General features: G+C 68.6%; 59 protein-coding genes and 1 other RNA gene (2 of these 60 only partly in view). 32 read left to right on the top strand and 28 right to left on the bottom strand.

Annotated features, from left to right (window positions below; translation table 11 throughout):
* On the bottom strand, positions 1-24 hold the 5' end (the start) of the coding sequence (gcvT, locus tag BOSE46_RS13635) for a glycine cleavage system aminomethyltransferase GcvT (protein ID WP_159540752.1). 1,077 nt of this gene lie to the left of the window's left edge; 24 of the gene's 1,101 nt are visible here — the first part of the coding sequence; the start codon lies at positions 22-24; its stop codon lies off the left edge, out of view.
* 69 nt (positions 25-93) lie between these two features.
* On the opposite strand from gcvT, the gene BOSE46_RS13640 reads away from it, so the two are divergent.
* Together BOSE46_RS13640 and BOSE46_RS13645 are read left to right on the top strand one after the other, a co-directional pair.
* The gene (locus tag BOSE46_RS13640; RefSeq protein ID WP_159540753.1) at positions 94-1,542 is read left to right on the top strand and encodes a leucyl aminopeptidase; all 1,449 of its coding nucleotides are present in this window, start codon (positions 94-96) and stop codon (positions 1,540-1,542) included.
* Positions 1,539-2,891 carry a serine hydrolase gene (locus BOSE46_RS13645; protein WP_159540754.1) on the top strand — a complete coding sequence of 451 codons (1,353 nt, stop codon included), beginning with the start codon at positions 1,539-1,541 and terminating at the stop codon, positions 2,889-2,891. The genes BOSE46_RS13640 and BOSE46_RS13645 overlap by 4 nt, the downstream gene beginning before the upstream one ends.
* A gap of 25 nt (positions 2,892-2,916) precedes the next feature.
* Here BOSE46_RS13645 and BOSE46_RS13650 read toward each other — a convergent pair whose 3' ends face one another.
* Together BOSE46_RS13650 and BOSE46_RS13655 are read right to left on the bottom strand one after the other, a co-directional pair.
* Positions 2,917-3,405, bottom strand: a complete 489-nt coding sequence (locus BOSE46_RS13650) for a pyridoxamine 5'-phosphate oxidase family protein (protein WP_159540755.1) — start codon at positions 3,403-3,405, stop codon at positions 2,917-2,919.
* Positions 3,395-3,979 carry a dihydrofolate reductase family protein gene (locus BOSE46_RS13655; RefSeq protein WP_159540756.1) on the bottom strand — a complete coding sequence of 195 codons (585 nt, stop codon included), beginning with the start codon at positions 3,977-3,979 and terminating at the stop codon, positions 3,395-3,397. Before BOSE46_RS13655 ends, BOSE46_RS13650 begins: the two co-directional genes overlap by 11 nt.
* Before the next feature lie 88 nt (positions 3,980-4,067).
* Between BOSE46_RS13655 and BOSE46_RS13660 the strand changes: the two genes are divergently transcribed.
* On the top strand, positions 4,068-5,051 hold the full coding sequence (locus BOSE46_RS13660; RefSeq protein ID WP_159540757.1) for a helix-turn-helix domain-containing protein: 984 nt from the start codon (positions 4,068-4,070) through the stop codon (positions 5,049-5,051).
* A 37-nt stretch (positions 5,052-5,088) separates the two neighbouring features.
* Here the strand turns inward: BOSE46_RS13660 and BOSE46_RS13665 are convergent, their stop codons facing one another.
* Both BOSE46_RS13665 and BOSE46_RS13670 read right to left on the bottom strand, forming a co-directional pair.
* Positions 5,089-5,439, bottom strand: coding sequence for an iron chaperone (locus BOSE46_RS13665; protein ID WP_159540758.1), 351 nt, complete (start codon positions 5,437-5,439; stop codon positions 5,089-5,091).
* Positions 5,440-5,457: 18 nt separating this feature from the next.
* Positions 5,458-6,033 (bottom strand): hypothetical protein, encoded by a 576-nt coding sequence (locus tag BOSE46_RS13670; RefSeq protein ID WP_201299639.1) that lies wholly within the window; start codon positions 6,031-6,033, stop codon positions 5,458-5,460.
* A 104-nt stretch (positions 6,034-6,137) separates the two neighbouring features.
* Here BOSE46_RS13670 and lpdA point away from each other — a divergent pair, with 104 nt between their 5' ends.
* The 4 genes from lpdA to BOSE46_RS13690 are packed head-to-tail and all read left to right on the top strand — an operon-like array spanning position 6,138 to position 10,858.
* Positions 6,138-7,520 (top strand): dihydrolipoyl dehydrogenase, encoded by a 1,383-nt coding sequence (gene lpdA, locus BOSE46_RS13675; RefSeq protein ID WP_159540759.1) that lies wholly within the window; start codon positions 6,138-6,140, stop codon positions 7,518-7,520.
* Positions 7,521-7,541: 21 nt separating this feature from the next.
* Positions 7,542-9,461, top strand: coding sequence for a 2-oxoglutarate dehydrogenase, E2 component, dihydrolipoamide succinyltransferase (sucB, locus tag BOSE46_RS13680; protein ID WP_159540760.1), 1,920 nt, complete (start codon positions 7,542-7,544; stop codon positions 9,459-9,461).
* Between the two features lie 3 nt (positions 9,462-9,464).
* The gene (locus tag BOSE46_RS13685) at positions 9,465-10,358 is read left to right on the top strand and encodes a TIGR01777 family oxidoreductase (protein ID WP_159540761.1); all 894 of its coding nucleotides are present in this window, start codon (positions 9,465-9,467) and stop codon (positions 10,356-10,358) included.
* Positions 10,355-10,858: a DUF664 domain-containing protein gene (locus BOSE46_RS13690; RefSeq protein WP_159540762.1), complete on the top strand. Its 504-nt coding sequence runs from the start codon at positions 10,355-10,357 to the stop codon at positions 10,856-10,858. Before BOSE46_RS13685 ends, BOSE46_RS13690 begins: the two co-directional genes overlap by 4 nt.
* Here BOSE46_RS13690 and BOSE46_RS13695 read toward each other — a convergent pair.
* Entirely contained in the window at positions 10,830-11,276 is a 447-nt protein-coding gene (locus BOSE46_RS13695) for a hypothetical protein (protein ID WP_159540763.1), read from the bottom strand. The two genes, BOSE46_RS13690 and BOSE46_RS13695, sit on opposite strands and share 29 nt — an antisense overlap.
* A 68-nt stretch (positions 11,277-11,344) precedes the next feature.
* Between BOSE46_RS13695 and lipB the strand changes: the two genes are divergently transcribed.
* Genes lipB through BOSE46_RS13710 form a run of 3 tightly spaced genes read left to right on the top strand, consistent with a single transcriptional unit; the run spans position 11,345 to position 13,745 of the window.
* On the top strand, positions 11,345-12,067 hold the full coding sequence (gene lipB / locus BOSE46_RS13700; RefSeq protein ID WP_159540764.1) for a lipoyl(octanoyl) transferase LipB: 723 nt from the start codon (positions 11,345-11,347) through the stop codon (positions 12,065-12,067).
* Between the two features lie 36 nt (positions 12,068-12,103).
* Positions 12,104-13,027, top strand: a complete 924-nt coding sequence (lipA, locus tag BOSE46_RS13705; protein ID WP_201299737.1) for a lipoyl synthase — start codon at positions 12,104-12,106, stop codon at positions 13,025-13,027.
* Positions 13,028-13,037: 10 nt separating this feature from the next.
* The gene (locus tag BOSE46_RS13710; protein ID WP_159540766.1) at positions 13,038-13,745 is read left to right on the top strand and encodes a DUF4191 domain-containing protein; all 708 of its coding nucleotides are present in this window, start codon (positions 13,038-13,040) and stop codon (positions 13,743-13,745) included.
* Positions 13,746-13,922: 177 nt separating this feature from the next.
* On the opposite strand, the gene BOSE46_RS13715 is transcribed toward BOSE46_RS13710, so the two are convergent.
* Both BOSE46_RS13715 and BOSE46_RS13720 read right to left on the bottom strand, forming a co-directional pair.
* Positions 13,923-14,498 (bottom strand): hypothetical protein, encoded by a 576-nt coding sequence (locus tag BOSE46_RS13715; RefSeq protein WP_159540767.1) that lies wholly within the window; start codon positions 14,496-14,498, stop codon positions 13,923-13,925.
* A gap of 54 nt (positions 14,499-14,552) precedes the next feature.
* Positions 14,553-14,912: an RDD family protein gene (locus BOSE46_RS13720; RefSeq protein WP_159540768.1), complete on the bottom strand. Its 360-nt coding sequence runs from the start codon at positions 14,910-14,912 to the stop codon at positions 14,553-14,555.
* 170 nt (positions 14,913-15,082) lie between these two features.
* Here BOSE46_RS13720 and glnA point away from each other — a divergent pair, with 170 nt between their 5' ends.
* The 4 genes from glnA to BOSE46_RS13740 all read left to right on the top strand — a co-directional run bounded on the left by glnA (position 15,083) and on the right by BOSE46_RS13740 (position 19,003).
* Positions 15,083-16,504: a type I glutamate--ammonia ligase gene (gene glnA, locus BOSE46_RS13725; RefSeq protein WP_159540769.1), complete on the top strand. Its 1,422-nt coding sequence runs from the start codon at positions 15,083-15,085 to the stop codon at positions 16,502-16,504.
* A gap of 152 nt (positions 16,505-16,656) precedes the next feature.
* Positions 16,657-17,661, top strand: a complete 1,005-nt coding sequence (locus BOSE46_RS13730; RefSeq protein ID WP_159540770.1) for a 5'-3' exonuclease H3TH domain-containing protein — start codon at positions 16,657-16,659, stop codon at positions 17,659-17,661.
* Between the two features lie 105 nt (positions 17,662-17,766).
* Entirely contained in the window at positions 17,767-18,681 is a 915-nt protein-coding gene (locus BOSE46_RS13735) for a homocysteine S-methyltransferase family protein (RefSeq protein WP_159540771.1), read from the top strand.
* A 52-nt stretch (positions 18,682-18,733) separates the two neighbouring features.
* A complete protein-coding gene (locus tag BOSE46_RS13740) occupies positions 18,734-19,003 on the top strand; it encodes a hypothetical protein (protein WP_159540772.1) in 270 nt (89 codons plus the stop codon).
* On the opposite strand, the gene BOSE46_RS13745 is transcribed toward BOSE46_RS13740, so the two are convergent.
* A complete protein-coding gene (locus BOSE46_RS13745; RefSeq protein ID WP_159540773.1) occupies positions 19,004-21,424 on the bottom strand; it encodes a hypothetical protein in 2,421 nt (806 codons plus the stop codon).
* A gap of 272 nt (positions 21,425-21,696) precedes the next feature.
* Here BOSE46_RS13745 and BOSE46_RS13750 point away from each other — a divergent pair, with 272 nt between their 5' ends.
* On the top strand, positions 21,697-22,353 hold the full coding sequence (locus tag BOSE46_RS13750) for a GNAT family N-acetyltransferase (RefSeq protein ID WP_159540774.1): 657 nt from the start codon (positions 21,697-21,699) through the stop codon (positions 22,351-22,353).
* Positions 22,354-22,357: 4 nt separating this feature from the next.
* On the opposite strand, the gene BOSE46_RS13755 is transcribed toward BOSE46_RS13750, so the two are convergent.
* A complete protein-coding gene (locus BOSE46_RS13755) occupies positions 22,358-23,278 on the bottom strand; it encodes an NAD-dependent epimerase/dehydratase family protein (protein ID WP_159540775.1) in 921 nt (306 codons plus the stop codon).
* A 125-nt stretch (positions 23,279-23,403) separates the two neighbouring features.
* Here BOSE46_RS13755 and BOSE46_RS13760 point away from each other — a divergent pair, with 125 nt between their 5' ends.
* Positions 23,404-24,123, top strand: a complete 720-nt coding sequence (locus BOSE46_RS13760) for a TetR/AcrR family transcriptional regulator (protein ID WP_159540776.1) — start codon at positions 23,404-23,406, stop codon at positions 24,121-24,123.
* Positions 24,124-24,216: 93 nt separating this feature from the next.
* Positions 24,217-24,630: an SRPBCC family protein gene (locus tag BOSE46_RS13765; protein WP_159540777.1), complete on the top strand. Its 414-nt coding sequence runs from the start codon at positions 24,217-24,219 to the stop codon at positions 24,628-24,630.
* A 210-nt stretch (positions 24,631-24,840) separates the two neighbouring features.
* Here the strand turns inward: BOSE46_RS13765 and BOSE46_RS13770 are convergent, their stop codons facing one another.
* Positions 24,841-25,473, bottom strand: a complete 633-nt coding sequence (locus tag BOSE46_RS13770) for a TetR family transcriptional regulator (protein ID WP_159540778.1) — start codon at positions 25,471-25,473, stop codon at positions 24,841-24,843.
* A 139-nt stretch (positions 25,474-25,612) separates the two neighbouring features.
* Between BOSE46_RS13770 and BOSE46_RS13775 the strand changes: the two genes are divergently transcribed.
* The 6 genes from BOSE46_RS13775 to BOSE46_RS13800 all read left to right on the top strand — a co-directional run bounded on the left by BOSE46_RS13775 (position 25,613) and on the right by BOSE46_RS13800 (position 30,231).
* The gene (locus tag BOSE46_RS13775) at positions 25,613-26,701 is read left to right on the top strand and encodes a ferredoxin reductase (RefSeq protein ID WP_159540779.1); all 1,089 of its coding nucleotides are present in this window, start codon (positions 25,613-25,615) and stop codon (positions 26,699-26,701) included.
* A gap of 11 nt (positions 26,702-26,712) precedes the next feature.
* Complete coding sequence (locus BOSE46_RS13780; RefSeq protein WP_159540780.1) at positions 26,713-27,999, top strand: fatty acid desaturase; 1,287 nt, start codon at positions 26,713-26,715, stop codon at positions 27,997-27,999.
* A gap of 25 nt (positions 28,000-28,024) precedes the next feature.
* Positions 28,025-28,240 carry a hypothetical protein gene (locus BOSE46_RS13785; RefSeq protein WP_159540781.1) on the top strand — a complete coding sequence of 72 codons (216 nt, stop codon included), beginning with the start codon at positions 28,025-28,027 and terminating at the stop codon, positions 28,238-28,240.
* A 98-nt stretch (positions 28,241-28,338) separates the two neighbouring features.
* A complete protein-coding gene (locus BOSE46_RS13790) occupies positions 28,339-29,568 on the top strand; it encodes a cyclopropane-fatty-acyl-phospholipid synthase family protein (protein WP_159540782.1) in 1,230 nt (409 codons plus the stop codon).
* Positions 29,569-29,571: 3 nt separating this feature from the next.
* The gene (locus BOSE46_RS13795; protein WP_159540783.1) at positions 29,572-29,850 is read left to right on the top strand and encodes a WhiB family transcriptional regulator; all 279 of its coding nucleotides are present in this window, start codon (positions 29,572-29,574) and stop codon (positions 29,848-29,850) included.
* A 39-nt stretch (positions 29,851-29,889) separates the two neighbouring features.
* Positions 29,890-30,231, top strand: coding sequence for a TfoX/Sxy family protein (locus tag BOSE46_RS13800; protein WP_159540784.1), 342 nt, complete (start codon positions 29,890-29,892; stop codon positions 30,229-30,231).
* A 6-nt stretch (positions 30,232-30,237) separates the two neighbouring features.
* Here BOSE46_RS13800 and BOSE46_RS13805 read toward each other — a convergent pair whose 3' ends face one another.
* Positions 30,238-33,159, bottom strand: coding sequence for a bifunctional [glutamine synthetase] adenylyltransferase/[glutamine synthetase]-adenylyl-L-tyrosine phosphorylase (locus BOSE46_RS13805; RefSeq protein WP_159540785.1), 2,922 nt, complete (start codon positions 33,157-33,159; stop codon positions 30,238-30,240).
* 40 nt (positions 33,160-33,199) lie between these two features.
* Between BOSE46_RS13805 and BOSE46_RS13810 the strand changes: the two genes are divergently transcribed.
* The gene (locus BOSE46_RS13810) at positions 33,200-33,940 is read left to right on the top strand and encodes a class I SAM-dependent methyltransferase (RefSeq protein WP_159540786.1); all 741 of its coding nucleotides are present in this window, start codon (positions 33,200-33,202) and stop codon (positions 33,938-33,940) included.
* A 3-nt stretch (positions 33,941-33,943) separates the two neighbouring features.
* Here BOSE46_RS13810 and BOSE46_RS13815 read toward each other — a convergent pair whose 3' ends face one another.
* From BOSE46_RS13815 to BOSE46_RS13825, 3 genes are all read right to left on the bottom strand, one after another.
* Positions 33,944-35,281 (bottom strand): glutamine synthetase family protein, encoded by a 1,338-nt coding sequence (locus BOSE46_RS13815; RefSeq protein ID WP_159540787.1) that lies wholly within the window; start codon positions 35,279-35,281, stop codon positions 33,944-33,946.
* A 63-nt stretch (positions 35,282-35,344) separates the two neighbouring features.
* The gene (locus BOSE46_RS13820; protein WP_159540788.1) at positions 35,345-35,662 is read right to left on the bottom strand and encodes a transcriptional regulator; all 318 of its coding nucleotides are present in this window, start codon (positions 35,660-35,662) and stop codon (positions 35,345-35,347) included.
* Positions 35,649-36,254, bottom strand: coding sequence for a hypothetical protein (locus BOSE46_RS13825; RefSeq protein ID WP_159540789.1), 606 nt, complete (start codon positions 36,252-36,254; stop codon positions 35,649-35,651). Before BOSE46_RS13825 ends, BOSE46_RS13820 begins: the two co-directional genes overlap by 14 nt.
* A gap of 135 nt (positions 36,255-36,389) precedes the next feature.
* On the opposite strand from BOSE46_RS13825, the gene BOSE46_RS13830 reads away from it, so the two are divergent.
* The 3 genes from BOSE46_RS13830 to BOSE46_RS13840 all read left to right on the top strand — a co-directional run bounded on the left by BOSE46_RS13830 (position 36,390) and on the right by BOSE46_RS13840 (position 40,007).
* Positions 36,390-38,132 carry an NAD+ synthase gene (locus BOSE46_RS13830; protein ID WP_236551849.1) on the top strand — a complete coding sequence of 581 codons (1,743 nt, stop codon included), beginning with the start codon at positions 36,390-36,392 and terminating at the stop codon, positions 38,130-38,132.
* A gap of 92 nt (positions 38,133-38,224) precedes the next feature.
* Entirely contained in the window at positions 38,225-39,103 is an 879-nt protein-coding gene (panB, locus tag BOSE46_RS13835) for a 3-methyl-2-oxobutanoate hydroxymethyltransferase (protein WP_159540791.1), read from the top strand.
* Between the two features lie 4 nt (positions 39,104-39,107).
* Positions 39,108-40,007, top strand: coding sequence for an aminoglycoside phosphotransferase family protein (locus BOSE46_RS13840; protein ID WP_371415516.1), 900 nt, complete (start codon positions 39,108-39,110; stop codon positions 40,005-40,007).
* A 67-nt stretch (positions 40,008-40,074) separates the two neighbouring features.
* On the opposite strand, the gene BOSE46_RS13845 is transcribed toward BOSE46_RS13840, so the two are convergent.
* Both BOSE46_RS13845 and BOSE46_RS13850 read right to left on the bottom strand, forming a co-directional pair.
* Positions 40,075-40,347 (bottom strand): hypothetical protein, encoded by a 273-nt coding sequence (locus BOSE46_RS13845; protein WP_159540792.1) that lies wholly within the window; start codon positions 40,345-40,347, stop codon positions 40,075-40,077.
* A complete protein-coding gene (locus BOSE46_RS13850) occupies positions 40,344-40,541 on the bottom strand; it encodes a hypothetical protein (RefSeq protein WP_159540793.1) in 198 nt (65 codons plus the stop codon). The genes BOSE46_RS13845 and BOSE46_RS13850 overlap by 4 nt, the downstream gene beginning before the upstream one ends.
* Positions 40,542-40,613: 72 nt before the next feature.
* On the opposite strand from BOSE46_RS13850, the gene map reads away from it, so the two are divergent.
* Positions 40,614-41,462 (top strand): type I methionyl aminopeptidase, encoded by an 849-nt coding sequence (gene map, locus BOSE46_RS13855; RefSeq protein ID WP_159540794.1) that lies wholly within the window; start codon positions 40,614-40,616, stop codon positions 41,460-41,462.
* A gap of 4 nt (positions 41,463-41,466) precedes the next feature.
* Here the strand turns inward: map and BOSE46_RS13860 are convergent, their stop codons facing one another.
* Positions 41,467-41,652 carry a hypothetical protein gene (locus tag BOSE46_RS13860; protein WP_159540795.1) on the bottom strand — a complete coding sequence of 62 codons (186 nt, stop codon included), beginning with the start codon at positions 41,650-41,652 and terminating at the stop codon, positions 41,467-41,469.
* 66 nt (positions 41,653-41,718) lie between these two features.
* The gene (locus BOSE46_RS13865) at positions 41,719-42,555 is read right to left on the bottom strand and encodes an aldo/keto reductase (protein WP_159540796.1); all 837 of its coding nucleotides are present in this window, start codon (positions 42,553-42,555) and stop codon (positions 41,719-41,721) included.
* 168 nt (positions 42,556-42,723) lie between these two features.
* Here BOSE46_RS13865 and BOSE46_RS13870 point away from each other — a divergent pair, with 168 nt between their 5' ends.
* Positions 42,724-42,963: a hypothetical protein gene (locus BOSE46_RS13870; protein ID WP_159540797.1), complete on the top strand. Its 240-nt coding sequence runs from the start codon at positions 42,724-42,726 to the stop codon at positions 42,961-42,963.
* A gap of 6 nt (positions 42,964-42,969) precedes the next feature.
* On the opposite strand, the gene BOSE46_RS13875 is transcribed toward BOSE46_RS13870, so the two are convergent.
* Both BOSE46_RS13875 and rnpB read right to left on the bottom strand, forming a co-directional pair.
* Complete coding sequence (locus BOSE46_RS13875) at positions 42,970-43,464, bottom strand: hypothetical protein (RefSeq protein ID WP_159540798.1); 495 nt, start codon at positions 43,462-43,464, stop codon at positions 42,970-42,972.
* 35 nt (positions 43,465-43,499) lie between these two features.
* Positions 43,500-43,900: RNase P RNA component class A (rnpB, locus tag BOSE46_RS13880), an RNA gene on the bottom strand.
* A gap of 243 nt (positions 43,901-44,143) precedes the next feature.
* Between rnpB and BOSE46_RS13885 the strand changes: the two genes are divergently transcribed.
* From BOSE46_RS13885 to BOSE46_RS13895, 3 genes are read left to right on the top strand one after another with little or no spacing between them, the layout of a single operon-like run.
* Positions 44,144-44,695, top strand: coding sequence for a TMEM165/GDT1 family protein (locus BOSE46_RS13885; RefSeq protein ID WP_159540799.1), 552 nt, complete (start codon positions 44,144-44,146; stop codon positions 44,693-44,695).
* A 10-nt stretch (positions 44,696-44,705) separates the two neighbouring features.
* The gene (locus tag BOSE46_RS13890) at positions 44,706-45,779 is read left to right on the top strand and encodes an SLC13 family permease (RefSeq protein WP_159540800.1); all 1,074 of its coding nucleotides are present in this window, start codon (positions 44,706-44,708) and stop codon (positions 45,777-45,779) included.
* A gap of 25 nt (positions 45,780-45,804) precedes the next feature.
* A complete protein-coding gene (locus tag BOSE46_RS13895) occupies positions 45,805-46,569 on the top strand; it encodes a YaaA family protein (RefSeq protein WP_159540801.1) in 765 nt (254 codons plus the stop codon).
* Positions 46,570-46,627: 58 nt separating this feature from the next.
* On the opposite strand, the gene BOSE46_RS13900 is transcribed toward BOSE46_RS13895, so the two are convergent.
* From BOSE46_RS13900 to BOSE46_RS13930, 7 genes are all read right to left on the bottom strand, one after another.
* A complete protein-coding gene (locus BOSE46_RS13900) occupies positions 46,628-47,746 on the bottom strand; it encodes a bifunctional RNase H/acid phosphatase (protein ID WP_159540802.1) in 1,119 nt (372 codons plus the stop codon).
* Entirely contained in the window at positions 47,743-48,486 is a 744-nt protein-coding gene (locus BOSE46_RS13905) for a zinc ribbon domain-containing protein (protein WP_236551754.1), read from the bottom strand. Before BOSE46_RS13905 ends, BOSE46_RS13900 begins: the two co-directional genes overlap by 4 nt.
* A gap of 57 nt (positions 48,487-48,543) precedes the next feature.
* Positions 48,544-49,665, bottom strand: a complete 1,122-nt coding sequence (locus tag BOSE46_RS13910; RefSeq protein ID WP_159540803.1) for a Nif3-like dinuclear metal center hexameric protein — start codon at positions 49,663-49,665, stop codon at positions 48,544-48,546.
* Between the two features lie 74 nt (positions 49,666-49,739).
* Positions 49,740-51,395 carry a phospholipase C gene (locus BOSE46_RS13915; protein ID WP_159540804.1) on the bottom strand — a complete coding sequence of 552 codons (1,656 nt, stop codon included), beginning with the start codon at positions 51,393-51,395 and terminating at the stop codon, positions 49,740-49,742.
* Between the two features lie 54 nt (positions 51,396-51,449).
* The gene (efeB, locus tag BOSE46_RS13920) at positions 51,450-52,685 is read right to left on the bottom strand and encodes an iron uptake transporter deferrochelatase/peroxidase subunit (protein WP_159540805.1); all 1,236 of its coding nucleotides are present in this window, start codon (positions 52,683-52,685) and stop codon (positions 51,450-51,452) included.
* Entirely contained in the window at positions 52,682-53,863 is a 1,182-nt protein-coding gene (locus BOSE46_RS13925) for an EfeM/EfeO family lipoprotein (protein WP_159540806.1), read from the bottom strand. Before BOSE46_RS13925 ends, efeB begins: the two co-directional genes overlap by 4 nt.
* 143 nt (positions 53,864-54,006) lie before the next feature.
* Positions 54,007-54,915, bottom strand: the final stretch of a protein-coding gene (locus BOSE46_RS13930) for an ATP-dependent DNA helicase RecQ (protein ID WP_159540807.1). The gene runs 1,203 nt beyond the window's last position; only the last 909 of its 2,112 coding nucleotides appear in the window; its start codon lies beyond the right edge, outside the window — the gene reads right to left on this strand; the stop codon is at positions 54,007-54,009.

Genomic DNA, 54,915 nt, shown 5'->3' on the forward strand with positions numbered 1-54,915 from the left:
CAAGGGCGAGTGCAGCAGATCCATGGCACCCAAGGTAGGGCACCGAGGGGCACCCCTCGCGCGCGTGTGCCCCGCGACCCTAGAGTGGCGGACATGCTCTCTGTGACCCTCAGCACCGCGAAGCCGACCACCGCACGCGCCGACGCCCTGATCCTCGGGATTCGAGGCGACGAGGACAAGGGTGATCTGGCCGCGACGCTCGACCTCCTCGGCTTCACCGGCGAGAAGGGGCAGACCGTGACGTTCCCGGCGGGCGACGCCGCCAAGACCTCGCTGATCGTCGCCGTCGCGCTGCCCGAGGAACCGACCGCCGAGGACCTGCGCCGTGCCACGGCGCGCGGCGTGCGTGCCGTCAAGAACGCCACGAGCCTGGCGATCGCGCTCCACCCGGCGGGAGTCGACGAGGTCGAGGCCATCGCCGAGGGCGTCGCGCTCGGCGCGTACACGTACGAGACCTACAAGACCAAGAAGAAGGGCGACGCCAAGAAGCCCAAGCTCAAGAGCGCCGTGATCCTCAGCCCGTTCGCGCGCCAGACCACCGCGACCAAGGCTGTCGAGCGCGCCGCCACGGTCGCGGAGGCGGTCAACATCGCCCGCGACTGGGTCAACACCCCTCCCGGCGACCTCCGTCCGGCGGACTTCGCCGAGGCCATCACGACCCACGCCGGCACCGACGTCAAGGTGAGCGTGTGGGACGAGAAGCGGCTCGCCAAGGAGAAGTGCGGCGGCATCCTCGGCGTGGGCCAGGGATCCGACAGCCCGCCCCGGCTGGTCGCCTTGACGTACGCACCGGCCAACGCCGTCACGCACCTCGCTCTGGTGGGCAAGGGCATCACGTTCGACTCGGGCGGACTCTCGATCAAGCCGGGCGCCTCGATGCAGACCATGAAGCTCGACATGGCCGGGGCCGCGGCGATCGTGGCCGCGACCGTGGCGATCGCTCGCCTGGGGCTGCCGATCAAGATCTCGGCGTTCGCCTGCATCGCCGAGAACATGCCGAGCGGGGGCGCGACGCGACCGGGCGACGTGCTGACGATGCGCAGCGGCGCCACGGTCGAGGTCCACAACACCGACGCCGAAGGACGCCTCGTGCTCGCCGACGGACTCGCTCTCGCGACCGAGGCCAAGCCCGACCGCATCGTCGACGTCGCCACGCTGACCGGGGCCTGCGTCGTCGCCCTCGGCGAGCTCACGAGCGGCATCCTCAGCAACGACGAGGAGTTCAGCGAGACCGTCTTCGCGGCGTCCAAGGCCGCGGGCGAGTCGATGTGGCCCCTGCCGATCACCGAGGAGATGAAGGGCAAGGTCAACTCCTCGAGCATCGCCGACCTGCGCCAGCACAACCCCAAGCCGTACGGCGGCACGCTGTTCGCGGCGGCGTTCCTGCGCGAGTTCGTCAAGGACATCCCGTGGGTGCACCTCGACATCGCCGGTCCGTCGTTCAACGAGGGCGGCGCGGTCGACTACACGCCCGTCGGCGGCACCGGCACCGGCGTACGTACGCTCGTGCGCCTCGCGACGGAGCTGGCCGGGGCTCGATGACGATCGACTCCTCCACGTCACGAGCCCTGTCGCACCGGCTCGCCGTCGAGCAGTCGAAGCAGCGCCTTCCGTCGATCGCCGCAGGCATCGTGCGTGACGGTGAGCTGGTGTGGTCCGGCACGGCCGGATCCCTGGACGGCAGACCGGACGGGCCCGCGCCGACGATCGACACGCAATATCGCATTGGCTCGATCTCGAAGACGTTCGTCGCGGTCGAGGTCCTGCGACTGCGTGACGAGGGCCGCCTCGACCTCGGCGACACGATCGGCACCCACCTGCCGGAGGTGCCGTTCCCGCAGGTGACAATCACGCAGCTGTTGACCCACACGTCCGGCCTGCAGGCCGAGACCGACGGCGACTGGTGGGAGCGCACAGCAGGCGACTCATGGGCTGCCCTCATGACCGCCGGCCCTCGTCTCCGTGCCACTCCGGGCACCGGATTCCACTACTCGAACGTCGGCTTCGCGGTGCTCGGTGAGCTCGTCGCCCGGCTGCGCGACCAGCCTTGGCACGACGCCGTGCGCGTGGGCATCCTCGAGCCGCTCGGCATGACGCGCACGACGACGCGCCCGGTCGCACCTGCCGCGCCTGGCCTGGCCGTCCACCCACTGGCCGACCTCCTGCACGTCGAGCCCGAGCACGACGCCGTCGCGCTGGCGCCCGCCGGCCAGTTCTGGTCGACCGTGGACGACCTGGCCCGCTGGGCCGCGTTCCTCGGCGGACGGACGGGTGACGCGCTCGCCGAGGCGACCCTGCGGGAGATGCTGCGGCCGATCGCGGTCAACGACGTCCCCGGTGCCGCGTGGACCGGGGCCCATGGCCTCGGCTGGCAGACCTGGAACGTCGAGGGTCGCCGCTTCGCGGGCCACGGCGGCTCGATGCCCGGCTTCCTGGCCGACCTCCGGGTGGACACCGAGTCCGGCGACGGCATCGTGCTGATGACCAACGCCACCGGCGGCCTCGGCAAGGCGACCTCTGAGCTGCTCACCCTGTTCACCGAGCAGGAGCCAGCACCCCCGAAGCCGTGGACCGCGGACCCCTCGCAGACGGCGTACCTCGATCTCGCGGGCCCGTGGTTCTGGGGAACGTACGAGTTCAGGCTCTCGCTGACACGCGACGGCATCCTGCGGCTCGGAACGCCCGGCGAGGGTCGTGGCGCCCGGTTCAAGCCGGATGGTGACGGCTGGGTGGGTCTGGACGGCTACTACACCGGTGAGCCGCTCACCGTGGAGCGGGACGCGTCAGGCCGGGCGACGCGACTCGTGGTCGCCTCGTTCGTGTTCACCCGTACGCCCTACGACCCCGAAGCCACGATTCCCGGCGGCATCGACGAGTCCGGCTGGCACTGAGGGGATCCACCATCAAATGACGGTGTCAGGCGATCCGCGTCCGGTGGTCGTCGGCGCGGCCGTGGAGCGGGCACGGCTGTCGCGGCGCTCGGGGACACAGCACCCATAGGTCGGACGCAGTCGCGCAGTAGAGACGCCAAGGCGATGCACCGGAGACTTCCTCTGTGGTCAGGACGCTCCCGCCTCGTTCCACGGGTCCCGGGTAGACCTCGAGGGCACCGACGAGGTCGTCATTCGGGACCTCCCGCGCCGCAGTGGCCGCATACAAGGCTCGCCCGTGGTAGGGCGGGACTGTGGAGTCGAAGACGACCAGACTGACCTCCGACTGCACTGAGAGGTTGCGTGAGTGACGGGCGTCCATGCTCGACATCCAGTAGAAGTCACGTAGTCCGTCGGCCGCGAAGTACACCGGCGTGATCCAGGGCCGGCCGTGGCGGTCGACTGTACCCAGGGTCAGGTACGCATTCCCGTCGATGAGCGCCTGCGCATGCGCAGTGAGGTCGTCAGACTCCACGGCGCACCTCATAGCGCAGGTGCAGGACACGGTCACCCTGGATCACCACCGCAGGGTTCTCCAAGAGGTGCTGGTCGTCCATTGGCCCGAAGTAGCGCTTGCCCGAGCCGAACACGACCGGCACGACGTCCATCGCGACCTCGTCCACGAGGCCATGGGCGAGCGCCTGGCCGCCGACGTTGCCCGCGGCGACCGCAACGATGCGATCCCCCGCCAACCCTTCCGCCCTGGCAATTGCCTCGGGGATGCTGTCGACGAAGTGGTAGGACGCTTCGGGGTGCCAGCCCTCCGGCTTGGGACGGTGCGACACCACGACCACGTGATCGCCAGTCGGCGGTTGCCCGTCCCAGCCATTCATCAGATCGAACAGGTGGCGGCCGATCACCATCGACCCAATGCCCGCCCACATCGGCCGGACGTAGTCGGCTGACTGCCGCGACACCTTGAAGGTGCCTCGATCGGTCAGCGGGATGTCGCCGTTGTCGTACCACTCGAAAAGCGGTCCGATGTCGTCATTGTCATCGGCGATGAATCCGTCGACGGAGACCACACTGTGCATTACGACCTTGCTCATGACTCGTTCCTCCTGGGTTCGGGTGCTGATGTCCCATTCCTACGACCGGGGTCGCGATTCACCCATTGATTCTGACTATTCTGAATCTATGCCGTTCGACGACCGCCAGATTCGATTCCGGTTCGACCGTGATGACCTGCTCCGGACACGGTTCGCGATCTCACCCCTCATCGAGCTGGTGGGCGCGTCGTACGTCGTGAGGCAACCACGGCTTTTCCCCGAACACCGTCGGTGGGTCGAGTCGGCCCTGCCCCGTATCGCCGGTCTGGACCTGGACCTGCTCTTCGCGGCCAGCCCCCTCGGTCGCACGTCGTGGCCCAACTTCAATGCTCCACCGCCGATCAGCCCGCATCCACTCATCGAGGACGAGCTGGTGAGGATCGGAGCCGCCGATCCGAGGGTCGTGCGAGCAGACGTCAGGCGCGCCTACCCGGACGAGATGCCTCCGTCGGCGGCGCCGTTCGTCAACGACACGGCGACGGCCTTGGCCGAGCTTGTCGTGCAGCTGCGCTCGTTCTGGTACGCCGCGATCGACCCGTGGTGGGGACGGATGTCAGCATTCCTGGAGAGCGAGATCGCGGCGCGAGCACGTCGCCTCGTCGCCGTTGGGGGCGAGGCGGCCTTCGCAGATCTCGACCCGAGCACCACGTGGGACGGGCAGAGTCTGTCGCTCTCGCGGGTCAAGGTGGCACCACGCGACGTCGATCTCGACGGACGCGGCCTGCTGCTGATCCCGTCCGTTCTCGCGTTCGGCGTCTGGCCACGCATCGACGCTCCGTGGGACCCCGCACTCACGTATCAGCCGCCCGGCATCGGTGACCTGTGGTCGGCCGACGACGGCCGCCATGACAGCCTCGAGGAGCTCATCGGCCGGCGGCGGGCCACCCTCCTGCGATCTCTGGAGCGCCCCGCATCGACTCTGGCACTCGCGCGCCGTACGGGCTGGAGCCCGGGCGGTGTGAGCACGCATCTCAGCGTGCTGCGCAGCACAGGTCTCGTGGTGCGCAGGCGCGACGGCCGGGAGGTGATCTACTCGCGGACGGCAACGGGTGACGCCATCTGCCGCGGATGACGCGGCGGAGCCGCTCTCACCAAGGCGACCGGGCAGCTCAGGTGTGCTGGGCGGCGATGAACTGCGCGATCCGGCTCAGCAGGTCGTGCGGCACCGGCCGGTCGTACATGAGCTTGACCGTGTCCTTGTCGGAGCGCAGGGGCGCGATCTCCGCCTCGAGGTCGGCGTCCGCGACCGGGACCGGATAGAGGCCGATGTGCTTGCTCCAGCCGGCGTAGTGCACGAGGTAGCGGTCGCCCACCATGACGCACGGCATCTGGTAGCGGATCGTCTCGCCTGATCCCGGCACGGCGTCCCTGATCGTCGCGCGTAGGTCCTCGAGGATCGCCTGCACCTCGGCCGGGAAGGAGGCGATGTACTCGTCGACGGTGTCGAAACGCTCTGCCATGACGAGCAGTGTGGCACGTCAGTCGGGCAGGCCGAGGGCCCTTGCAGCGTCCTCGACGGTGTCCCACTTGGTGCGTTCGCCGCCGAGGCGGTCGGGGTGCGCCTGCTTGCGAGCCTTGCGGTAGACCCGCATGAGGTCGTCGAACGACGGGTTTGTCGGCAGCGGGTCGACGCCGGCGATCGACTCGAGCGTCATGATCGCGGCGAGCTCCTTGGGCGTCTGCTTCGCCGGCGGCGGAGTGGCCGAGCTGGACTGCGGCGGCGGAGTGCCCTTGGCCTTGCGGAGGTCGTAGTTACGCTTGCGCGACGGCACGCCCACGAGGTTGGCGTCGTAGACGGGGATGTTGAGCTTCTTGCGGGCGAACTCGTATGCCGCCTGTGCCGACGCGACCCGGCGGCGGATCGACTCGCCGTCCGCCGCGACGAGCAACAGCGTCGTCTGGGTGACCGAGGTCTTGGGCTCGACGTACGCCTCCACGCCCTTGCGCGACTCGGCGAAGGCGCGAAGCGCATCGAGGTCCGCACGGCTCGCGTTGCGGTCCGAGACCACGGCGCCGCCGTCCGTCCGGGCCTTACGCCCTCGGAAGATTCCCATGGGACAAGTGTGCCCGATCGTGCGGCATACCCCGATCAACCCCAGTGGCAGCGTGGTTGCCTCAGGTGACAAGATGATGACGAACGACATCCTTGGGAGGAACTGTGGCGGACGTCGCCGGCAACAACTTCGACATCGTGATTCTCGGCGGCGGCAGTGGCGGCTATGCCTGCGCGCTGCGTGCGGTCCAGCTCGGCAAGTCCGTCGCGCTGATCGAGAAGGGCAAGCTGGGCGGCACCTGCCTGCACACCGGCTGCATCCCGACCAAGGCGCTGCTCCATTCCGCGGAGGTCGCCGACCTGTCCCGCGACGGTGAGCACTACGGCATCAAGTCGACGTTCGACGGCGTCGACATGCCGGCCGTCAACAAGTACAAGGACGGCGTCATCGACCGGCTCTACAAGGGCCTGCAGGGACTCATCAAGTCCGGCGGCATCACGGTCGTCGAGGGCGAGGGCAAGCTCGTCGATCCCAAGACCGTCGAGGTCAACGGCGAGCGTTACACCGGCACCAACGTCGTGCTGGCCACCGGCTCGGTCTCCCGCACGCTGGGCCTCGACATCGGCGGCCGGGTCATCACGAGCTCCGAGGCCCTCACGATGAGCGAGGTGCCCGAGAAGGTCGTCATCATCGGCGGCAGCGTCATCGGCGTCGAGTTCGCCTCCGTTTGGAAGTCGTTCGGTGCCGACGTCACGATCATCGAGGGCCTGCCGACGCTGATCCCGCTCGAGGACCCGTCGCTGTCCAAGCAGCTCGAGCGCGCGTTCCGCAAGCGCAAGATCAACTTCAAGACCGGCGTCAAGTTCTCCAGCGTCGAGCAGACCGAGTCCGGCGTGACCGTCTCGCTCGAGGACGGCACGACGATCGAGACCGACCTGGTCCTCGTCGCCGTCGGCCGCGGACCCAACTCCGCCGGCATGGGCTACGAAGAGGCCGGCATCAACGTCGACCGCGGCTGGGTGCCCACCAACGAGCGCCTCGCAACCAACGTCGACGGCGTGTTCGCGGTCGGCGACCTGGTCCCCGGCCTGCAGCTCGCGCACCGCGGCTTCGCACACGGCATCTTCGTCGCCGAGGAGATCGCCGGGCTCAAGCCGCAGCCGGTCATCGACTCGGGCATCCCCCGCGTGACCTACTGCGATCCCGAGATCGCCTCGGTCGGACTCACCGAGCCGCAGGCTCGCGAGAAGTACGGCGACGACAAGGTCGAGATCCAGGACTACAACCTGGGCGGCAACGGCAAGTCGCAGATCCTCGGCACGGCGGGCAGCGTCAAGCTCGTACGCGAGAAGGACGGCCCCATCGTCGGCGTCCACATGATCGGCGCCCGCTACGGCGAGCAGGTCGGGGAGGCATCCCTCATGGTCAACTGGGAGGCTTACCCCGAGGACGTGGCGCAGTTCATCCACGCCCACCCCACCCAGAACGAAGCACTCGGCGAGGCAGCACTCGCGCTCGCCGGCAAACCGCTCCACTCACACGCCTGACCCGGAGAACCAGAGGACATCATGGCTACGTCTGTCACCCTTCCCGCTCTCGGCGAAAGCGTCACCGAGGGCACAGTCACCCAATGGCTCAAGCAGGTCGGCGACACCGTCGCCGTCGATGAGCCGTTGCTCGAGATCTCCACCGACAAGGTCGACACCGAGATCCCGTCGCCCGTCGCCGGTGTCCTGCTCGAGATCAAGGCCAACGAGGACGACACCGTCGAGGTCGGTGCTGTGCTCGCGATCATCGGCGAGGAGGGCGAGAGCACGGGCGGCGACGCCGCACCTGCTGCCGAGGCTCCGGCTGCCGAGCAGCCCGCCGAGGAAGCACCCGTAGAGCAGCCGGCTGCCGAGGCTCCTGCCGAGCAGCCCGCCGCTGAGGCACCCGCCGAGCAGCCTGTGGCCGAGAGCGCGTCGGAGGAGCGGTCCCCCGCTCCCGCCGGCAGCGCCGACGCCGAGCAGGCCGCCGCCGAGAACGCCCCGGCACCCCAGGCGGAGACCGCCCCCAGCTCTGGCGGTGGCACGGCCGTGACCCTGCCCGCACTGGGCGAGAGCGTCACCGAGGGCACCGTGACCCAGTGGCTCAAGCAGGTCGGCGACGACGTCGCGGTCGACGAGCCGCTGCTCGAGATCTCCACCGACAAGGTCGACACCGAGATCCCCTCACCCGTCGCCGGCAAGCTCCTCGAGATCAAGGTCGCCGAGGACGAGACCGTCGAGGTCGGCGCCGAGCTCGCGATCATCGGCAGCGCCGACGCGGCTCCTGCCGAGAGTGCTCCCGCCGAGCCCGCGCCCGAGCCCGAAGCAGCGCCCGAGCCCGAAGCAGCGTCCGAGCCGGCTCCCGCTTCGGCACCCGAGCCGGCAGAGCCCGAGTCGCAGGCCAACCCGGCGGAGGCATCCCCGCCCGCCGAGGCCGAGGCGCCCGCCCAGGAGTCGGCACCTGCCCCGGAGCCTGCCGCTGCACCGGAGCCTGCTCCGGTGCCTGCCGCCTCGCCGAGCGCCAGTGGCGACACCTACGTCACGCCGATCGTGCGCAAGCTCGCCAAGCAGCACAACGTCGATCTTGCGAGCGTCTCCGGCACCGGTGTCGGCGGCCGCATCCGCAAGCAGGACGTGCTGGACGCAGCCGAGAAGCCGCAGGCCGCTCCCGCAGCCGAGACATCCAGCGCTCCGGCTGCTGCTGCCTCGGCACCGGCGCCGTCGGCCGAGCCTTCGGCTCTGCGCGGCAAGACCGAGAAGGTCTCCCGCCTGCGCAAGGTCATCGCCTCGCGGCTGGTGGAGTCCCTCGAGATCTCGGCCCAGCTGACTCAGGTGCACGAGGTCGACGTCACTGAGGTGGCTCGCCTGCGGGCCCGGCACAAGAACGCGTTCCTGGAGCGTGAAGGCGTCAAGCTGACGTACCTGCCGTTCTTCGCCAAGGCGGTCATCGAGGCGCTCAAGGTCTACCCCAAGCTCAACGCGGCGCTGGACCTCGAAGCCGGCACGATCACCTACCCCGCCGGAGAGCACCTCGGCATCGCGGTCGACACCGAGCGCGGCTTGATCGTCCCGACGATCAAGGACGCGGGAGACCTGTCGATCGCCGGCCTGGCGCGCAAGATCGCCGACGCCGCCGAGCGCACTCGCACCAACAAGATCTCCCCCGACGAGCTCTCGGGAGCGACGTTCTCGATCACCAACCTCGGCAGCAACGGTGCACTGTTCGACACGCCGATCATCAACCAGCCGCAGGTCGCGATCCTCGGTGTCGGCGCGGTCGTCAAGCGTCCGGTCGTCGTCACCGACTCGCAGGGCAGCGACAGCATCTCCGTGCGCAGCATGGCCTACCTCTCACTGACGTACGACCACCGGATCATCGACGGCGCCGACGCCGGTCGATTCCTCACGGCGGTCAAGCAGCGACTCGAGGGCGGCCAGTTCGAGGGCGAGCTCGGGTCCTGACCCGTGCAGGTCGTCATCGGAGGCGCCTCGGGGTTCCTCGGTACCGCGCTGACGCAGCACCTGCGTCAGCGCGGGCACCAGGTCACCCGCCTGGTGCGCTCCGCTGACCCTGCCGACGACGCGTCGCTCTGGGATCCCTACACGGGGCGCATCGACCAGATCGTGATCGATCGCGCCGACGCGGTGGTCAACCTGTCGGGCGCCTCCGTCGCGCACTGGCCACGCACCGAGAAGCGTCGCCGCATGATCCTCGAGTCTCGTACGGCTGCCACGGGCACGCTCGCCAAGGCGGTCGCCGCCTCGGCCGACCCGCCGGCGTTGATCTCGTCCTCCGGCATGTCCTACTACGGCGTCGACTGCGGCGACGAGGTGCTCACCGAACGCACCGATGCGGCGGACTCCGGCTTCCTGCCCGGCGTCGTCCAGGCGTGGGAAGGTGCGGCCTCGCCGGCCGTCGAGGCCGGCGCGCGGGTCTGCTTCATCCGTACGACCCTGGTGCTCAAGGACGACGAGGGCCTGCTCAGGTTCATGCTGCCGGCCTGGAAGCTCGGCCTGGGCGCCCGGCTCGGTCCCGGCCGCCACTACATGTCGTTCATCTCGCTCAACGACTGGGTACGCGCTGCGACCCTGCTGATCGAGTCCTCTGACTTGAGCGGCCCGTTCAACTTCGGCGCGCCGGTCCCGGTCACCAACGCGGAGTTCACGGACACGCTTGGCGAGGTCGTGCACCGGCCGACGTTCCTGGTCGCGCCCCGGTTCGCCCTCAAGGCGGCGCTCGGCAGCATGGCCGGAGACCTGCTCGGATCGATGCGCGTCTCCCCCTCGGCTCTGGTCGACGCCGGGTTCACGTTCGAACAGCCCGACCTGCGCTCCGCGCTCGAGGCCGCACTGCAATGAATCTGCCGGAACCTGGGCCTGACGCAGTCGATCCGGCCGCCACGTTCCTGGACTACCTCGACTACTTCCGTGCCGAGGTGCGCCGCAAGGTCGCCGATCTCGGCGATGCCGAGCTGAGCGTCAGTCGCGTCCCTTCCGGCTGGACGCCGGCCGAGCTGCTGTCGCACCTGGTGCACATGGAGCGTCGCTGGTTCGTGTGGGGATTCCTGGGCGAGGACGTCGGCAACCCATGGGCCGATCGCGACGACGACGACGGTTGGCGGACCACAGGAACGCTCGACGAGATGCTCGACGCGCTGGATGCCGGCGGCACCCGGACCCGCGAGATCGTGTCCGCGCACGGCCTGACCGACATCGCCTCGGCAGAGGGCCGGTTCGCCGATGGTGAGCCGCCCACGCTCCTCGCGATCCTGTTCCACGTCATGCAGGAGTACGCCCGGCACATGGGGCACCTCGACATCGTGCGCGAGCTCATCGACGGGTCGACGGGCGAAGGCTGATCCCGGCGATCCGCCATCCCTCGGGCGTACGTTCGAGGGTGATCACGCGCCGCGACGGTTCGTCACGCGGCAGCTCGGTCGCAGAGCCGTCAGCCCACACGATGCGCGCACGTCCCAGGCGGTCGACGACCTCGAGCCGGGCCCGTTGCGTCGACGCGGCCAGGACTCGGCAGGAGATGACCTGCAGCTCAGCGCCCACGACCCGGCCATCCCGTTCGCGGTAGTCCGCGATCGTCGCGGCGTCGGCCGCCATCGCCCGGCTCCTCCGGACGTACACCCGACCGAGCAGGCTCGGATCCGTCGTCGCGAACGCCTCGGCCCGCACCTCGTCGAGCTCACTGAGTCGCGTGGCCCACTGGTCCTCGGGCGCGGGCGACACGGCTCGCAGGGCGGTGATCAGCACCCACAGCCAGTCCATACCGCCACTGTGCCGCCGTGGGCCACCGGCGCGCTCGGCTCCATCCACAGGCGGACTACTCTGGAGACGTGACGCTGCAGATCCTTGACGAGTGGTACGGCGAACGTGCGATCGACTATGTCGACGCATGGGAGCTCCAACGCGAGCTGCACGCCCAGCGTGTCGCCGACGAGATCACCGACACGGCGCTCTTCCTCGAGCACCCGCCGGTCTACACCGCGGGGCGGCGCACCGAGCCGCACGAACGGCCGCTCGACGGCACGCCCGTTGTCGACGTCGACCGCGGCGGCAAGATCACCTTCCACGGTCCCGGCCAGCTCGTCGGCTATCCCATCACCAAGCTGCCGTCCCACGTCCTCGTCGTCGACTATGTCCGACGCGTCGAGGAGGCCATGATCCGTGCGTGTGCCGACCTCGGCGTCACCACCGGACGCGTGCCCGGCCGGTCCGGCGTGTGGCTCGCTGCCGGTCAGGGCCGCATTGAGCGCAAGGTCGGCGCCATCGGCATCCGCGTCTCGCGCGGGGTCACGATGCACGGGTTCTCGCTCAACGCCGACGTCGACCTCGGCTTCTACGACCGCTTCGTGCCGTGCGGCATCGCCGACGCCGGAGTCACGACGCTCAGCGCCGAGCTCGGTCGTGACGTGACCGTGCGCGAGGCCGCGAACACCATCGCCCCGCACCTGCGCGAGCTGCTGGAGTGGCAGGCGTACGAGCCCTCTCCCGACCTCGTCCATGACGAGCACCCCAGCGTGCCGGTCCTCGGCGTGACGGCTGGGGCACGGGCGTAGGCTGGGACCGTGACTATCGCTCCTGAGGGACGCAAGATGCTGCGTCTGGAAGTCCGCAATGCCGAGACCCCCATCGAGAAGAAGCCCGAGTGGATCAAGACCCGGGCCAAGATGGGCCCGGAGTACAACGAGCTGATGAAGCTCGTCAAGGGCGAGGGCCTCCACACGGTGTGTCAGGAGGCCGGTTGTCCCAACATCTTCGAGTGCTGGGAGGACCGCGAGGCGACGTTCCTCATCGGCGGCGAGCAGTGCACGAGGCGTTGCGACTTCTGCCAGATCGACACCGGCAAGCCCGACCCGATCGACCGCGACGAGCCTCGCCGTGTCGCCGAGTCCGTCCAGAAGATGGAGCTCCGCTATGCCACGATCACGGGGGTCGCCCGTGACGACGTGCCTGACGGTGGCGCGTGGCTGTATGCCGAGACGGTTCGCAAGATCCACGAGCTCAACCCCGGCACCGGCGTCGAGAACCTGATCCCCGACTTCAACGGCATCCCCGAGCTGCTCGAGCAGGTCTTCGACAGCCACCCCGAGGTGCTGGCGCACAACGTCGAGACGGTCCCCCGCATCTTCAAGCGCATCCGCCCGGCGTTCCGCTACGAGCGCTCGCTCGACGTCATCACCCAGGCCCGCGACTACGGCCTGGTCACCAAGTCCAACCTGATCCTGGGCATGGGCGAGACCCGCGAAGAGGTCTCGCAGGCGCTGGTCGACCTGCACGAGGCCGGCTGCGACCTCATCACGATCACGCAGTACCTCCGCCCGTCGGTGCGTCACCACCCCGTCGAGCGCTGGGTCAAGCCCGAGGAGTTCGTCGAGCTCAAGACCGAGGCAGACGAGATCGGCTTCGCCGGAGTCATGTCCGGACCGCTCGTCCGTTCGTCCTACCGGGCCGGCAGCCTCTACAAGCAGGCAATTGAGTCAGGACGCGGCAGCGTCGCACTCCGCAACGCGACGTAGACTGACCCTCATGTCGAATGCCACCCCCGAACCCGCCAAGGGTCGCCTGGGCCAGATGCGCCAGGCGTACACGATCACCAAGCGCAGTGACCGCAACATCGGTCTGATCCTGCTGCTGACCTTCCTGCTCGCCGGCGGACTCGCGGCGACGCTGGGCTACTTCGTGTTCGGCACCGGCACGTTCGGGCTGATCATCACGATCGTGTTCGGCATCCTGATCGGCATCCTCGCGGCGCTCATCGTCTTCGGCCGTCGCGCCGAGAAGGCGGCATACGCGCAGGTCGAGGGCCAGGTCGGTGCTGCCGCCGGCGCCCTGCAGATGCTGCGTCGCGGTTGGGAGCTCAAGCCAGCCGTCGCCTTCACCAAGAACCAGGACGTCGTGCACCGCGTCGTCGGCCGTCCCGGCATCATCCTGGTCGGCGAGGGCAACCCCACTCGCGTGCGCAACCTGCTGACCGCTGAGAAGAAGAAGCACGCCCGCATCGGTGGCGACGAGGTCCCCGTGCTCGACATCGTCGTCGGCAACGGCCCCGACGAGGTCAAGCTGACCAAGCTCATCAAGCACCTGCGCAAGCTGCCCAAGAACATCAAGCCGGCGCAGATGACCGCCGTGCTCTACAAGCTCAAGGCACTCGACGCGATGCGTCCCGCCGCCCCCATGCCCCGCGGCCCCGTGCCGACCAGCATGAAGGGCTCCCGCAAGGCGATGCGCGGCTGATCGAGGCCGCCAGCGGCCGAGACTCAGCCGCGCGCCAGCGAAGCGTGAGCGATCGCGGCGAAGCCGCCGGATGCGAGGCGTCGTGAGACGAGATGCTCGCGCGAGTGAAGGTCGCACCCATCTTCGCCTCGCTCCGCTCACGTTCGGCCGCGGGCGGCCTCACTGGCGAACGGTTCCCTACGCCCGGATGACGCTGGGCGGGACCGGGTCACCGAACCGCTCCAAGGCGCTGATGTAGCGACTTTCGATCTCGACCCGAGTCACCTCCGCGTAGCGCCAGCGGCGGGGACTGTCCTCCCACCTGCCGCGTGGGTCGATGAACAACAGGTCCAACTTCTTCTTGCCGAGCCTGCCGAGCTTGCCGATCAACAGAGGTTCGCCCTCGTACTGCTCGCCGTGGACCCCGATGAGGGGCGCGTGCCGGGCAGCCGCTTCGAGCACATCGCGAGTGCGTGCGTCGTGGGGAATGGTGAAGCCGGGCGTGGGCCGTCCCAGCTGGCTGACCGCGCGCTCGACATACTCGGCATCGCGGTCATTCTTGACTGACGTGATGTCTTTGATCCTGAGCACGTGATAGCCGTCGACGTACACAGCATCCTGCAGCTCCTGGACGACGACCCACCTTTTTGCGACGCCCACGATGTAGCCATACATGGGGTGATCCACCAGCTTCCGGCGCCGGACACGCACGGGAAACTGCTTGCGCTGCGCCGTCTGCAACCTCTCAACCACCTTGTCGCGCGACATCGCCATGCACCAAGGGTGCCATCGCTCGACGCGACGAGGTCGAGATTGGCGAACGAGTCCCTACGCCCGGATGACGCGCGATCCGGCCGCGAGGTCGTGCAGGCCGCGCTTGTCATCGGTCATGACGATCGCCGGGATCACCAGGCACACCAGCGCCGTACGGATGACAGCCCGGCCCACGCCGATCGGTCGCCCGTCGACGTTCTCGACCTTGAGCCCGAAGATCCGCTTGCCGATCGAGAAGCCGAGCAGGCCGGTCAGCAACGCCACCTCGACGATGAAGATGCCCGTGATGATGAGGTTCTCCTTCGGATCCTTGGGCGGGTAGTGGACCCCGGCGACGGCGACCCCGCTGAGGGCCGCGATGATCCAGTCGATGAAGAGCGCGCCGAGGCGGCGGCCGAGGGAGACGGTCTGCACGCGGCGAGCCTACAGACGCTGTGATTGCGCTCGTCACGGGCACTTGTAACATTCCTGAAACAATTCAGTGACTACCGGGAAACTGCCCGAGCCTAGCGTCAACGGTACGGTGCAGCGACGCACTCACCTGTCATCGACAACACAGGCCGCACAGCGGTCGAGGAGGCCCCATGTTCGGCAATGCCGACGAGTTGTTCAAGTTCATCAAGGACGAAGGTGTCGAGTACCTGGACGTCCGTTTCACCGACTTGCCCGGCATCCAGCAGCAGGTCACCCTGCCGGCTTCGACGTTCGACGCCGACATGGTCGCCAACGGCGTGGCGTTCGACGGCTCGTCGATCCGCGGCTTCCAGACCATCGACCAGTCCGACATGGTGCTGTTCCCGGACATCAAGACGGCGTACGTCGATCCGTTCAAGGCTCGCAAGACCATCGCGATGGACTTCTTCGTCCACGACCCGATCACCGGTGAGGCCTACTCCCGCGATCCGCGCAACATCGCCCGCAAGGCCGAGGCCTACCTCGCGACGACCGGCATCGGCGACACGGCGTACTTCGCCCCCGAGGCCGAGTTCTACATCTTCGACCGCGTCAACTACGGCACCAGCGCCAACAAGTCGTTCTACGAGATCACGTCGGCCGAGGCCGCCTGGTCCACCGGCGACTCGATCGACGACAACCGTGGCTACAAGGTCCGCTACAAGGGCGGCTACTTCCCCGTCGCGCCGACCGACAAGACGGCCGACCTGCGCAACGACATGATGAGCAACCTCACCGACGCGGGCCTCATCCTCGAGCGCGGCCACCACGAGGTCGGCACGTCCGGTCAGGCCGAGATCAACTACCGCTTCGACACGCTGCTCAAGGCCGCCGACGACGTCATGAAGTTCAAGTACATCGTGCGCAACACGGCGTGGGCCAACGACAAGACGGTCACCTTCATGCCGAAGCCGATCTTCGGTGACAACGGCTCGGGCATGCACGTGCACCAGTCGATCTGGAACGAAGGCAGCCCGTTGTTCTACGACGAGGCCGGCTACGGCGGACTGTCCGACCTGGCGCGTCACTACATCGGCGGCATCCTCAAGCACGCGCCGTCGCTGCTCGCGTTCACCAACCCGTCGGTCAACTCGTACCACCGTCTGGTGCCGGGCTTCGAGGCACCGATCGCGCTGGTCTACTCGGCCCGCAACCGCTCGGCCTGTGTCCGTATCCCGATCACGGGCTCGAACCCCAAGGCCAAGCGCATCGAGTTCCGTTGCCCCGACCCGTCGGCCAACCCGTACCTCGCCTTCTCGGCGCTGCTGCTGGCCGGACTCGACGGCATCAAGAACAAGATCGAGCCCCCGGCCCCGATCGACAAGAACATCTACGAGCTGCCGCCCGAGGAGTACGAAGCCATCGACATGGTGCCGACCTCGCTCAACGCGGTGCTCGACTCGCTCGAGGCCGACCACGAGTTCCTCACCGCTGGTGACGTGTTCACGCCCGACCTGATCGAGACGTGGATCGACTACAAGCGCAACGAGGAGATCCTCCCCGTGCAGCTGCGCCCGCACCCGCACGAGTTCGAACTCTACTACGACATTTGACCGGTAGAGCAGGCAAGGCGCTGTCTGACCGCGAGGTGACCCCTCCGTCGCTCACGCCATTACCTGCTGACGCACCGGTCACGACGGCGTGACCAGGACGCCCCTGACCCCGTTGGGTCGGGGGCGTCCTGCGTACGATGACGACGATCCTCATGGCTCCTGAACTCGATCGTCCCCGCAAGCTGCTGCTCGTGGTGGACGCCCCGTCCCTCCTGCACCGCAGTCACCATGCCCGGTCACATACGGGGATCACGGACCGATCGGGACGACCTGCGTGGGCCCTTCACGGCATGCTGCGCCAGATCCTCGAAGCGATCGAGGGATTCGCGCCCGATGCGGTGATCTTCGGACTCGACGACCGGACCGCGTCCCTGCGTGCAGACCTCTATCCGGACTACAAGGCCGGGCGGGCCGGGAAGGACGCGGCGCTCATCGACCAGCTCGAGCGCGCCGGAGCACTGCTCGACGCACTCGGCCTCGCCACGCTCACTCCCCCGGGCCTCGAGGCCGATGACGTCAGTGCGTCCGGTGCCACCTGGGCGCGCGACCACGGCTGGAACTGCGTCATCATCACTTCCGACCGCGACGCGTTCGCACACATCAGTGATCACACCCAGGTGCTGCGGCTGATCAACGGCGGCATCAACGCGTCGCCACTGCTGAACCCGGCGCGACTCGTCGCCCTGTACGGCGTCGCCGCCGAGCACTACCTCGACTTCGCCGCCCTGCGTGGCGACGCCAGCGACAACCTGCCGGGCGTCACCGGCATCGGCGAGAAGACCGCAGCGATCCTTCTCACCGAGGTGGGGTCGATGCAGAGCGTCTGGGCGGACATCGACCACAACGAGGGTCGTGGCGTCGCCGCGACACTCGACTCGTGGGCTGCCGAGGAAGGCACCCGGCGGATGGGAACCACCGTGGTCCGCCGACTTGCAGCCCCTGGCGCTCGCGACCGCTACGACTTCAACGTGCAGCTCATGGCGGGCCGCGACGACCTCGACCTCGGCATCACCCCCGACGTGCCAGGCTCCCCGGGACTTCTTCCACTCGATGCCGAACGCGTCAACCGAGTCGTGGGCTTCCTCGGCGTCGAGGCCACGACGTCGCTCGCGATCCGGGTGCTCAGCACGGATCCGGCCTCCGCGACGATGCGCTGACCACGGTCAGGGACGTTCTGTGCTCCCATCCGGGAGCCACGCACACGAGCGCTGCGGTCCCGATAGGAGTACAACTGACAGATCGGGCTTGCACCAAGGAGTGGCATGGGCACCAGCAACGTTCTTGACGGCGGCGGGTGGGTCACCGACGGCGGCCTCGAGACCGACCTGATCTTCAACCACGGCGTCGACCTGCCGGAGTTCGCCTCCTTCCCGCTGCTGCAGGACGAGGAGGGCGCGGCACGCCTCAGGAGCTACTACACCGAGTACGCAGCGATAGCGGCGGCCGCCGACGCCGGGCTGCTGGTCGAGACCCCCACGTGGCGCGCCAACCCGGACTGGGGCACGATCCTCGGCTACGACGCGAACGCACTCGACCAGGCCAATCGCGCGGCTGTGGTCCTGGCCCGCGACGTCGCGGACTCCGCCGACGTACCGAGGAGCCTCGTCAGCGGAGTCGTCGGTCCACGCGGCGACGGCTACATCGCGGCAGGGGCGGACGCAGACGAGGCCGCGGACTATCACTCCGCGCAGGTGCGCTCGTTCGCCGCAGAAGGCGCCGACCTCGTGCATGCCATGACGATGACCGAGCCGGCCGAGGCCAAAGGCGTCGTACGCGCGGCCCGCGCAGCCGGCATCCCTGTCGCCATCTCGTTCACCGTGGAGACTGACGGGCGCCTCCCCGACGGCAGCACGCTGTCGGACGCCATCGACGCCATGGAGGCGACCGACCCTGCCGACTGGTACGGCGTGAACTGCGCCCATCCGACCCACGTGACGGCCGGGCTGGACGGCGCACCATGGCAGCAGCGGCTCGTCTTCTTCCGCCCCAACGCGTCGACCATGTCGCACGAAGAGCTCGATGCCATGGAAGTGCTCGACTCCGGTGACCTGGACCTACTGGTCGACTCCGCCGCGTCGATGCGAGAGCAGATCCCCGGCCTCGCCGTCATCGGGGGTTGCTGCGGCACGGACAGCCGCCACGTCGCTGCGCTGTGGGGCGTACCCGCAGCTCGTTGAGCAACGTTCGATCCGACCCTCGCCAATCGAACATATGTTCTATCCTGTGCGCATGGGGTTCGTCGACCGATCCAGCAGTGAGTTCCCGGAAGGTCGCGACCCCGTCAAGCAGCCGGCCCGTCACGTGTGGGTCAAGCCGTCGGCCAGTCATGCGATGACACCCTGGGCCGGCCTGCTCATCGAGTGGCGGCGTACGTCCTCAGGTGAGTGGCTCGCGCTCGTCGCCGTCGTCACCGGCGGTGTCGGCAACAGCCTCACGGTCCAGTGGCACAAGGCCGAGCAGCTCGTGCCCGCGAAGGGCTACGAGACCCCTAAGAGGTAGTCACAACCCCCGCAGCTTGCGTAGCGCCACGCGGTAGGCCGGGTCGAGGAAGTAGTCGCTGTGCCCGAACAGTCGGGTCGACGGGCCGTACTGGTCGTCCGTGGTGACTGGCGCCGGGTCGAGCAGCCGCCAGTCGTCGCCGCTGCGCCGCACGCCGGAGCCTCCGACATACTCGTCGACCGCCTCGACAGCCGTGCCGGCGACGAACCGGCCGGACGTGGCGAGGTCGGTGCCCTCCCCCAGGTGGTTCCACGACAGGACGGGCCCGGCGAGTGGATCGGTCTCGCGGTAGAGGTTGATCCAGCCGCCGTGCAGGTCGAGGTGGAGCCGCGAGACCGAATCGTAGTTGACGTATGCCGGGAAGGCACGCGGGAAGATCTGGCGCAGCTGCGAGCCGTACGTCAGCAGTCCGACCCGCGCTCGCTGGTCGTCGCTCAACAGGTGCAGCGACGCGAAGGCGATGAGGCTGCCCTGGCTGTGGGCGCTGACGATCACGTCGCGCCCGGAGTCAGGATGGGTCGCCAGGTGCTGCTTGATGCGCTTGCGGAGGTGCATGACGGTGTGCTGGGAGTACGGCTTGGGCACGAACGGGTGGACGGCGTGCGGCCAGAACGAGATGACGTCCCACACGACGTTGACGCCGCGGCGCGAGGTGTCGGTCTTGAAGCCGCGGCGCGCCAGGAACACGATGAGCGCCGCGAGGCCCAGCAGCATCCAGGCTCCGCCGACCATCGTGACGTTGCTGAACGAGCTCACCGCCGGCGAGATCGAGACCCGCTCACGACCGGCAGACAGCTGGTCGAACCAACCCCAGGCGGGGTGCGGACGCCAGTCGCGTGGGTCGTCCCAGGCCGGGTGGATCTCGTAGACGATGGCCAGCGACATCGCGACGCCGGTGCCGACGAACGTCAGCGCGATCGCCGGGATGTGGTTCTTGAGCCGGGCGATCCACATCGCCAGCACGGCCGAGCCGGCATCGGGGTGCCACGGCGGCACGGCATAGTCCCCCGCATCGACCGGTGCCGCGCCCACGAACATCGCGCGAGCGCGGGCCGCGAGCTTGGCCCTGCGGGCGACGAAGTCGCCGAGCAGCCACAGGCCGATGCCCAGGACCACGAAGAACGTCAGCCCCCATGCGTACGAGACGCGGTCGAGCATCGGGGTGACACCGACCTTGCTGCGCGACAGGTGGAGCACCGACGAGACGGTCGTCGGCAAGGAAGCCGAGAGCCCCACGCCGACGAACACCGCGAGGGCCGCGACGACGCTGGCCGCCCACCCTCGGGCGTACGGGCGGAAGTACCAGGCCGGGTCGTCAGCAGCCGGTGTCGTCGACGGTGTGGTGGCGACGATGCGCCAATTGACCAGCACGAGTGCGCAGACGCCGACGACCCCGGCAAGCAACAGGATGACCGAGATCAGCTCATACCCCTCGATCGGCACCCGCTGGTCGGGGTTCTTGGGCGGCGTGAAGCCCGGCATCTGGGCCATCGAGCGGCCGATCATGACGACCCCTGCTGCGACGGCGATCCACGAGAGGCGGGCGACTGCGGCATGCCACGTGGCGCGCATGCGTAGGCCCTTGTCGTCGAGGTCGGCGACGGCGAGCGACTCCGGGTCGCCCAGCAGCACCACCACGACCACGACCGCCAGCAGGAGCACCAGCGAGACCCAGACCGTGACGCCGTCACTCTCGGGCTCGCGCACCCATCGCGCCATCGCCGCGACCAGCAGCAGGGCGGCGGCGAGGTGCAGGCGGCTGAGGATCGGCGAGTCCGACGTGCCCTGGTAGAAGTACGGGTCGGCGAGCGGCGTGCCCCGCTTCTCGGCGCGGGCCCGAGCCTCTTCGGGAGTCATGCCGCCGGTGATGTTGGGCGCCGACGTCGCGGTGATCCGCCCGAGCAGCCACAGCCCGACGACGACCGCCGCCGTGAACAGCGTGGCGAGCATCAGCACCGCCGACGGGTTCCACGACGCCAGCTGTCGCGAGGAGGGCGCCCAGCGCCAGGCCACGAGATCCATCAGGGTCAGGCCCACCGCGAACACCAGCAGCAGCGTCAGGAGCAGCGCGAGCAGGCGCAACAACGCGCTGGCGGCCGCCTGCGCATTGACGGATCGCTGGGGCCGACTGGCCGGCGCCGGCACCATGAACTGAGCGGCATTGATCAGGCCGAACGGGACGAGCAGCAGCCACAGTGCCTGCCACGACGTGCCTGACGTGTAGTGACCCCAGTGGTACGCCTCGAGCGCCTGCCCGTCCTTGCCCGGGAGGATCGCACCGTCGGAGTCCACGGCGCTGAAGAAGCGGCTTGCTCCCCCGCCGTCGGTCTGCGCGACGTGCGGATGCGCCAGCAACGACTCCGGCGGCGTACCGCTGACCCCGTGCACCCTGAGCTCGACCCACTCCGCATCCGTCGACATCACGGCTCCTCACTGTCGCGGTGCTCCTCATCATGGCGCACGGGCGGCGCCACGGACAGGCTCTCCGAGTGACACCGGGCCGGATGGGTACAGACAGCGTGACCGAGAGGAGATCGACATGACCACACCCCACCCCGAGCAGCCCGCCGAGGGACCCGACGACCCGGCGACCGAACCTGCGGAGCAGGAGCCGTCAGCGGACGGCAACTCGATCGACAACGATCCGGCCCAAGCCTGACCAGTCCGTCGTCCGGCGCTGACAGAATGGCGGCATGACGGTCGACACCGATGACGAGCTCGTCCAGCGCTGGATCACCACCTGGGTGCACGCCCGCGCGCTGGAGACCTCGACCGTCGATGGCTGGCCCCTGGTGCACGTACGTTCCCGCACTCGCGAGTCCGAGCTGATCTGCATCGATCCGGGGCCAGAGGCCTTCGCCGCGCTCTTCGAGCACATCGACGGCGACGCCCGCGCGATGCTCACCGTGATCGGCGACGATGTCAGTCCCTACTCAGCGCTGCCGCTACCACGCGGCGTACGCGTCGACCGTGACGACGAGACGCTGATGGTCACGACCTTCACCCCGATCGACGCCGCTCCGCTCGAGTCGCACTTCTCGACACTGTGGGACATCGACGAGCACCGCGCCCGGTATGTCGTGGAGTCCGGCAACCGGGTCGCCGCCGAGGGCACGATCGGCATCCTGGACGAGGAAGCGACCTTCGACGCGGTCGAGACCACGCCCGCGTTCCAGCGGCGCGGCCTCGGGCGGCATGTCATGGCGACTCTCACGGCGTACGCCCTGGAGTCAGGCGCACGCCGCGGGATCCTGGCCGCTTCGGCCCAGGGCCGGCTGCTCTACGAGTCGCTGGGCTGGGATCCCGCCTGCGAGATGCTCTCGCTGATGGGCGCGGTCGTCGACGACTGAGCGCTCAGAGCACCGCGGTCCGGCGGCAGACCTCGTCCCACGGCGTCGGCTCCATGCCGAAGTGCTCGCGGGCGGCGCTGTCGTCCAGGACGTACGGCGCGGTCCACTGGTACGACAGCTGGCGCAGCTCCCGCATGAGCGGCACGACCTTCGCCATCGCGGCGAACACCGGCATCGGGACAGCACTGACCTTGACCGCGGGCTTGCCGACGCTGTTGAGGACCTCGTTGATCGCCTGCTCCTGCGTGCGCGGCGGATTGCTCGGCACGTGCCAGGTGCGGCCCAGCGCCGCCTCGTCCTCGGCCGCGGCAATCAGCAGTCGCGCGGTGTCGAGCACATCGGTGAACGTGTGCGGGACATCCTTCCGGTTGAGAACCCAGGCGCGCTTGCCCTCGAGGGCGCCCGGCATCTGGCGGGTGATGTGCCCGTTGCCGCCGACACCCGTGCCGACGTAGTCCGAGCCGCGCACCTCCACCGTGCGGATGCGTCCGGCATCGTGCAGCGCCTTGGCTTCGGCCCACATGGTCGCGCGCAGGCGGCCTTTGTGGTCGGTCGCCGCGTCGGGCATGTCCTCCGTCATCGGCTTGTCGACCGGCCCGTACGGGTAGAGGTTGCCGGTGATGGCATACACGGCGCCCGACCGCTCGGCGGCGACCAGGAAGGCAGCGGCGAGCGGCGGCCAGAACTTCTCCCAGGTCGTGTAGTCGGCGGGGTTCGCGCAGTTGTAGATCACCGAGACCCCGTCTGCCGCAGCGCTCAGTGCGTCGGCGTCCGAGGCGTCGAGCTTCAGGTGCGTCACGCCGTCGATGCCGGTGTCGGTGCCGGACCTGGTGGCCACGGTGACCTCAGACCCACGCGCTGCGAGCAGCTGAGCCACGTGTCGGCCGACCGGTCCGGCTCCGACGATGAGGTGACGATCAGTCATGATGTTGCCTTTCAGATTGTGGAGAGCACCGCTCTCGGTTTTGAGCATGGCACAGCCCGGCGAACAATGCAAGAGCAATGCTCTCGTTTGTTGCGCCTGCTCTCATCTTGGTCCAGAGTGGACCCATGACAGTCGCCAGAACCGCCCGCGACCGGGCTCGCCAGGAGATCACGGCCGAGATCCTGGCGGCCGGACGCGCCCAGCTGCACCGGACCGGACCCAGTGAGCTGTCGCTGCGCGCCGTGGCCCGCGACGTCGGCATGGTCTCGTCCGCGGTCTACCGCTACTTCGCCAGCCGCGACGAGCTGCTGACCGCGCTGATCATCGCCGCGTACGACGAGCTCGGCGCCGCAGCGGAGGCAGCGGACGAAGCGGTCGAGGACCGCACGGACCACCTCGCCCGCTGGCAGGCCACCTGCAGGGCCACCCGGGAGTGGTCAGTCGCCCACCCGCACGACTACGCGCTGATCTACGGCTCCCCCGTGCCCGGCTATGCCGCGCCGCAGGACACCGTCATGCCGGCGACCCGGGTGATCGTCCGGCTCGTCGAGATCATCGTCGGGGCCCACGCGTCGGGCCATACCTCAGGTGCGGCTGCGCCCCCCGCCGGTGCCGTCGATCCATCCCCCGTCGTGGCCGATGCCATGGCATTCATCGCCGAGCACAGCGACATCAGCCTCGAGGCGCTGCCCGAGCTCGTGATGCGTACGCTCATGGCCTGGTCGACGATCTTCGGCACGCTGTCCTTCGAGCTCTTCGGCCACCTCAAGGGCTCGGTGAGCGACTACGAGAGCTACTTCGAGCAGACGACCCTCCGCCTCGCCGGCGACCTGGGCCTCGCCTGAGCGCGTGAGCAATGCCTCACCTCTCGGGCGCCCGAGAGACCCTGCGACACGTGACAATGGGTGGATACGTCTTTGCCGCGCCGAAGGAAGTCCATGCACCGCATCACCCGCCGTACGTTTGTCGCCGCCCCCGCCCCGCACGTGTGGCAGCTGGCAGGTGACTTCGGTCAATGGCACCCCACCCTGCGCATCTATGCCAATGGTCCTGAGGCCCCGGCCGACGTCGTCGTGACGATCGTGTCGCGTGACGACGAGGCGATGACGCTGTCGTACCACATCCCCGATCCGCCGTTCCCGATCGCGAACCACCGCGCGACGATCCTCGTCGAGGACGCCGGCCACTCCTGCTCGTACGTGACGTGGCAGGCCGACTTCACCGCTGAGCCCGAGGTCCTGCAGGAGCTCGAGGACTCGATCGGTGACGACGTCTTCGCCAAGGCGCTGGACAACCTCGCGACGTACGCGCAGGACGAGTACGGCCGCCAGCAGGTCACCCAAGCCAGCTGAGCATCGCGCACCCCCGCTCCCTAGCAAGGCCGCCTGCGGCCGCGCGGGAGCGAGCTCTGCGAGCGAAGGGTCGTGAGGTCCGTGCTCATGTGAGCATCTCGTCGTACGCCCCTTCGGTCGCTCGTTCCGCCCCCTGCTCGCAGAGCTCGCGGGGGTGCCCCCAGCTCCCTCCCAGTCGGCGCAGGCGGCCTCCTTAGGGGGCGAAATAGGTCAGCTGCGCCAGTCGCGGAAGCCGACCACGATGAGGCGCATCTGCCGGCGCGCGCCCTCCTTGATCTGCTCCTCGAGGTCGGGACGACCGTCGGGCATCTCCACGACCTCCTCGGCGTTCGACACCATGTTGCGGACGAACAGGCGCGACACCATCTGGACGTCGTCGCTCGACCAGTTCTCGATGTTGGGCAGCCTGGCGAGCACGACCGCGAGCTCGCTGACGAACAGGTCGAGCTCGTGCCGGATCGCCGTGCGTACGACTTCAGGGCCGCCGACTCGTTCGCGCGCGACGAACGCGAAGTGCGCCTTGCTCTGCTTGACCGCCTCCACGAGGACGTCGGCGGCGGCGTCGATGATGTTGTCGAACACCTGCGGATCGCGCTGCGCGTCGCGGATCATGCGCCGCAACGTCGAGAACGACTGCTCCACGAGGGCAAGGCCGAGCTGGTCCATCGACTCGAAGTGGCGGTAGAACGCCGTCGGGACCACACCGGCGTGGCGGGACACCTGACGCAGGCTGACCTGCGCAAACCCTTGCTCCTGGCTCAGCTCCAGCGCCGACGCGAGGATCGCCTGCCGCGTCCGCTCCTTCTGGGCCTGGCGCGGGGCGGACTGCGCGGACTCGGACACCTTCACAGCCTAACCACCCCTTTCGGTGCACACATGTATCACTCGTGGTCGAGGTCACGCGACGCGTCGGTTGCGCGTGGAGCGAGAGTCATGCACACTTTGAGTGTACGCATGTTCACTGATTTCGAGGAGGTTACAGATGGGCATCATCCGCAAGGCGCTCAGCTCGCGCCCGGTCGCCTCTCTGACCTCCCCCCACACGATTGACCACTACCTCGACCAGATCCACCCGATGCTCGCAGCGGAGAACGTCCGCGCCCGGGTCGTCGAGGTCATCCAGGAGACCGGCGACGCCAGCACCGTGATCCTGCGACCCAACGGCGCCTGGAAGGGCTTCACCCCCGGCCAGCACGTGCAGTTCGGCGTCGAGGTCAACGGCACGCGTCGCATCCGCTGCTTCTCGGTCTCCAGCTCCAAGGCAGCCAAGAAGGACACCTTCAGCGTCTCGGTCAAGGCCCACCCCGACGGCTACGTCTCGCAGTTCCTGCACAACGAGCTCCAGCCCCGCACGATCGTCTACCTGTCGCAGGCCGAGGGCGAGTTCGTCCTCCCCCGCGTCGTGCCCGACAACCTGCTGCTGATCAGCGGCGGTTCCGGCATCACGCCCGTCATGTCGATGATCCGTACGCTGCGCGACTCCGGCCACCGCGGCAACGTGACGTTCCTGCACTATGCGCGCTCCAACGAGGACGAGATGTTCACGTCGGACCTGGACGAGCTCGCCGAGCAGGCCAACGTCACCGTCCAGCGCATCTACACCCGCAAGCCCGAGCCCGGCGTCGAGCTCAAGGGTCGCTTCCACGTCGACCACCTCAAGCACCTCGGCATCGACCCGACCGAGACCCTCACGTACGTGTGCGGGCCTGCCGGGCTCATCGCCACGGTCCGTGACACCTACACCGAGCTCGGGGCCGCCGACCAGCTCCGCCTCGAGTACTTCAAGGTCCCGTCGGTCGACCTCGACGCGGCGGACGCCACCGGCACCCTGACGTTCGACGACGCCAAGATCGAGGCCGACAACTCCGGCGCCACGATCCTCGAGCAGGCCGAGGCGGCGGGTCTCAAGCCCGAGTTCGGCTGCCGCATGGGCGTCTGCAACACCTGCGTCGTCAAGAAGAACCACGGCGCGGTGCGCCACGTCATCAGCAACGAGATCAGCGCCAACACCGACGAGACCATCAAGATCTGCGTGCACGTCCCCGTCGGCGACGTCAACGTCGCACTCTAGGAGAGACCGCCATGACCAAGAACGCACCCATCAAGCCGCACAGCGCGAGCAACCACAACGCCGCTCCCCTGTCGCTGGTCAACGCCCACAGCGACAAAAAGGCCACGATCGGCCTCGACCTGATGACGTACGAGCAGCTCGAGGAGTTCGGCGAGGAGCTCAACACCGTGCGCCAGCGGGTCCTCGACGACCTGGGCCAGAAGGACGCCGACTACATCCGTCGCGTCATCAAGGCACAGAAGGCCAGCGAGGTGCTGGGCCGCATCGGCATCTTCATGCCGTTCTTCCCTCCCGCGTTCATCGCCGGCATCCTGTTCCTCGGCCTGGCCAAGATCCTCGACAACATGGAGATCGGCCACAACGTCATGCACGGCCAGTACGACTGGATGAACGACCCGATGGTCGACGCCAGCCGCTACGAGTGGGACAACATCGCTCCCGCCAAGGACTGGAAGCACGGCCACAACTACATCCACCACACCTACACCAACATCCACGGCATGGACCGGGACATCGGCTACAACATGTTCCGCATCGACGAGGACCAGCCGTGGTACGCCAGCCACCGCTTCAACCTGCCGCTCGCGTTCATCCTGATGCTCATCTTCGAGTGGGGCATCATGTACCACGGCGTCGAGCTGGACCAGTACCTCCAGGGCAAGATCACCAAGGAGGACTTCCAGGGCCGCAAGAAGCGCGCGCTCAAGAAGATCCGCAAGCAGGTCTTCAAGGACTACATCGCCTGGCCGGTCCTCGGCATCGCGCTCGTGCCGTTCGTCGGCTGGTGGGCCCCGGTCGCCATCCTGGTCGCCAACATCGTCGCCAACGTCATCCGCAACGTGTGGTCGTTCATCATCATCTTCTGCGGCCACTTCCCCGCCGAGGTGCAGACCTTCGCCGAGGAGGACGCGCAGAACGAGACCCGCGGCCAGTGGTACCTGCGCCAGCTGCTCGGCTCGGCCAACATCAGTGGCCACAAGCCGTTCCACGTGCTGACCGGCAACCTGAGCTACCAGGTCGAGCACCACCTGTTCCCAGACATCCCGGCCCGTCGCTACCCCGAGGTCGCCGAGGACGTGAAACTCCTGGTCGAGAAGTACGGCCTGCAGTACAACACCGGTCGCCTGTCCAAGCAGGTCGCCAGCGTCATCCGGCAGCTCGCCAAGCTCGGCCACAAGCCGGACGACCCGTACAAGATCGGCAACAGCCCCGAGTCGAAGGCGCTGCGTCGCGCCAAGCGCGAAGCGGCAGCCGCACGTCGCGAGGAAGAGGCGCGTGCGCCACAATTGACCTCGTAGCCGACTGCGACTGAGAGGGACACCGATGGCACTGAGCCGGCGTGAGATCGCCAAGGACGTCCTTCAGCAGTCGACCGAGGCCGCGATAGCGAGCGCGGGGCACGTCGTCGCGATCCTGTTCGAGTCGGCGCGCAAGATCACGACGGAGATCGGGGCCTTCGGCACCGAGATCTTCGAGATCACCGAGGCCAGCAAGCGGGCCGGTCAGGACGCCGAGGGCAGCGACCCCGCTGCGGGCTAGGTCAGAACGATGGCGGCCGACACGATGCGATCCAAGACCAATCGCATGCACCGTCTGTGCCGAACACCCTGCGTAGACCACTCGCAGGAAGGCGCGCCATGACGCACTTTGCCACCACCCGATGGCCCGGGATCGCCCGCGCCCCGCGCACCCCGCTCAAGGCGCGGGCCGCCAAGGCGATCCTCAGACCCACCGTCAACCACGTCCCCGTCCGGCTGACGTTCGCGAACGGCAGCACGTGGGGAGCCGGCACCGCCGGGTCCCCCGAGATGCGTCTCGTACGCCCGAAGTCGTTCTTCGCCCGGCTGGGCGCCGACACCAAGATCGGCTTCGGCGAGGCCTACATGGCCGGCGACTGGACGACCGGCCACGCCACGGATCTCGCCGACCTGCTCGAGCCGTTCGCCGCACGCATGGCGACGATCGTGCCGGTGCCGCTGCAGAAGTTCCGCGTGTTCGTCGACAAGAAGCTGCCGCACCACCAGCGCAACTCGGTCAAGGGGTCCCGCAAGAACATCGAGGCGCACTACGACCTGTCCAACGACCTGTTCGCGCAGTTCCTCGACCCGTCGATGAGCTACTCCGCCGCGTGGTTCGAGAGCCCCGAGCAGACCCTCGAGGCCGCGCAGCTGCGCAAGATCGACGCGATCCTCGACGACGCACACGTCACCGCGGGCACCCGGGTGCTCGAGATCGGCAGTGGGTGGGGCGCCCTCGCGATCCGAGCCGCACACCGTGGCGCCAAGGTCACGACGATCACGCTGTCGTCCGAGCAGGCCACCCTCGCTCAGGAACGGTTCGCCGAGGCCGGCGTCGACGTCGACATCCAGCTCGTCGACTACCGCGAGGTCACCGGCGAGTACGACGCGATCGTGAGCGTCGAGATGATCGAGGCGGTCGGCGAGGAGTACTGGCCGACGTACTTCGCCACGATCGACAAGCTGCTCGCACCCGGAGGTCACGTCGCGATCCAGGCGATCACGATGGCGCACCACCGCTACCTCGCGACCCGCAACTCGTACGGGTGGATCCAGAAGTACATCTTCCCCGGCGGGCTCATCCCCTCACTCGAGGCCATCGACCAGACGCTGCACGAGCACACCTCGCTCGCGGTCACCAACCGGCGATCGCTGGGCCAGGACTACGCCCGCACCCTGCACGAGTGGCGCGAGACGTTCAACGCCAACTGGGAAGCGATCAGGACGCAGGGGTTCGACGAGACGTTCCGCCGGATGTGGGAGTTCTACCTGGCCTATTGCGAGGCGGGGTTCCGCACCGGCTATCTCGACGTCTTCCAGCTGTCGATCCAGCGCCCGTCGGAGGGCTGAGCGATGGCCAGCATCGGACGCCTGCCCAAGCCGCTGCAGGACTCGTACGAGTGGCAGTACGACGCGGCGTGCATCGGCGCCGACGAGTCCGTGTTCTTCTCCCCCGAGGCCGAACGCGGTCCACGCCGTCGGGCGCGCGAGGCGGTCGCCAAGGCCATGTGCGCCGAGTGCCCGGTCGCCCGGCAGTGCCTCGAGCACGCGCTCGCGGTCCGCGAGCCGTTCGGGGTATGGGGTGGGCTGAACATCAACGAGCGCGAGAACCTGCTCCGCGAGAGCGCCTGATCCGCACGATTTGTCGGGCGTCGCTGGCATCCTGCTGTCATGGCAGCCAATGAGCGGCAAGCGGCAGGGCACGCCCGCCTCGAGGAGCTCTCGGTCGAGCTCCTCGCAATGCCGGGAGTCGACTGGGGCCCGATGTTCGGCTCGACCGGCCTGCGCATACGGGGCAAGGTCTTCGCCGTCGCGGCGCGAGCCGGTGGGCTGCTGATCAAGGTGCCTGAGGCGCACGCCGACGCGCTCGAGGAGTCCGGCGTGGCCGCCCGGATGGCGATGGGTGGCACGCCCCGACGCGAGTGGGTGCTCGTGCCGGACGACGCCGACGACGCGACCTGGGCCGAGCAGCTCGACGCGGCCTACACGTACGTCGACTCGATCACGCCCTGACGCCGCTCACTCGTAGAAGATGCGCTCCACGACCTTGCGGGCCTGCCGGGTCGTGCGGAGATACTCGTCGACCATGCGCTCGCTCTGGTCCATCCCATAGCCCAGCAGGTGCGCCACGCCGGCACGCTCGTGGGCCTGCTCGACCATCGACTCTGCGGGCTTGCCGCGCATCAGGACGACGGCGTTGCGGATGCGGCTGACCAGTCGCCACGCGTTCTCCAGCGCCTGCGCGTCGTCGTGACTCACGAGATCGGCCTTGGTCGCGGCGTGCAGGGCGTCGAGAGTTCGGGTCGTCCGCATCTCAGGCACCGCGTGGGCGTGCTGCATCTGCAGGAGCTGCACGGTCCACTCGACGTCGGCGAGCCCACCGCGGCCCAGCTTGAGGTGGGTGTTGGGGTTGGCACCGCGAGGCAGTCGCTCGGAGTCGACGCGCGCCTTGATGCGGCGCACCTCACGGATCTCCGCCGCAGTCGCACCGCCTTCGGGCCAGCGCAACGGGTCGATCAGGGCCGTGAACCGCTCGTTGAGGCCGGCGTCGCCGACCGTCGCGCTCGCGCGCAGGAGGGCCTGTGCCTCCCACACGGCCGACCACTTCTCGTAGTACGCCTTGTAGGCCGCGAACGTACGCACGAGGGGGCCGTTCTTGCCCTCCGGCCGCAGGTCGGCGTCGACGTCGAGCGGCGGGTCGTCGCCGGGCGCGGCCAGCATCTTGCGGAGCCCCTGCGCCACGGCCATCGCCGCCTCTGCGGCTTCGGTTTCGTCAGCGCCCTCGACGGGGTCATGCACGAACATCACGTCGGCGTCGGAGCCGTAGCCGGCCTCACCACCGCCTAGACGACCCATCAGCACGATCGACATGCGGGTCGGCATCGTGCCACGCTCCGCCTCGACGGCTGACGTCGCGGCGTTGAGCGCACCGTCGAGCGTCGCGGTCGACACGTCGGTGAGAGCCTCGCCCACCTCGAGGATGTCGAGGCGGCCGAGCACGTCGGCGATGCCGATGCGGGACAGCTCGCGCCGACGCACCCGGCGTACGGCGCGGATCGCGTCCTGCGGGTTCTTGTGCCGGCTGGTGGCGAGCTCGACCTCGGTGCGGAGCCGAGCCCGTTCGAGCGGTCGCAGCTCGGCATCGTCGCCGAGCAGCGCCACGGAGTCGGGCGCCCGCAGGATCAGGTCGGTGACATAGCGGCTCGACGACAGCACGTGGGCGAGCTGCTCAGCGCCCTCACCCTCGTCGCGGAGCTTGCGGAGATACCAGTGCGTCTCGCCGAGGCCCTCGGAGATCTTGCGGAACGCCAACAAGCCGGCATCGGGATCGGGCGACTCGGCGAACCACGCGAGCATCGCGGGCAGCAGCGACTTCTGGATGGCCGCGCGACGGGAGACGCCCGACGTGAGCGCCTGGATGTGCGCGAGCGCGCCCTTCGGGTCGGCGAAGCCCAGCGCGGTGAGGCGCTGCTCGGCGGCCAACGGCGTGAGTCGCATACCGGCCGTGGGCAGCGACGCGACCGCCTCGAGCAGCGGTTGGTAGAAGAGCTTCTCGTGCAGTCGGCGCACGATGCGGCGGTGCGCCTGCCACTCGCGCGTGAGGTTCTCCGCCGGGTTCTGCCGGAACCCCATGCTGCGACCGATCCGCCGCAGGTCCTCCGGATCGTCCGGGACGATGTGGCTGCGCCGCAGCTTGAAGAGCTGGATGCGGTGCTCGAGCGTGCGGAGGAACTCGTACGCCTCCTCCATCGCGGCACCGTCGCGGCGGCCGACATAGCCGCCCTCGATCAGTGCCTTCAGCGCGTGCACCGTCGTGGGGCTGCGTAGTGACACGTCAGCGCGCCCGTGCACGAGCTGCAGCAGCTGCACCGCGAACTCCACGTCACGCAGGCCGCCGGCACCGAGCTTGAGCTGCCGGTCGCGATGGCTCGCCGGGATGTTCTCGATGACCCGGCGACGCATCGCGCGTACGTCCGTCACGAAGTTCTCGCGGGTGCTGGCCATCCAGATCATCGGCGAGAGGGCGTCGAGATAGCTCTGCGCGAGCTCCTCGTCGCCTGCGGCATACCGGGCCTTCAGCAGTGCCTGGAACTCCCAGGTCGTGGCCCATCGCTCGTAGTACGCGACGTGGCTCGACAGCGAGCGGACGAGCGGGCCGGAGCTGCCCTCGGGACGGAGGTTGGCGTCGACCTCCCAGATCGTGCCCTCACCGGTGTGCTCGCGGCACAGCTTCATGACGGCCGCGGCGAGTCGGGTGGCCGCGCCGATCGCCGCGCCGTCGTCAGCACCTTCGGCCGGCTCGTGGATGAAGATCACGTCGACGTCGCTCAGATAGTTGAGCTCGCGGCCGCCGGTCTTGCCCATCGCCATGATCGTGAGCCGGCACAGGTCGGATCCTTCGTCGGCCGCTGAGGCGATCTTGAGCGCGGCGCCGAGCGTCGCCACCGCGAGGTCGGCAAGCTCCGCCGAGGACTCCTCGAACGAGGTCAGGGCCGTCAGATCGCGTGCCGCGATGTGCAGCAGCTTGCGGAAGTAGGCCACACGCAGCTCGTCTGCCGTTGTCGCCTCCTCCATCTGCCGACGGCGTACGTCCAGCGTGATCGGCGTGGGCGACAGCTCGCTCGCGCTGAGGTCGACGAGGTGCTCGGGATGCCGGACGAGGAAGTCGCCGAGCGCCTCGCTCGTGCCGAGCACGACCAGCAGTCGTTGGCGCAGCTCGGCGTCCGTGGCCAGCAGGTCGAGCAGCTTGGCCGCACCGAACCGCTCGCCGATCGCGCTGAGCGAAGCGAGCGCCGTGTCGGGGCTCGCCACGCCGGCGATCTGGTCGATGAGGGAGTCCGGAACGGCGCCCAGCCTCGTCAGGTCCGCGACAGCACCTTCGCCGTTGCGGAATCCCTTGCGGGCAAGTGCCAGGGCGAGCTCACGCGCGTCAGTTGCCACTCGATGAGGCTACTCGACACCGTGATGCACCATGGAAGTCGTGACGACCCCTGACCAACACGCGCTCTCGTTCGGCGCGGCCGCCGGAGCGTACGACCGCGCGCGCCCGCCATATCCCGACGAGGTCGTGGACTGGCTCCTCGAGGGCGTCGACGGCCCCGTCGTCGACGTCGGGGCGGGGACCGGCAAGCTCACCGCCGCCCTGGCCGCTCGCCGCGACGGCGTGATCGCGGTCGAGCCCGATGACGGGATGCGCGCGGTCCTGGCCGCGCAGCTCCCGTCCGTCGACTCGCGCCCCGGCTCCGCGGAGGATCTGCCCCTCGATGACGGGTCGGCGGGCTTGGTGACGATGGCCCAGGCCTGGCACTGGGTCGACGTTCCGCGCGCGTCTGCCGAGGTGGGGCGGGTGGTTCGGCGACCGGGCCGCCTCGGCCTGGTCTGGAACTATCGGTCGGACGCCGACGAGTGGGTCACGCGACTGGGCGAAGCGCTCGCCGGGGCGGACTCAGCAGGTCAGATGGACAAGATCCGTGCGCACGGCCCGACCGTCGTGGGTCCATTCGATGCGTACGAGCGGCTCGTCGTCGCCTGGGACCACGTGATCGATGTCGAGACCCTCGTCGCCCTTGCTGCCTCGCGCAGCTACGTCATCGTCATGCCCCAGCACGAGCGCGAGCAGGTGCTGTCAGGCGTACGCGAGCTCGGTGAGGAGCGTGCTGATGCCGACGGGTCGCTACGCCTGCCGTACGAGACGTACGCATTCCGGTTCGACCTGCCGTGAACCTCAGACCATCGGCATGAGGCGGTCGAGCTCGAACTGCGTGACCTGGGACCGGTAGTCCTGCCACTCGGCCCGCTTGTTGCGCAGGAAGAAGTCGAAGACGTGCTCGCCCAGCGTCTCGGCCACCAGCTCGCTGCTCTCCATCGTGCGGATCGCCTCGTCGAGGTTGCGCGGCAGCGGGGCGATGCCCATTGCCTTGCGCTCGTTCTCGCTGAGGCCCCAGACGTTGTCCTCGGCCTCGGCGGGCAGCTCGTACTTGCCCTCGATGCCCTTGAGGCCGGCGGCCAGCACGAGCGCGAACGCCAGGTAGGGGTTGCAGCCCGAGTCGATGCCGCGGTGCTCGACGCGTGCCGAGCCGCCCTTGTGCGGCTTGTACATCGGCACGCGGATGAGCGCGGAACGGTTGTTGTGGCCCCAGCAGACGTAGTTGGGCGCCTCTCCCCCGCCGGCCAGGCGCTTGTAGGAGTTGACCCACTGGTTGGTGACCGCGGTGATCTCAGGCGTGTGCTCGAGGACGCCGGCGATGAACGCGCGACCCGTCTGCGACAGCTGGTACTCCGCGCCGGCCTCGTAGAAGGCGTTCTCGTCGCCCTCGAACAGCGACACGTGCGTGTGCATGCCGGAGCCGGGGTGCGCCGTGAACGGCTTGGGCATGAACGACGCCCACTTGTCCTGGCTCAGCGCGACCTCGCGGACGACCGTGCGGAACGTCATGATGTTGTCGGCCGTCGAGAGCGCGTCGGCGTAGCGCAGATCGATCTCCTGCTGGCCGGGACCGTTCTCGTGATGGCTGAACTCGACCGAGATGCCCATGTTCTCGAGCATCGTGATGACCTCGCGGCGGAAGTCCTGACCGCCGCCCTGCGCGGTGTGGTCGAAGTAGCCGCTGTCGTCGACCGGCACGGGCTGCTCGCCGACGCCCGGCTTGCCCTTGAACAGGTAGAACTCGATCTCGGGGTGCGTGTAGAACGTGAATCCCGCCTCGGCCGCCTTCTGCAGCGTGCGCTTGAGCACGTGGCGCGGATCGGCGTACGACGGCGTGCCGTCGGGCATGAGGATGTCGCAGAACATACGCGCCGTCGCGGGCGTCTCGCCGCGCCACGGGAGGATCTGGAACGTCGACGGGTCGGGCATCGCGAGCATGTCGGACTCGTGCACCCGGGCGAAGCCCTCGATCGCGGAGCCGTCGAAGCCGATGCCCTCGGCGAACGCGCCTTCGAGCTCGGCCGGTGCGATGGCGACAGACTTCAGCGAGCCCAGCACATCGGTGAACCACAGACGTACGAACCGGACATCACGCTCCTCGAGGGCGCGCAGCACGAAGTCTTCCTGTTTTCCCATGCTCACAGTGTGACGACGACGTGTTACGGGCTTGTTACAGGGGCCTTCGGCGCGAGCCCGGCCTCACGGCATCTCCCGGCTCGACAGCGACCTCAGCCGCTCCAGCTGCGCCCAGTGCCGGGCGACCCGTCCGGCACCGTCCTCGGTGAGCGTGATCTTGGTGTTGGGCTTCTTGCGTACGAATCGCTTCTCGACCGTCACGAGACCTGCGTCCTCGAGCTTGGTGAGGTGGCTCGACAAGTTGCCCTTCGTGAGGCCGGTAGTTCGCTGGAGGAACACGAAGTCGGCGTCGGCGACCGACGAGAGCACCGTCAGGATCGCCAGCCGCCCGGGCTCGTGGATCAGCCGGTCCAGCACGAAGTCGTCGTCAGAGTCCAGCACGCTCGGCCTCGCTGTCCGTCGCCGACGCAGGTCCGAACCGGCGCACCAGGAGGCGGTGGTCCAGAACGCCGCTGATGATCATCGCGATGCCCGCCATCCACAGGGCGGTGTTGCCGCTCTCGCCAGCTCGCTCCCACACGGGCAGCGCACCGATGACCACGAGTCCTCCGAAGATCACGGCGTGATGGAGCCGGAGGCCGACCGACGCACCGAACGACAGCAGGAAGACGAGTCCCAACGTGATCGCGGTGGAGTTGACCGGCAGGTTCAGCGACCACGAGGCACGGCTCGACAGCCACAGCGATCCCACGATGACCAGCGGGATCCCGATGAGAGCCGTGACTATCTGGCGCCGCTCAGTTCTCGCCGACTGCTTGGCCCGCCCGAAATGGGTCGTGTAGAAGCTGTGCACCGACCACGTCAGTCCACCGAGGACGATCACGCCGACGAAGAACGCCCACTCGTGCTCGAACGGTCCCCAGGCAGCGTTGCGCAGCGCGGCGAGGATGGCCAGCAGTCCACCGACCACGCCGTACAAGCCACGGAACTGCGTGTTCTCCGCCACCGCGGTCTCGATCTCCTTGCGCTCCATCTCGTCCTCCAAACTGGTTGGTGCTGCAAACCTAGAGGCGTGCGAGTCAATTGTCAAACTAGTTTGTGTCGCAAACCTGAACGGCTCGACCCAGTGGCAGATCGCTACGCTCGATAGGCTGAACTCGTGCCCCAGATGCGACTCGCCCTTGCCCAGGTCAACGCCACTGTCGGGGACCTGGCCGCCAACGCCGACCTCGTCGTGGACTACTGCAAGCAGGCCGTCGCCAAGGGCGTCCACCTGGTCGTGTTCCCCGAGATGATGCTGACGGGCTATCCCATCGAGGACCTCGCGATGCGGGCGTCGCTCATCAAGGCGTCCCGCGCAGCCGCCGAAGCCCTCGCCGTACGCCTGAAGGACGAGGGCTGCGGCGATGTCGTCGCGATGGTCGGGTTCCTCGACCACGCGCAGGACGTCACCGAGAAGGTCGGCATCCCCAAGAACGCCCCCACCAACTCCGTCGCTGTCATGCACGGCGGCGAGATCGTCGCCCGGCAGGCCAAGCACCACCTCTGGAACTACGGCGTCGGCGACGAGATCCGCAACTTCGTGGCCGGCGACACGATCAACATCGTCCAGATCGGCGGCATCGACGTCGCGCTCGCGATCTGCGAGGACCTTTGGCGCGACGGACCGTCGGCTGCCGCCAAGGCCGCCGATGCCGCGCTGCTCGTCGTGCCCAACGGCTCGCCCTACGAGGCCGACAAGGACGACGTACGCCTCGCACTGTGCGCACGCCGGGCCAGCGAGGGCGAGTGCGTGCTGGCGTACGTGAACCTCGTCGGCGGCCAGGACGAGCTGGTCTTCGACGGCGACTCGATCGTGGTCGACGCCGCCGGCACGGTGCTCGGCCGGTCGGGGCAGTTCGAGCCCGAGCTGCTCGTCGTCGACCTCGACCTGCCGGCCGCGACCCCGACCATGCCCGACGCCGATGAGCGATTCGGTGGCCTCACGATCAAACGTACGATCATCAGCTCCGCACCGTTCGAGGCGTACGAGCCGCTGCCCACCGTCACCAACGAGCGCATGCCGCGCCACGAGGAGATCTGGACCGCGCTCGTGGTCGGGCTGCGCGACTACGTCCACAAGAACGGCTTCCAGTCGGTCCTGTTCGGCATGTCCGGCGGCATTGACTCGACCCTGGTCGCGGCGATCGCCGTGGACGCCCTCGGCCCGGAGAACGTCTTCGGCGTCTCCAACCCCAGCGCCTGGTCGAGTGAGCACTCCAGGTCCGACGCCGCCGAGCAGGCCCGTCGCACCGGACTGTCGCTCGACACGGTGCCGATCGCGCCGATCTTCGACGCCTACCAGGAGGCCCTGCACCTCGACGGGCTCGCCGAGGAGAATCTGCAGGCCCGCATCCGCGCCGTCATCTGGATGGGCCTGTCCAACCAGCACGGCCACCTCGTGCTGGCGTGCGGCAACAAGTCCGAGCTCGCGACCGGCTACTCGACGATCTACGGCGACGCCGTCGGCGCGTACGCCCCGATCAAGGACGTGCCCAAGACGCTGGTGTGGGAGCTCGCGAAGTGGCGCAACCAGATCGCAGCCGAGCGTGGCGAGACACCGCCCATCCCCGAGGACACGATCACCAAGCAGCCGTCGGCGGAGCTGCGGCCGGGCCAGTTCGACTCGGACTCCTTGCCGCCCTACGACCTGCTCGACGCCGTGCTCGATGCGTACGTCGAGCGCGACCTCGGCTCCGCCGACGTCATCGCCGAGGGCTTCGACCCGGCACTGGTCGAGCGGGTCATCACGCTGGTCGACCGGGCCGAGTACAAGCGTCGCCAGTACCCGCCGGGACCCAAGGTGTCGCGCCGCAACTTCGGCCGCGATCGGCGCGTCCCCATCACGCACCGGTGGCGCGAGAAGCTGTAACGAGTCTCACGTCTGCAACTCCCCCGGTTTCTGGCACGCTGGAGACATCCGTGGACTCCGTGAGGAGCTGCGAGACGACAAGGAGAATCACCATGGCTGACGCCACCCCTGAAGAGGCCGCCCCGTACGGCTCCGGACCCGCGGCACCTGCCCCGGCTGGAAGCACACCGATCCGCAAGATCCGCATCCACCATCTCCAGCAGATGAAGGAGCGCGGCGAGAAGTGGGCGATGCTCACGGCGTACGACCAGTACGCCGCCGCCACGTTCGACGAGGCGGGCATCCCGGTGATGCTTGTCGGCGACTCCGCGTCCAACAACGTGTTCGCCAACGAGACGTCGTTGCCGGTCACGGTCGACGAGCTCATCCCGCTGGTCCGCGCCGTCACTCGCTCGACGAGCCGCGCGCTGATCGTCGCCGACCTGCCGTTCGGCTCCTACCAGCGTTCGCCCGAGCAGGCCTTCGACACCGCCGTGCGGTTCATGAAGGAGGCCAACGCGCATGCGGTCAAGCTCGAGGGCGGCCTGCCGATGGTGCCGCAGGTCCAGCTGTTGACCGATGCCGGCATCCCCGTCATGGCGCACATCGGGTTCACCCCCCAGGCCGAGCACAACCTCGGCGGCTACCGGGTGCAGGGCCGTGGTGAAGCGGCCGAGAAGCTCATCGCCGAGGCCAAGGCGTTCGAGGACGCCGGGGCGTTCGCGATCGTCATGGAGATGGTGCCGGCGCCAGTCGCTGCCGAGGTGACCAAGGCCCTGCGCATCCCCACGATCGGCATCGGTGCCGGCATCGACTGCGACGCCCAGGTGCTCGTGTGGCAGGACATGATGGGCCTGCGCACCGGCAAGGCGCCGCGGTTCGTCAAGCGCTACGCCGACCTGCACGGCGTCATGCTCGACGCCGCCAAGGCGTACGCCGACGACGTCGCCAACGGCTCCTTCCCTGCGGCCGAGCACTCCTTCGAGAGCTGACCGCGTGCTGGGCACCTCGGGGGGACCGACCGTCGATCGCGACACGATCGACATCGCGCTGGCCGAGCGCCTCGTGGCTGCCCAGTTCCCGCAGTGGGCCGATCTGCCGGTCCGCCCGGTGGACCTGGCCGGGTGGGACAACCGGACGTTCCGCCTCGGCGACACGATGTCGATCCGCCTCCCGACGGGGCCTTGGTACGCGTTCCAGGTCGAGAAGGAACAACGCTGGCTCCGCCGGCTCGCACCGCACCTGCCGCTGCCCATCCCCGAACCAGTCGCGCAAGGAGAACCCGACGAGGGCTACCCGTACGCCTGGTCGATCTATCGCTGGATCGAGGGCCGACCGGCAAGCCCCGACACCATCGGTGACCTGACGACATTCGCGACCGACCTTGCCGGCTTCCTCACCGCCCTGCGGGCGATCGACGCCACCGACGGACCAGGACCCGGGCGGCACAACTTCTTCCGCGGCGGTCCGCTCCAGACGTACGAGGATGAGGCGCGCGACGCGATCGCCCAGCTCGGCGACGCGATCCCCGCCGACACCGCGGTGCAGATCCTCGACGAGGCACTGGGCTCCGACTGGTCCGGTCCGCCCGTGTGGTTCCACGGCGACGTGGCGACCGGCAACCTGCTGGTCAGGGACGGCCGGTTGTCGGCGGTCATCGACTTCGGCACCTCAGGAGTCGGCGACCCGGCGTGCGATGTCGTGATCGCGTGGACGCTCCTGGACGGCGAGAGCCGGGCCGCCTTCCGACATACGCTCGGCGTCGATCCCCGCATGTGGGCGCGCGGGCGGGGCTGGGCGCTGTGGAAGGCCCTCATCACGTACGCCGAGCATCGGGACACGGGCTCCAAACGGGTGCTCGACCAGATCTTCGCCGAGCACGCCGCCGAGGGCTGACGCAAGTGCACGTCCCTTGAGCTTGTCGAAAGGATTCCTTTCGACAAGCTCAAGGAACTTCCACGGCCTACGGGCTCCAGTCCCAGACGACGGCGCCGAACCAGGCCAGGCCGGCCCACAGCGCCAGGCCGACGACCGGCACGACAATCGTGAGCCGCGGGCGGGTGCGGGCCCACCGCGCGACGAGCCACACCTGCGGGACGAGCAGCGCGAACGCGATCACCACCCCCCACCACGGTGCGAACAGGCCGGTCGACACCGAGCACCACAGCACCATGAACAGCCCGACAACCGCGATCCAGGGACCCGATCGATCGAGCTGAAGCCTGCGGCGACTCACTCCTTGGGCTGCTCGGCGTCGTCGTTCCAGTCGGGGTCGTTGTCCCAGTTCTTCGTACGCTCGGCGGCGATCTCGTAGGCGTGCGACGCCTCCTCGGCCGTGTCGTACGGCCCGAGGCGATCGGCCGCGCGACACCCTTCCTCGCCCTCGACCGTGTTGTGCTTGGTGCAGTAGTAGAACTTGCCGTCGCTCATCTCGTTGCCTCCATGCTCATGTCCCCCATCCTGCCTCAACCCGTGTTCGCCTGCGTTCTCTAGACTCGGCGGGTGACTGTCCTGACTGCCGGCCGCCTGTCCCCCGAACGTGCCGTGCCGACGTCGATCGAGCGGCCGGAGTACGTCGGACAGATCGCGCCGCTGCCCTACCGCGGACCCTACGTGCGCGACGCCGAGACGATCGCGGCGATGCGGATCGCCGGACGGATCGCAGCGCAGGCGCTGGACGCCGTCGAGGCCGCGATCAGGCCCGGCGTCACGACCGACGAGCTCGACCGTGTCGGCCACGAGTTCCTCGTCGACAACGGCGCCTATCCGTCCACCCTGGGCTACCGCGGCTACCCGAAGTCGCTGTGCAGCAGCGTCAACGAGGTCATCTGCCACGGCATCCCCGACGACCGGCAGCTCGAGGACGGCGACATCGTCAACATCGACATCACGGCGTTCATCGGTGGCGTGCACGGCGACACCAACAAGACGTATCTCGTCGGCGACGTCGACCAGGAGTCACGGCTGCTCGTCGAACGTACGCACGAGGCCACGATGCGGGCCATCCGCGCGGTCAAGCCGGGCCGCGAGATCAACGTGATCGGCCGGGTCATCGAGTCGTACGCCAAACGCTTCGGCTACGGCGTCGTGCGCGACTTCACCGGGCACGGGGTCGGGCCGGCGTTCCACGACGGACTCGTGATCCCGCACTACGACGATCCGTCGTTCGACACCGTGATCGAGCAGGGCATGACGTTCACGATCGAGCCCATGCTGACCCTCGGGTCGGTCGAGTGGGACATGTGGGACGACGGCTGGACCGCGACGACGCAGGACAAGTCGCGCACGGCTCAGTTCGAGCACACGTTGCTGGTGACCGCCGACGGCGCAGAGATCCTGACCCTGTCCTGACGGGTCAGCGCAAGAAGGCCTTGACCAGGAACGCGACCACGATGCCGATGGCGGCGCCGAGGATCGCTGCGGGCAGGAACAGGTCGTCCCCGGCGAAGAGACCGATCGCTCCGCCGACCAGGATCCCGAGCCCTGCGCCCACCGCGTACGTGTAGGTCGACGACGGCTCGGGCGGGTGGTGTTCGCTCATGGCCCGAAGCGTATCCCCCGGGCGCCGCCGGGTGTAACTGTTGGTGACAGTCGGCGATCGTGTCGCTCAGGGGATCCAGTTGAACTCGTCGGGGTTGGGGCCGGTGCGCTCGTCCTTGTTGAGGGCCGTGATGAGTCCCATGTCGGCGGTGGAGAGCTCGAAGTCGAACAGCTCGAAGTTCTCCTCGACCCGGCTGCGCGTGACCGACTTGGGGAAGACGATGTCGCCGCGCTGGATGTGCCAGCGCAGGACGACCTGCGCCGGAGTGCGGTCGTGGTCCTTGGCGATGCCGGTGACGACCGGATCGTCCAGCACGAGGCCCTGCGCGATGGGCGACCAAGCCTCGGTCGCGATGCCGAGCTCGGTGTTGACCGCGCGGACGTCGTCGTTCGTCAGGTAGGGGTGCACCTCGATCTGGTTGACCGCGGGCACGATCTCGGTCTCCTGGACCAGTCGACGCAGGTGGTTGGCCTGGAAGTTGGAGACGCCGATCGACTTGGCCCGGCCGCTGCGATAGATCTCCTCCAGCGCCTGCCACGTCTCGACGAAGTCGACGTCGATGCCCGGCAGCGGCCAGTGGATGAGGAACAGGTCGAGGTGGTCGAAGCCCAGCACCTCGAGGGACTCGTCGAACGCCGCGATGGCGTCGTCGTGGGCGTGGAAGCCGTTGTTGAGCTTGCTCGTGACGAACACCTCGGAGCGCTCGAGACCGGACTCACGCAGGGCCTCGCCGACGCCGCGCTCGTTGCCGTACATCTCCGCGGTGTCGATGTGGCGATAGCCGACCTCGAGGGCCGTCAGCGTCGCTCCCTTGGTGTCCTCGGGCGGGACCTGGTAGACCCCGAAGCCGAGCTGGGGAATCGAGACTCCGTTGTTGAGGGCGATGGTGGGCACAGTGCTCATGAAGGAGAACTCCTGGGAAATCGTGGGCGTCTGATGCTTCCGGTGCAGCCGCTGCCGACGTACGCCGGCGGGGCATCTCCACCCTACGCGGCACGTGATGGCGACCACGCCTAACTTCCAGCCCCCGCGGTCGTTCTAGATGTGGGGACTCAGACGAGGAGGTCAACCATGCATCGAGTGGTACTCAACATGCAGATGAGCAGCGACGATGCGTTCACCACCGTCTCCACCGCTCTGGGTGCCATTCCGGACATCACGATCGACGCCCCGGGCTGGAACAACAACCGCCACCTCGTCGTCACGATCCAGACCGACGACCCCGACATCGTCGACATCGTCCGCGAGATCACGTGGCAGTTCGACGCCCTCGCGATCCAGCACTCGCTGCACCTCGCCGACGCCGGCTGAGCGCCCTCAGCGACGCTTGAGCACGACGAGCGTGAAGAGGTTGTCGGACGGATCGACGACGGCCTTGAGCCTGGCTCCGACCACGAACGCCTTCTTGTCGTGATCGTCCCGATAGAAGGCCTGGAACTCCGGCACCTCGTCACCGCTGATCCGCAGCTGCAGGCGGGCCACGTCGTGCGACCCGTCGCCCGGATCGGTCACCTCGAGGTCGATGATCTCCGCGATCGCGTCGCGTCCGTCGCGCAGCAGGCGTTCGGTGTCGTCGCGCGCCAGGTTCGCCTCGTGCCACATCCAGGCCCCGAGCAGGCCCATGACGGCCACGAATCCGAGGATGGTCAACGAGGCACCCCACCACGGCTGCTGGACCTGGTCGAGGAGCAACATCGCCGGCCAGAACAGGATGAACAGCCAGCACGCGATGGCATTGAACCGGAAGAACAGCCGCGCGAACGGGCCCGCAATCGACGCCTGCTTCGGGGTCACGACTTCATCCGTGGACATGCTGTCAGGATATCCGGACGACGATGCCTGAGGGGCGAATGAGCCGGCCTGTAAGCCGGATCCTGTCGGGCCACCGAAGTGGCCCGGGCGACCATCCATCTGGGACGCCCATTGCTGGACGCCTCGTGCGACCTACCCGCTGACATTGGACGAGCAGCCCGTCAGCGCAGACCTCACGTCACCGAAGCGACGTGATGTCCTCTTGGTCTTGCTCCCGGTGGGGTTTACCTAGCCGCCCCGGTCACCCGGAGCGCTGGTGAGCTCTTACCTCACCGTTTCACCCTTACCCGTTCCCCGAGGGGCCGTTGGCGGTTTGATTTCTGTGGCACTGTCCCGCACGTCGCCGTGGGTGGCCGTTAGCCACCACCGTCGCTCTGCGGAGTCCGGACTTTCCTCGACACCCGTTGAAGGGTGCCGCGGCCGCCCGGCCGACTCATTCGCGTCGTCCAGACTACCGCCCGTGACCGTGCCGTGGCGCCGTCCGCTAGGCTGGAGGCACGAAAGGGAGTAGTCCCCAACGGCTGTGTCGACATACTGACTCCACGAAACTGTGGGTTCCGGTGCAGCAGGCCACCGCAAGGTGGCGGACGAGACTTTCGACCGGAATTTGTCGATGACAATGCCTGGTCGAAGGCTTGTCATCCCGGCTCTTCGTCCAGGTGGACGAGGAGCTTCTTTCATGTACGCGGTGTTGCTGAGTGCAGCGTTGGTGTTCATCGCCGAGCTGGGCGACAAGAGCCAGCTGATGTCGATGACGTTCGCGACCCGCTACCGCGCCCGGACGGTGATCCTCGGCGCAGGCATCGCGTGCACCCTCACCAACCTCGTCTCGGCGCTGGTCGGCAACGCGATCGGCGACGCGCTGCCGGAGCATGCCGTACGCATCGCGGGTGGCGTGCTGTTCCTCGTCTTCGCGGCACTGACGCTGCGCCACCTGGCAGCCGGCGACGAGCCCAAGCCGCCGGCCACCGGTGGGGCTGCGGTCTTCGTCGTCGGTGTCGCGTTCGTGCTCTCGGAGCTGGGCGACAAGACGATGCTCGCCACCATGACCCTGTCGACGCAATATCACTGGGTGCTGATCTGGATCGGCAGCACGATCGGCATGCTCGTCTCGATCGTGCTGGCGGTGTTCGTCGGCCGCGCGCTGCTGCAGGTCCTGCCGATCAAGGCCGTGCACCTGGTCTCGGCCCTGCTGTTCGCCGCCGTCGGCGTGTGGATGCTGGTCGGCTAGCCTTCTCGCCGTGACGCATGACCTGGGTTCGCTGAGTGAAACCATCGCGTTCCTGGTCTCGATCATGGTGCTGGCGCAGGCGTGCGCCGACGAAGGCCTGTTCGACGTGCTGGGCAGTCACATGTCGCGCCTGGCGGCCGGCTCCAGCACGAGGTTGCTCGCGTGGAGCATCGGGCTCGCGGCAGCGGTGACCGCCGTGCTCAGCCTCGACGCGACAGTCGTCCTGCTGACGCCGATCCTGATCGCCGCCACGGGCGTCAGCCTGCATCGCTCCCATGCGTACGCCTCGGTGCGGATCGCCAACTCGGGATCGGTGCTGCTGCCGGTCTCCAACCTGACCAACCTGCTGGTGTTCAGCGCCACCGGGTTGACCTTCGTCGGGTTCACCTGGGCGATGCTGCCGGTGTGGATCGTCGCGGTCGCCGCCGAGTACGCCGTGCTCCGCTGGTGGTTCCGGGCCGAGCTCCGCGAGACGTACGAGCCACCGACCGGTGAGCCGTACGCCATCCCGCTGTTTCCCGTCGCGATCGTCGTGGCGGTACTGCTGGCCATCGCGAGCGGCACCACGCCGTGGATCCCTGCCCTCGCCGGCGCGATCCTGCTCGGTGCGTACGCGCTGATCCGGCGCAACACCACGTGGAAGGACCTCCTCGAGGCGGCCAACCTGCCCATGGCCGCGTTCGTGCTGGTGTGGGCCCTTGCCGTGTCGTGGCTGGGCACGACCGACTTCGGCGACTGGTTCGGCGACGCGATGCCCAGCGGCACCGGGCTCGGCGCCCTGATCGTCATCGCGATGATCTCGATGGTGGCGGCCAACGTCGTCAACAACCTGCCGGCGACCCTCCTGCTGCTGCCGGCTGCGACCGCGGTCGGCCCGGTGGCGATCCTCGCGCTGCTCATCGGCGTCAACGTCGGGGCCAACCTGACGATGATCGGCTCCCTGGCCAATCTGCTGTGGCGGCAGTCCGGCGGCAAGACGCTCTCTTCGGTGCGCGAGTTCCACGTGCTGGGCTTCGCCACGACCCCACTGCTGGTCGTCGGGTGCACCGTCGTCCTGTGGGCGTGGACGTCCCTCATCTGGTGAGGGTGCGTCCCGCTAGGGTCGGTCCGTGCTGATCCTGCTCCCGCCCTCCGAAGGCAAGACCCGTCCGGAGACCGGCGCACCGCTCGATCTCGAGAGCCTCTCGTTCGGCCGGCTCACACCTGTCCGCGCCCAGCTGCTGCGGACGCTCGTCAAGCTGTGCAACGGCAACCCCAAGCGAGCCATGGACGTGCTCGGCCTCGGCACGACCCAGGCGGAGGCGATCGCGATCAACGCCGTGCTGCCCGAGGAGCCGACGGCACGAGCTGACGCGATCTACACCGGAGTGCTGTTCTCCGAGCTCGACCTGTCGAGCCTCGATGCAGCCGCTCGCAAGCGCGCCGACGAGTCGCTCGCCATCGCCAGCGCGCTTTTCGGACTGCTCCGGCCCGACGACCTGATCCCCGCTTACCGGTTGTCGGGCAACGTCACGCTGCCCCGGCTGGGCACGGTGGCGGGCCGCTGGCGTACGCCGCTCCCCCGCGTCATGCACGAGCTGGCAGGCGACGGGTTGCTGATCGACCTGCGCTCCGGGACGTACACCGCGCTCGGCAAGCCACCTGCGGACCTCGCGCCGCGCACTGCGACGATGCGCGTGCTCCACGAGCATCGAGGCGTACGCAAGGTCGTGAGCCACTTCAACAAGGCGACCAAGGGTCGCATCGTGCGAGGGTTGCTCGAGTCGGGCGCCGATCCACGTACGCTCGACGAGCTCCAGACGGTGCTGGCCGATCTCGGCTGGACCGTCGAGCGCGACGGCCAGCGCCTCGACATCGTCGTCGCCGAGATCTGACCGCTTGGTGGTTGAGGTGCGAAGCGGGCGGCCTCCGCACCTCAACCACCTGGTGGGACTACTCAGGGACGAGGTTGAAGTTGCGCATCGACGCCGCGCCGTCTGGGAACCACTGCAGCGTCGTGATCGATGCGGGTGACAGCTCGATCTTGTAGATGATCCGCATCGGAGCGTCGAGGGCCCGGCGCACCAGCATCTTGATCGGCGTCACGTGACTCACCGCGACGACGGTCCTGCCTGCGTACGCCTCGAGGATCCGGTCGGCAGCGGCCGACACCCGCTCGTAGACCTCGTCGAACGGCTCGCCACCGGGCGGCGCGACGGCAGTCGACGCGAGCCAGTTCTCGAGCTCACCCGGCCAGCGGTCCATGATGTCGGCGAAGGAGAAGCCATCCCACTCCCCGAATGCCGCTTCGGCGAGACCCGCCTCGAGGTCGACGTCGAGCCCCAGCTCGTTGGCGACGACTGCCGCCGTCTCCCGGGTCCGCTGCATCGGCGACGAGACGATCGCGTCGACGCCGCCCATTCGCTTGAGCCAGGCGGCGGCGCGTTGAGCCTGCTCGACACCTGTGGGCGTCAGTCCTGGGTCTGTTCCCCCGCTGCCGCAGAACAGCTTGCGCTCGGTCGACGGCGTGACGCCGTGGCGGAGCAGGATGATCGTCGTCGGCTCGCCGGCCGCTCCCCCACGCCAGCCGAGCTGCGCGCTCTGCTTCGGGGGCGCGGACACCTGCCCCGCAGACCCGCCCACCTTGCCCGAACCTCCGGCCGCTTCATCGTCGAGCGCCGCATTGGCCAGCGCATCGGCGGCGGCATTCTGCTCCCGCGGAACCCAGGTCCAGGTGACGCCACCGGGCGGCAGGAGCCGCTGCGCCTCGGCCGCGAGCGGCTTCATGCTGTCGTGCTTGATCTTCCATCGGCCGGCCATCTGCTCGATGACGAGCTTGGAGTCCATGCGCACCTCGACGTCGGTCGCGTCGGGCGCGTGCTCCCGTGCCATCCGGAGCCCGGCGATGAGGCCGGAGTACTCGGCGACGTTGTTGGTGCCGAAGCCGATCGTCTCACCGCGCTGCGCGATCACCTGCCCGGTGTCGGCGTCGCGAACCAGAGCACCGAACGACGAGGGCCCGGGGTTGCCCCGCGAGCCGCCGTCGGCCTCGATGATGATGCGAGCGGTCACAGCCCGGATTCGGCCGTACGTACGAGGATGCGGCCGCACTCGGGGCAGCGCAGGACCTCGTCCTCCGGTGCCGCGGCGATCTCGCGCAGGTCGGCGCCGTTGAGCTCGAGCCGGCACCCCTCGCACCGGCGCGCCCTCAGCGCCGCCGCGCCGAGGCCGCCGTACTGGGCGCGAACCTTGTCGTAGAGCGCGATGAGCTCGTCGGGCACGCCCTGCGCTGCCTGCGCCCGGTCGGCCTGCGCAGCGGCGGCCTGCTCGTCGAGCACGACGATCGCGGCGTCGCGTGCGGCGATCGCCTGCGTGAGGTCTTCGTTGACGGCGTTGAGGTCGCCCTGGAGCGCGGTCAGCTTGATCTGCGCCTCTTCGAGCTTCTCCATGACCTCGAGCTCGTCGTCCTCGAGGGTCGAGATGCGCCGCTCGAGGGCGACGAGCTCGTGCTGGAGGCTCTCGAGATCCTTGGGGTTGCTGATCGCGCCGGAGTTGAGGCGCTCCTCGTCGCGGCTGCGACGAGTCTTGACCTGCTCCACCTCGGCATCGGCCTTCTTCTGCGCGCGGCTGAGGTCGGACACCTCGGTGTCGGCCTCGATGCGGGCCCCGTCGAGCTCGTTCGCCTTGGCCTGCATGTCCTCGATCTGCGCGTGTTCCGGAAGGGAGTTCTTGCGGTGCTGGAGCTGCGCGAGGGCGGAGTCCTGGGCCTGCAGATCGAGCAGGGCGGACTGGGCGGTGGGGTCGGCTTTCACAAGGGCTACCGTACCGGCTGGCCGATCCACCTCACGGCGCGCACAAGGGGTCCGCCCTCACGACACGTGGGAGGTCCAGGGATCGGTCACGATCGTCGAGACCTTGGCCTCGATGCCGGGCAGTCGCTCGCCGAGAGCGGCAGCGGCGACCGGCAACCAGGTCCACTCCGCCGCCCAGTGCGGCACGTCGATGACGGCGCAGGCTCCCGGGTTCTCCAGATGCTCGCTGACCGGGTGGTGCCGCAGGTCCGACGTCACGTAGACGTCGGCGCCGCTGGCGTTCGCCCGCGCGAGCAGGAAGTCGCCAGAGCCTCCGCAGAGCGCCACGGTGCTAACGGCCCGGTCGGGGTCGCCGGCGACCCGGGTCGCGCTGTGATGTGCCGGCAGGCGGTCGGCGACCTGCGCTGCGAACGCGGCAAGAGTCGTCTCGGCCGGCAGCGTGCCGATGCGGCCGCTGCCCCGGTCTGCAGCTTTGGCGACGGGCTCCAGCACGTCATACGCGACCTCTTCGTACGGGTGCGCGGTCAGGAGCGCCGAGCGTACGTCCTCGCGCAGGCGGCGATCTGCCATCATCTCGATCCGCGTCTCGGGCACGCGCTCGACGGTGCCGATCTCGCCGATCGCCGGCTGTGCCCCGGCGAGCGGACGGAACGATCCGGTGCCGGTCGACTGGAACTGGGTGGAGTCGTAGTCACCCATCGCCCCGGCGCCCGCCCCGTGCATCGCGCCGGCCACCCGGTCGGCGTCAGCCTCTGGGACGAAGACGACCCACGTGTCGGTCGGGTCGGCGGGATCGGCCTCCAGCGGGCGTACGTCGGTGAGCCCGAGCGCCAGCGCCATCGATTCGGACACCCCGAGCGGTGGGCTGTCGGCATTCGTGTGGCAGGTGTGCAGGGCGATGCCGTTGCTGATAAGCGTGTGGATGACGCGCCCCTTGGGCGAGGTCGCGGCAACGCTGGTCACGCCCTTGAGCCACAACGGGTGGTGGGTGACCACCAGATCGGCGCCCCACGCGACCGCCTCGTCGACGACGGCCTGGACCGGGTCGACCGCGAACAGCACCTTGGTGACCGGAGCATCCGGCTCACCGGCGACGGTGCCGACCGCGTCCCAGCTGTCGGCCCAGCGCGGGTCGTAGAGGCCGTCAAGGACGCCGACGACGTCGCGCAGTGTGGGCATGACGGCACTCTAGCGAGCACAGGACGTCATCCCGGGCAAGCCCTGGTGGCTGCCCGGGATGACGTCCCCGAGAGTCAGCCCGCCTTGACCTTGACGTGGTGCTTGGCCTTGACCGAACCGTCAGACCGCAGCAGCACGGTGTGCTGCTGGGGGTGCCGGAAGTCGAACATCGAGGTGAAGTTGTTGGCGCGGGCGTCGAACGAGTGATCGCCGATCGCCTTGACTCCCCAGTTCTGCTCGATGAACTTCAGCACCGACGGCTGCTCGAGCTGCTTGTGCGAGACCGCGTTGCGCTTCGCATAAGGCGAGATCACGAGGAACGGCAGCCGCTGGCTCGGTCCGCAGCGGTCCGCGTAGCCGCCGGCCGGCGCGCCCGCCGGCTTGGCCGCAGCGGTGGTGCACACCGACTGGTCCGTCGCGGGGTCCGCCGATCCGTTGAGGATCTTCGGCGCGACGTGGTCGTACCAGCCGTCCGAGTCGTCGTACGTCACGACGATCGCCGTGCTCGACCAGGACTTCGACGACTCGATCGCGTTGATCTCGCGCGTCAGGAACTTCTGCTCGTCGAGCGGGCTCGAGTAGGACGCGTGTCCGTCGTGGGCCTCGGGCGCCTTGACGAACGAGACCGCAGGCAGCGTGTTGGCCTTGACGGCCTTCTCGAAGTAGCTGAGGTCGTAGTTGTGGTTGGCCCGGCCGTTGTGACCGACCTCGGCCAGCGACTTCGGCGCGAGGTGGTGCGGGTTGGACGTCGACTTGTAGTACTCGAACGGCGAGTGGTGCGGCGAGTAGTCGCGCACGTTCTGCCCGATCGTGTTGGTCGTGGTCGACTCGCACTTCGCGTAGTCACCCTTGACGCCGTCCCAGGCGGTCGATGGCGTGAAGCCGCCCTGGAACCAGCCCCACGAGATGTTCTTCTCGTTGAGTCGGTCCCCCACGTTCTTGCCCGACATCCCGACGACGGCCGAGGTCGACGTGTGGTCGTTGTTCGAGCAGTCGTCGTACGCCGGGTCGGGGTCGGCGATGACCGTGCCGACACCGCTGGCGTTGGCGCCGGCGACCGCCGTCGAGCCGGTCAGCGGTGCACCGGTCTTGGGGTCGTACGCCGTGCCGCCGTGCGTCTGCCCGGAGATCAGGTTGAGCGCGCCGGGAGTCGACGGGCCGAACGTGGAGTCCCACATGTTGTCGCTCATGGCGTAGTTCTGTGCGTAGTTCCACAGGCCGGTGACGGTGTTGCCGTCGAAGTAGTCCATCGCCAGGCCGGGGCTGCCGTAGAGACCCGTGCAGGTGTCGACGCTGGTCGACTCCACGAACTTGTCCATCGCGCCGCCGTTCACGGCCTTCTGCTCCGGCGTGTAGTTGTGGTTCTGGCTGCACGTCGCGTTCTGCGCATGGGTCAGGCGGGTCGGCGCGTACGCGTTGGGGTTGTTGGTGAGCGCGCCGGAGGTCACGAGGTTCTTGACCTTCGGCGTGTGGCTGGCGGCGTGGAACGTCGTGCCGTCGGTGTTCGCGGCCTTGGGGTAGGTGCCGAAGTAGTGGTCGTACGAGACGTTCTCGTCGAACAGGACCACCAGGTGCTTGATGGGGGTCCTCGTGCGGGCAGCGCGCCCGCTCTGGTGTGCCGCGCGCGGATGGGCGCTTGCAGCAGACAGCTGCATGCCGCCGGCCACGAGACCGGCTGCGGCCATGAGTGCCATCGCACCCTGGCGCAGACGCTTGGTCCTTGTCACCATGTTTCGTTCCTCATCTTCTCGGGGGTGGGTGTTGCCGGTGACTGGACCGACGGCTCAGGTGAGCAGGCGTCGGCCCAGCCAGTCCTGGTGATCTCGTACGCCCGGGAGGGCGAAGAAGTAGCCACCCCCGACCGGTGAGACGTAGTCGACGAGTGGCTCGTCGGCGAGACGCTTCTGGATCGCCACGAACTGGCGCTCCAGGTCGGCGTTGAAGCACGTGAAGATCAGGCCCATGTCGAGGTTGCCGTTGGCGTCCGTGCCGGCGTCGTAGTTGTAGCCGCGACGCAGGATCTGTTGCTTCTTGGCGTGGGCCGTGCGTGGGTTGGCCAGCCGGATGTGGGCATCCATCTGGATCACCTCGCCGGACGGATCGGCCGCGTAGTCCGGCACGTCCTTCTCCTTGGACCCGGTCAGCGGCGCGCCGCTGTCGCGTCGGCGGCCGAAGATGTTCTCCTGCTCACGGATCGAGATGCGGTCCCAGAACTCGACCAGCATCCGGATCTGGCGCACCACGTGATAGCTGCCGCCGTCGACCCACGCGGGTTCGTCGGCGCCCGATCGCGTCCACACGAGCTCGTCCATGAGCGACGTGTCGCCGGTCGACGGGTTGGCTGTGCCGTCGCGGAAACCCATCAGGTTGCGCGAGGATCCGGCGGGACGCGGCGGCGAGTGGAAGCCGTCGCGGCGCCAGCGCACCTGCATCGCACCACGCGTCGCGCGGGTGATCTCGCGGAGAGCGTGCAGCGTCGTGTCCTGGTGGTGACCGCAGATCTGCAGCAGCAGGTCGCCGTCGCACATCGCGCGGTCGAGGTTGTCGTTGGGGAAGTCCTCCATGCGACGGAGCCGGGCGGGCTTGCTGGCGGCCAGCCCGAAGCGGTCGTCGAACAGCGACGCACCGACGGACGCGGTGATCGTCAGCCCGTCGGACGGGACCACCGGTCCGAGCACACCGGAGTCTGCCGGTGGCGCGCCGAGGCCGGCGTCCGGCGGCGTCCCACCGGTCGTCAACGCCCGGGCGGTCGAGGTGATCTCGCGGAACAGTCCGGCAAGCTCCTTCTTCGAGCCGGCCGTGACGTCCAGCGCGACGTAGACCGCCTGGGCCTGTGACGGGGTGAGGATGCCTTGCTGATGCGCACCCTCGAAGGCGTACGCCTGCGACGGTGCCGCGTCGGTCGCACTCGCGGGCCGAGGCAGGAGCGTCGACCCGGCGGCGACGGCGACCGCACCGGCCGCTGCGCCGCCCAACAGGTTTCGACGGCTCAGGCCTGGTGCTGTCGGTTCGCGCCTCATGCGGTCCTCCTCGGGTCGCAGATCGCCGCGACGGGTGCGAGCAGCTCGAGCGTCGCATCGACGTGGGCGTTGATGTCCGCACGCTGTGAGCGGGTCAGGGATCCGAGCGGCGTCCACGTGCCGTCCGGGTGGCGATACGTACGGACGAGGCGCTGGGACGCATCGATGGCCCGCTCGGTCGCCGCCAGGTCGGGGTAGCGCGACGTGAGGATCGGACGCAGCGGAGCGAGTGCCTCGCGCGTACCGGTGAGGTTCGCATCGACAGTGGCCAGCGCTGAGTGACTTCCTGCGTCGGTGCGCCCGGTGAGCTCGAACTGCAGCGCGTTCTCGAGGATCTCGTGCGCCCGCAGGCCGATGTCGACCGGATCGACCCGGCCGTGCACGAAGGCCGCACGGAGGTTCGACACCGCGCTCACCAGCTTGGTGGCGTGCGGTGCGATGTCGCTCGCCGGAGCGCCGTCGTAGAGCAGCGCCTCGATGCGATGGAACCCTTCGAGGTGGCGGTCCTGCGCCGCGGACGCGCCCGGCGCCGGCAGTCCGTTGATCGCGGTGTCGAGGTCGCCGAACGCCCCATAGGCCGCCCCGAGCGTCTCGTACGTGCGGTGGGCCGTGAGCCACTCACTCCGCGCGCGGCCGAGATCACCGGCAGCGACGTCGGACTGGAGCGTCTTGACCTGCGCCTGGAGCACCGGCAGGCGACCCTGGACCCAGGCCTGATAGCTCTTCAGTGCCGGCAACAGATCGTTGCGGGTCACCGGCTTCAGGCCACGCGAGGCTCCAGCCACCGCTTCGGTGCCCGTGATCGTGACCTTGGGGCCGAGGGCCGGCTCGCCGTCGGCGGGCAGGCACACGAATCGATAGGTGCCGTTGCCCAGAATCACGGTCGCCGACTGACGGGCCGCTGCTCCGAGGCTCTCGACGTCGAGGTAGATGACACCGGTCGCCGCGTTCTCGAGGTGGACCTCTTCGCCGGCGACGGTTGTGTTGTGCAGCTCGAACGTCTGCCGGCCGCCCTTGGCGGTGGTCCAGCCGTGCCCGCAGTCATCGACACCGGCCGAGACACGTATGACCGACGATGCCTTCGGCTTCGTCCCGTCGGCTCCGCCACAGGCGGTCAACCCGAGCAATGCCGCGATCACCGCCGCGAGCAACCCACTGCGAGAGTCGATCGACCCCATCCTGATTCGTCCTGTCCGAGAGCTCCTGGCCTGGTTGCCAAGAGAAGGTTGCAGGACGAAACCAGGGGATCCAAGCCAGATCAGGCCTTCTCGCCGACCCTTCGGCAAGCGTTCACCCGGTGGTCATCTCGAGCACCGACAGTTCAGGCAACGACCGCCAGAGCCAGCGGCAGGACCGACCCGGCACCGTGGCGGCGAAGCTCGCGCGCGGCGACCGTGATGGACCAACGACTGTCGACGCGATCGTCGACCAGCAGGACAGGCTGGCCGCCCAGGGCCTGCAGACCGGCCGCGAGCTCGGCGCCCACCCCGAACGTGCCCCACACGTCCGCGAGCCGGTAGGCGCTGTTGCCGCCCGGGCCGCCGCGGGAGCCCTCCCCCACGAGATCGAGTCCACCGAGGTCTTCGAGCCGGCCGATGCGAGCGATCCCTCGCGCCAACGAGTCGACGAGCTGTGGGTGGGAACGCGAGGGCATGCTGACCACCGCCGCGGGTCGCTGAGCCCAGCCCCAGTCCTTGAGCACGCGGACGCAGGCGCCCAGCAGCTCGTCGGTGACCGGCGCGTCGTCGACGCCGGGCGAGAACAGCTCACGCAGCACGCCGCCCCAGCCGAGGTCGGTCAGTCGCGCAACGGCGCGGCCCGGCTCGTAGCGTTCGTCCTCGGCGATCTTGCCCTTGGCCTCCACGCCGAGGCGCGTGGCGCCGGTCGGCCACTGGGCGCGCGGCTCGATCTCGACGCCGACCTTGTCGAGCGTGCTCGACGCGACCTCGGCGGCGTCGGCGGCGACGTCGACGGGAAACCACGGCTCAGCGCAGTTGTCACACCGCCCGCACGGCGCCGCTGTCGGGTCGTCGAGGTCACGCTGCAGGATCTCCATGCGGCACGTGGACGCCTGCTCGTAGTCGATCATCGACTTCTGCTCCGCGGCTCGCGCCTCGGCGATGCGTTCGTAGCGCTCGCGGTCGTACGTCCACGGCTGCCCGGTCGCGACCCACCCGCCCTGGACCCGGCGGACGGCACCGTCGACGTCCAGCACCTTGAGCAGCAGCTC

Origin of the sequence: Aeromicrobium sp. 9AM (assembly GCF_902506105.1) — a bacterium.
Classification (GTDB): Bacteria; Actinomycetota; Actinomycetes; order Propionibacteriales; family Nocardioidaceae; genus Aeromicrobium.

Coding starts and splice junctions, on each gene's coding strand:
- BOSE46_RS13640 (WP_159540753.1), top strand. CDS start 94: ATGCTCTCTGTGACCCTCAGCACCGCGAAGCCGACCACCGCACGCGCC.
- BOSE46_RS13645 (WP_159540754.1), top strand. CDS start 1,539: ATGACGATCGACTCCTCCACGTCACGAGCCCTGTCGCACCGGCTCGCC.
- BOSE46_RS13655 (WP_159540756.1), bottom strand. CDS start 3,979: ATGAGCAAGGTCGTAATGCACAGTGTGGTCTCCGTCGACGGATTCATC.
- BOSE46_RS13660 (WP_159540757.1), top strand. CDS start 4,068: ATGCCGTTCGACGACCGCCAGATTCGATTCCGGTTCGACCGTGATGAC.
- BOSE46_RS13665 (WP_159540758.1), bottom strand. CDS start 5,439: ATGGCAGAGCGTTTCGACACCGTCGACGAGTACATCGCCTCCTTCCCG.
- BOSE46_RS13670 (WP_201299639.1), bottom strand. CDS start 6,033: ATGGGAATCTTCCGAGGGCGTAAGGCCCGGACGGACGGCGGCGCCGTG.
- sucB (WP_159540760.1), top strand. CDS start 7,542: ATGGCTACGTCTGTCACCCTTCCCGCTCTCGGCGAAAGCGTCACCGAG.
- BOSE46_RS13690 (WP_159540762.1), top strand. CDS start 10,355: ATGAATCTGCCGGAACCTGGGCCTGACGCAGTCGATCCGGCCGCCACG.
- BOSE46_RS13695 (WP_159540763.1), bottom strand. CDS start 11,276: ATGGACTGGCTGTGGGTGCTGATCACCGCCCTGCGAGCCGTGTCGCCC.
- lipA (WP_201299737.1), top strand. CDS start 12,104: ATGCTGCGTCTGGAAGTCCGCAATGCCGAGACCCCCATCGAGAAGAAG.
- BOSE46_RS13710 (WP_159540766.1), top strand. CDS start 13,038: ATGTCGAATGCCACCCCCGAACCCGCCAAGGGTCGCCTGGGCCAGATG.
- BOSE46_RS13715 (WP_159540767.1), bottom strand. CDS start 14,498: ATGGCGATGTCGCGCGACAAGGTGGTTGAGAGGTTGCAGACGGCGCAG.
- glnA (WP_159540769.1), top strand. CDS start 15,083: ATGTTCGGCAATGCCGACGAGTTGTTCAAGTTCATCAAGGACGAAGGT.
- BOSE46_RS13730 (WP_159540770.1), top strand. CDS start 16,657: ATGGCTCCTGAACTCGATCGTCCCCGCAAGCTGCTGCTCGTGGTGGAC.
- BOSE46_RS13735 (WP_159540771.1), top strand. CDS start 17,767: ATGGGCACCAGCAACGTTCTTGACGGCGGCGGGTGGGTCACCGACGGC.
- BOSE46_RS13740 (WP_159540772.1), top strand. CDS start 18,734: ATGGGGTTCGTCGACCGATCCAGCAGTGAGTTCCCGGAAGGTCGCGAC.
- BOSE46_RS13745 (WP_159540773.1), bottom strand. CDS start 21,424: ATGTCGACGGATGCGGAGTGGGTCGAGCTCAGGGTGCACGGGGTCAGC.
- BOSE46_RS13750 (WP_159540774.1), top strand. CDS start 21,697: ATGACGGTCGACACCGATGACGAGCTCGTCCAGCGCTGGATCACCACC.
- BOSE46_RS13755 (WP_159540775.1), bottom strand. CDS start 23,278: ATGACTGATCGTCACCTCATCGTCGGAGCCGGACCGGTCGGCCGACAC.
- BOSE46_RS13760 (WP_159540776.1), top strand. CDS start 23,404: ATGACAGTCGCCAGAACCGCCCGCGACCGGGCTCGCCAGGAGATCACG.
- BOSE46_RS13765 (WP_159540777.1), top strand. CDS start 24,217: ATGCACCGCATCACCCGCCGTACGTTTGTCGCCGCCCCCGCCCCGCAC.
- BOSE46_RS13775 (WP_159540779.1), top strand. CDS start 25,613: ATGGGCATCATCCGCAAGGCGCTCAGCTCGCGCCCGGTCGCCTCTCTG.
- BOSE46_RS13780 (WP_159540780.1), top strand. CDS start 26,713: ATGACCAAGAACGCACCCATCAAGCCGCACAGCGCGAGCAACCACAAC.
- BOSE46_RS13785 (WP_159540781.1), top strand. CDS start 28,025: ATGGCACTGAGCCGGCGTGAGATCGCCAAGGACGTCCTTCAGCAGTCG.
- BOSE46_RS13790 (WP_159540782.1), top strand. CDS start 28,339: ATGACGCACTTTGCCACCACCCGATGGCCCGGGATCGCCCGCGCCCCG.
- BOSE46_RS13795 (WP_159540783.1), top strand. CDS start 29,572: ATGGCCAGCATCGGACGCCTGCCCAAGCCGCTGCAGGACTCGTACGAG.
- BOSE46_RS13800 (WP_159540784.1), top strand. CDS start 29,890: ATGGCAGCCAATGAGCGGCAAGCGGCAGGGCACGCCCGCCTCGAGGAG.
- BOSE46_RS13815 (WP_159540787.1), bottom strand. CDS start 35,281: ATGGGAAAACAGGAAGACTTCGTGCTGCGCGCCCTCGAGGAGCGTGAT.
- BOSE46_RS13825 (WP_159540789.1), bottom strand. CDS start 36,254: ATGGAGCGCAAGGAGATCGAGACCGCGGTGGCGGAGAACACGCAGTTC.
- BOSE46_RS13830 (WP_236551849.1), top strand. CDS start 36,390: ATGCGACTCGCCCTTGCCCAGGTCAACGCCACTGTCGGGGACCTGGCC.
- panB (WP_159540791.1), top strand. CDS start 38,225: ATGGCTGACGCCACCCCTGAAGAGGCCGCCCCGTACGGCTCCGGACCC.
- BOSE46_RS13850 (WP_159540793.1), bottom strand. CDS start 40,541: ATGAGCGACGGCAAGTTCTACTACTGCACCAAGCACAACACGGTCGAG.
- BOSE46_RS13860 (WP_159540795.1), bottom strand. CDS start 41,652: ATGAGCGAACACCACCCGCCCGAGCCGTCGTCGACCTACACGTACGCG.
- BOSE46_RS13865 (WP_159540796.1), bottom strand. CDS start 42,555: ATGAGCACTGTGCCCACCATCGCCCTCAACAACGGAGTCTCGATTCCC.
- BOSE46_RS13870 (WP_159540797.1), top strand. CDS start 42,724: ATGCATCGAGTGGTACTCAACATGCAGATGAGCAGCGACGATGCGTTC.
- BOSE46_RS13875 (WP_159540798.1), bottom strand. CDS start 43,464: ATGTCCACGGATGAAGTCGTGACCCCGAAGCAGGCGTCGATTGCGGGC.
- BOSE46_RS13885 (WP_159540799.1), top strand. CDS start 44,144: ATGTACGCGGTGTTGCTGAGTGCAGCGTTGGTGTTCATCGCCGAGCTG.
- BOSE46_RS13910 (WP_159540803.1), bottom strand. CDS start 49,665: ATGCCCACACTGCGCGACGTCGTCGGCGTCCTTGACGGCCTCTACGAC.
- BOSE46_RS13915 (WP_159540804.1), bottom strand. CDS start 51,395: ATGGTGACAAGGACCAAGCGTCTGCGCCAGGGTGCGATGGCACTCATG.
- efeB (WP_159540805.1), bottom strand. CDS start 52,685: ATGAGGCGCGAACCGACAGCACCAGGCCTGAGCCGTCGAAACCTGTTG.
- BOSE46_RS13925 (WP_159540806.1), bottom strand. CDS start 53,863: ATGGGGTCGATCGACTCTCGCAGTGGGTTGCTCGCGGCGGTGATCGCG.